Below are 56,616 nucleotides of genomic sequence, written 5' to 3' on the forward strand. Positions count from 1 at the left end.
ACCAGCGGCTCGATCAACGCCCACTCGGCATCGGTCACATCAAAACGCGCCACAACCGAGTTCTACCAGCCCGACCAGCACACCACCGAGAACCACCAAGATCCGAACCTCAAACAGCCTCTAGTCCCACCGGTCCGTGAGACGCGTGTGAGACGGGGCCCGACCATCTGAGGCCTTCTTCCATGAGCAACACCATCCGTCAAACCGTTGTCCTGGCGCCGCTTCACCGCGAGCCACGACGCATCCGTCCGCCGTTCAACGTGGAGAGCCACGAGCCTGACGATCACCGTCCTGGCGAGACCAACGATGAATGGCGCGCCCGCAACCGCGCTGACCAAGTCGCCGCCCTTCTTGAGGCACTGGACGGCATCGAGCTAGGCGCACACGACCGCCGGATCGTCGAGTGGCTGGCGGGCTGGGATACGTCCGTGATCGGCACGGTCGCCAGCCTCTTCTACCGCGCTCGCGCCGTGGACGGTGACAGGTGAGCATCGAGGCAATCAACTGGGCGCTCAACCACGCTCCCATCCCCGCCGACCGCAAGGACGGATCGACGTTGGCGATCACTCTGATCGCGCTCGCCAACCACGCCGGCCCCGATGGCCGTGACGCGTTCCCCTCAGTCGAGCGGATGATGCGCTACACCCGCTTGTCCCGACGGACCGTCCAGCGCTCGCTGCGGTCCCTGGAAGAGCTGGGCCTGGTCCGCAAAGGCACCACCCGCGTACGGGACGCCCACATCGAGGAAGCCAACTCCCGGCCACAGGTCTACAACCTCGTTCTGTCCGCCCGGCAGTCCACAGGTACCGAGGACGGGCGTCAGGTTGACGCCCCATCGACCAGCACAGGGCGTCAGCAGAGGCGCTTGGGGGCGTCAGCATCAACCGGTTGGGGCGTCATCGCGACGCCCGAAACGTCCTTCAACCGTCCAAGAAACCGTGCGTTGTCGAGCGAGCCCGTTGGGCGCTCGACGACACCGCTGGAATGCGGACAATGCGACGCCCGTCCCGGCGACCCCATCTCCGCCCGCGTGATCTGGACCGACATAGACCACAGCAACTCGACTCCTTGCCCTCGCTGCGCTCCACGGCGGTTCGGAGGCACCCGATGAACATCGCCATTCCGATGCCCGACCCAAGCGACGACGAGGTGAAGCGCGCAGTGGCGCAGGTGGAGAAGTACGTAGCTGGTCATGCCTCGATCGCCGAGGTCGCAGTCACCAAGCGAGTCCGCGAGCTGCGTGCCGAAGTCAACGAAGCCCACGCCTTGCTGGCGCTCCAGGCTGACGACGCACCGCTATTGGTCGACACCGACCGCGTTCGGCGTACACGGAAGCATGCTGCAGAGGCTGCTCGGCTGCACGCGCTTGCCCAAAACCCCGCCGCGCGGGCCTGGCAGGCAGCACGAGTACGCCGCTTGTTGACCGCCGTCGCGCTGACCGCTCTTGTTGGCGCGCTGGGCTGGTCCACGACGGGCGTCCATCACACGCTCACCCGAACCATGACCGAGCGGGACGCGGCATGGTGGGGAGCATGGGCGGTCGAGCCGGTCATCTCGGCCGTACTCCTGGTCGCTGTAGCGGCTAAGGCGTACATCGCAGCACGCGGCCAGACGCTGAAGCACCGACACCTGACCACGGTCGAGATCGGCGCCCTGGCGGTGACGCTGACGCTCAACATCTGGCCGTACACCCCCTGGCAGACCGACCGCTTCGAGCCGATACAACTCCTGGCTCACGCCATCGGCCCGTTGGTTGCGATCGGCGTTGTCACCATCATGCCGATCATCTGGACCTCATTCGCCGACCTCAGCCACGGCCTCCTCCCGGTAGGCCCTACTCCGGTCCAGTACAGCCAAAACGTTCCTTATAGGCCGACCATGACCGAGCGGGCTACCGATGTCCGTACTGCCCTACTCGTGAAGCATGCTCGACGGCTAATCGCCGATGGACAGCTACCTATCGCACCGTCCGCAACACGCTTGCGTGAAGCTCTGCAGTGCGGCACCGACGCAGCTCGCGAGGTCCGCGATGCACTCCGTTCAAGTGATGCAGAGTGACGGAGCTACCGGCGCGCACCCAACCAGCGGCAGCCATCGACATTGTCAGCCCCGTTGATCTCGATTTCTACCTGGGTGAAGGAAGCATGAGTTTGAACGACCCGAAGTGCTGCGCACCATGTCACGAGGTCCTGATAGTGATCACCACTTCTACGCACGCCGCTGTGGGAATGGTCGGCCTGCTGACGGCGACGGTAGCGTTGTCGGCTAAGTCGCCCGAGCCGCTCATGAGGTCGATCGGCAGCACCGGTTGGTCGAAGCGGGTGTTGCTGACCTCCGTCGCGGTGCTTCCTCAAAACGTTCGAACTTCTGGCACCGAGCAACCGGACTCACAGGTCAAACAGATCGGGTCGATGCCCTACGGGTCTCTTCGTGATGACGTGTTCAAGTGCGCCCGTGGGGTGGAGGAACAGCAGCACCGACCGGACAACCTGCTCGGTCGAGGCGTCTTCGATGGCTCGGGCGTAGGCGTGCAGCTGTACTTCGTACACTGCAAGTGCGTCGGTGCCCAGGACTGCGTCGGATTTGTGGGCAGAAGCAGTGTGCGACCCAGTCGCGGGGTGGTGGCGCATGGCATTGATCGACGGGAGCACGTTGGTCTACCTCATGGCCCGCCGCCTGGAAACCGGCGACGAGGCGTGCGGGGAGCTGGGCGGGATCGGTCCTGGCCCGGCCGCCACCGAGCTGACCGAGTAACCTTTGCGACGAGATCCGGAGCTGAGCCCTCGAGCGAGACCAGCACAAGCCGACGCTCACCGTGTACCCGGACAGCGAGCTCACCGGCCCGGCCATTGAAAGACCTACAGCAGGTCCGTGCTCAACTACGACGACGTGTCGTTGTGGCGCCTCGCTCTCAGGCGAGAGTAGGCCTCGACGGGGCCTCGGTAGCGGGGTATCAATCGGGATGTGATCCCAACTTACGATGCCGCGCCGCGTATTCAGGTTCAATCCGCCGTACTCAAAGTCTTGACTCCTCGGCGCGTCGTCGAAGGCTTCTCAGTCGTCAGGGACTACGAACCCCAGGTCGACATCACCTGGGAGGAGGCTGTCGAGTGCCTCGATGCCGAAGCGAAGTGGCTGGATCGCGCAGCCGCAAGCCGGGATGCTGAAGAGTTCGACGAGTTGCTCTACTCGGCGGCCGAGCAGGAGGCCGGCGGCGGCCCTGACGACCTCTTTCGGGGCATAGATGTCGGCGTCGCAGGCTTGGTGTTCGTGCTCTCTGCTGCTGGCTACGCCACCTGCTACAGCTGCCGCGGGCACGCGGGCATCATGACCGGCCGGGTGCCACAGGTCCGCCTGGCAACCGAGCCCGACCGCCTGGAACTGCTGGTGGGCTATGCCGAGCGTGCGGAATGCGGCCTGGAGACGGATGGAGATGGCCTCGTCAACGCCTACGCGTCGACCGTCCTGGGCCTGCACAAGCTGGCCACGCTGATCTCAGACGATAGGGCTGTGTTCGAGGCGATGGAGAACCCGTCATGGCTGGCGCCGGCGCTCGCGTCGCGGGACGAAAACTTCGAATGGGATGACGACGACGATCCGAGCAGCTAGCCGCCACATCCAGCGTGGCATCGTCGCGTCTGTCGTACCTCCCCGTTAACGTCACTGGCATGGGGCACCTGGGCGACTCCGGTCATCACATCGGCGGAGGGATGACTGCGGGCGTGCTGGATGGCGTGCTGCGCAACCGAGGTGATGGAGGCCGCCCGCTGCCGTTCGAACCGACGTCGTTCGACGTGGAGCTGCTCGCTGCCGTCGAAGGTGCCGTGGTCCGGGGTATCCCGCTCGCCGTCGTCCTCCCATTACCCGGCACGGCCGCCCCGCTCTTGCTCGGTGCGGCCTCTCTGGTCGGAGCCGTGTTGCGGACCCGTAGCTTGGCCGTCGAGGTTGCCGTCGCCTCGACCAACCTCACCTCGCGCACGCTCTACGACCGTTTGTACTTCGAGAACCAGCGACTCGCCGATTTCATCCCGCGCGGTGCGGTCGACGTCGGTGGCGCCGCGAGGTTGGTCGGGAAACCAGCACGTGACAGTGGCGGTCGGCTGTACCTGGTGAACCAGCTGTCACGGCTTGACTCATGGAGTGGTCGGCTCGCGGCACTTGTGATCGATGCCAGCGCCGCCACGTCCACCGCGGTCGCGCGCACGCTACGTCGACCGGACTTGTCGGCCGCCGTTGTATACCTGACGGCGGACCCGTTCGACCCAGCCCTGGAACTCGTGCGTAATACGGGTGGATTGATCTGGGGATGGGACGCGCCCGCGCTTACCGACCTCGCCGCGTCGGCGCTCAGGGACAGGAACCTGTGTGCCCGTCCCTTGGTGGCCGAGGTGGAGCTCCTTGCTAGCGCGGGAAGGTCCGACGTCGTCGTCTGGGGCCTTGACGATGGCGAGCGGTCCAGTCTCGACGACGCGCTGGCCGCGCTCTGGCGGGCGCTTGGGCAGCTCTCAGGGGCATACCGCCTGATCGCGGGTTCGGTATATGGCGCCTCCGAGGCCATTCGATGGGTGTGGAGCGTGTACAACTCGCTGACGTCACTGCCGGTATCTCCGCGCCGTTACGACGCCCAACTGGGCATCAGCCCATATGCCGTTCGCTTGGGCGAGTCGGTCTCGACAGCTCGGGCCTTCGCTCGGAACGTCGGTGGGGAAGCTGGACAGCGTTGGTACGACGTGGCCAACGCGCTCGACGCCGCACTAGACGCCGCTGACCAGGAGGAGAAGCTCGATCGTGTCCTTGCCTGGCTGAACGAGCGAGTCGCGGAGAACGTCCCGGCCACCCTCGTGCTGCGTAATCGTGCTGCGGTCAACGCGGTGACGAACGCGTTGGACGAGTCCACGGCGAGCCCCGTGGGTTGGCCGGACGTCGTCAGTGTCACCACGATCGCCGATGTGACCGCTGGCCGGACCAGCATGAGTGGCGTCGGCGAGATCTGCCTGCCTGGACCGCTCCCGCGCAGTCGCTCAGGGCTGCTGGCGCTGCCGCCGGCAAGTCGTGTTCGTGTTATCGCCGCCGGCCCGTTCGAAGCGCGCCGCGCGGAGCAGCAGGCGGTCTCTGCCCGTTCGGCGCTCAGCGCCATACGTGCTGAAGCAGTGCGACAGAGCAGCGTGCGGCTCGGCGTGCCCGCTGAGCCTAGCGATCAGGAAACCGATGGATCCCAACGTGTCCACGTGCTCTCTTCCGGCCGGGCCGCCGCTGTGGTACCGACGAGCGTCGGGGACGCCCGAGACAATCCTTGGGAGCCGTTCGACCTGGACATCGTTGCGATGCTTCAACGCACCATTGCCGCTGGAGGGTCGGCAGACGAAGAAACGCAAGCTGTCGCCCCGGCGCGTGTGCGAGGTTCAGCGGCGACTTCCGCCGTGGAGGTTCTGGCCATTTCGGTTCGAATGGGCGACGAGACCGGAGTCCTCCTTGCTGAACCCAACGATTTGATCACTCGCCGACGTGGTGAGACGGTTCAACGTGTGGCGGCCAAGTCGCTGGTTCCGGACGACGTCGTTGTACTCGTGGACTACGCCGCTCGGCACGATCTGCTCACCGCCGTCACCGAGAAGCTGTCGGAGTCCCCCACATACGCGCCATTGGCCCAGCTCGTTGCGTTCTGGAAGGCTCGCGCGGCCCGGCTGCGGAACTCCAATCTCACCTATCGTGACATCCTCCGGCGGATGCGAGGCACGTCCTTGACCTCGGAACAAACGATCGGGACATGGGTCAGAGGTGTGGTCGACGGTCCCCAGAAACCGGAAGATGTCCGGCGGTTCGCCGAGGCGGTTCGCGACACCCAGCTCCTAAACGAGGCCGAGCGGGTGGGGTGGGCGCTCCGGACGCTGCACGCCGTCCACCGCCGGATTGGGCGATGGCTGTCCGCGCAGATCGCCGGCGTCCAGATGCGCCGGGACGAGGGCCTGGTGGATGCCGACCTGGGTATCCACGTCTCCGACCTGCTGGAAAGCGTGACAACACACGCCGTGATCTCCATCGACAGGGCGGTCCATCAAGCGCCGGCCAACGCCGTCGGCCTGGTGCTGCCGCAACCGGATGCGCTCCGCCTCTTGACCTCGGCATCCTGAGCGTGTGCGGAAACCGCAAGTCAAGGGCTGGGTAACGCCGCTCGCCTGTCGCGCGACCAAGAAATGTCGGTGGGTGCCGCTACAGTCCGGCCACCCATAGGACCTGTGGACGACAACTGAACACGCTCCCCACACCAATTGATCACTACGCGGGTACGCGAGGACCTCCGGACGTGCCCAACCGGCTTCGGCCGCGCCACGTTTCCAGCCCTGGGAGTAGAAAATGACGGCATCCCCGCATGCCCAGCTGCCGTTGGGCAGCCAAACCACGCTCGCGGAACGCTACGACGCCCTGCTGGACTGCCTGTCCCAACGCGTCGTGGCTCAAGCGACCGGGACCCGTATTCCCACCAGAAGTCGCCTGGGTAACGGTCCGCAGAACCGCCTGTGGCTAGGCATGCTCGCCAGCGAGCCCAAGCTTGTCGCTGATGCTCAAGCTGGCTATAGCTTCAAGGATCGCCTTGTTCCACCGGCTCAAGGCTTCACCTTCCGCGTGTCGAGCCTGCCTGTCCGTCTCGACATCGAGGTTTCGTGCTCGGTCTACCTCGCACTGCACCCGACGTTGGCCGAACAGCGAGCCGCCGCCGTCGCCGAGGCGGATGCCGCTGGTCACGAACGGTTTACCGCCCAAGCGAACGGGACGCCCTCCGCCGCGCCCGCGAATAGCGGTTCAACCGCCACTCCGGCGCCCCGCCAGGGCCGAACGACCGGCGCCGTCCCTGGGCACAAGCTCGCCCCTGTGTGGACAAAGGTCGCGATTGACCCGGTCGCGCTTCACCTGACGCTCGCGGACCAGCGGTCGGTCGTTCGGGTCGGCGAGAGGGAGCTGTCCGCAGCGCTGCGGTCCGCGTCGCGGCCGCCCGCTGGCGGCACGCTGTTCCGCCCTCGGCGCGCTACCGCACCGGCGGGGTCTCTGCCCCGCGATCACGACCTCATCGACGAGACGACCTGGAGCCGCTACGCCGCGGAGAACCTGGTTGATTCCGCCGACGTCATGCCGCCCGAGCACCGCGCCGCTATCCAAGTCGAGGTCACACCCCATGAGGGCTGCTTCGAGATCTTGGTGGCCGTGGTCAACACCACCCCCGCGCCTGACACGCAGACCTACGACGGCGTCCATCCCTACGACCACGGCTTCGTCGACACCCAGCTGTATGAGGTGAAGCTGACCACGAACACGGATGCCGCGATCGTGCCCTATGAGCTCGAGCAGGTCGCCAAGTCGTATCGCTACGAGCGCACGGTCCCCGCTCTGGGGCACGCCAGCCCCGTCAAGACGGTCCGATCTGGTGACACAACCACCCTGAGCACGCAGTTCGCTGCCAGCGAGCGTACGTGGCGTTCCTATCCGCGCGAAAGCACAATGAACTCGATGGGGGTGCAGGTACCCATCGACACCTCGTTCGATTCCCTCATCGCCGATCCCGTCGGCACCGTCGCCACACTGGTGGCGACGCATGAGACGTGGGTCGAGCGATCGTGGAGCACGGCCGCGCTTGACGAGCTGCAGGCACGACTCGGCTGGACCGCTGACGCGCGCAGAGAAGCGGAACAGGACGCTGAAGCAGCCAGGGAAGAAGTCGAGTGGGTACGCGCTGGGCTGGAACTGCTTCGTACAAACGAAGCCGTGCTGGACGCGTTCGTCGCGGCCAACAAGGTGGTCCAAGCTGCCGCAGATGACTACACCGCATGGCATCCATTCCAGGTGGCCTGGATAGTCGGTTGCCTCCCCGGCATGGTCGAACCCGCCGCGCACAAGAAAGTCAACATCGTCTGGTTCGCCACGGGTGGCGGAAAATCCGAGGCGTACCTCGGTCTGATGCTCACGACGCTGTTCTACGGCCGATACACCGGAGTGACCGCCGGAACCCAAGTCTGGGCTCGATTCCCGTTGCGCCTGCTCGCACTACAACAGACCGAGCGGTTCGCATCCATGGTGCTGCAGGCCGAACTCGTCCGCCGTAACGATCCCCGTATCGCCGGTGGTGATCCCTTCGGCCTCGGGTACTACGTCGGTGGCGGCAACACCCCGAACCAGCTCTACCGCCCCGATCCCAACAACCCGTTCTACCGAGGTCAGGATCCTCGGGATCCCAAGACCGCCGAGGCATGCCGGATTCTCGAACGCTGCCCGGTCTGCAAGGATCCGCGCCCGCTGGAGATTCGCTTCGACGAACCGACCTGGACGATGCAGCACGTGTGCCGCAACGCCGACTGCGCCATGAAAGGCGTGTTGCCCGTGTGGGGCGTTGACGACGATGTCTACCGCCACGCGCCAGCAGTTCTCGTTGGGACCGTGGACAAGCTGGCCCAGCTTGGCCAGAAACCGGCGTTCCAAATCTTGCTTGGCCGGGCACATTCCCGGTGCCCCAAGCACGGCTACACCTCCAGCCCGCTGTGGTGCTCGGTCTATCCGTGCCGGGAGAATCGCGAGCCCATCCCTGACGGTTTCGGACACGTGCGACTGGAGATCGCGGACGAGCTGCACCTGCTCGACGAGAGTCTGGGTGCGCTGGACGGCATGTACGAAACCCTGCTGCAAACCATCAGCGAACACCTCGGCAATGCGAGCGTCCAGATCGTTGGCGCCACCGCGACCATCGAGGGATACAAGAACCAGGTCAAACACCTCTATCAGCGCGATGCTCACCGGTTCCCGGTCAACGGGCCCGTGGTCGGCGAAACCTTCTGGTCCACGACGCGCGAGGGCGACCCGCTGCGCCGCTATGTCGGGGTCCGCCCGAGGGTGGCCACGATGGTCACCGCTACCCGCGAGGTCGCGCTCGCCCATGCTGCTTGGGTCACCGACATGCTCAACGCACCCGAAACCATTGCCGCTGAAGCGGGCCTGGACCCAACAGACCCCAGCACGCTGACCGAGATCAAGAACGCTGGCCACGAGCTATATGAAGTTCTGGTCGCCTACTGCCTGCGCAACGAAGACCTCACCAGCTTCACCCGAGATCCCCACGTCCGGGATCTCATCACCAGCCAAGCCAACTTGGCGATCATCAACGGCGACGCTGCGCCTAGTGATATCCGGGCCGCCGTGCAACGTCTGATCACGCCACCAGCGGAAGATACCGGGCGAGTGAAGATCATCGCCGCGACCAAGGCCATCGGTCACGGGTTTGACGTCGCGCGCCTCGGAGTCATGGCCGTCATGGGCACGCCGACGCAGGCCGCCGAGATCATCCAAGCCTCCGCTCGTGTCGGGCGACGCCACCCCGGCCTCGTCATCAACATCATCAACCCGACTCGGGACCGCGACGCGAGCGTGTTCCGGTATTACGCCACCTGGATCCGCTACCTCGACCGGCTCGTGCACAAAGTGCCCGTCAACCGCGAGTCCGTGCCGGTCCTCAAGCGTGTCCTCTCAGGTGGGCTCATGGCATGGCTGCTTCAGGTTCACGACCGCGCCTGGATGACAGGAGCGCCCCGACGCAAGAGCCTCGCCCAGTCCACGGCATTCCGCGACGCCACCAGGGCGGCGTTCATCGACCGAGCAACGCTGATCGACAACCTCACCCGAGGGTTCGGCATCAGCCCGACAAGCGTCTACCACCACATGCATCGGGAAGCGATCGCCGCATGGGTTGATGATCAGCTCGCCGCGTTGCCACTTCGAGCCGAGGCCGACAAGCGCCTGCCAGACCTGCTCCAGCCGCCCGTGCCGCGGTCGCTGCGCGACGTCGAGGAACCCATCGTCATCTACGGCGACGTCTGAAGAGCCCTCGCCCATTCTTCCGCAGCCGCAGCGGCGCCCGCTCAAGGAGCTTGAATCACATGTCTATCGAAGAACTCAACCGCACCAATATTCAAGCCCTCTACCGATACATGCCCGGCCAGCCCTTCAACTGGTCGTCCAAGGTTTCCGTCGTGGGCCGCTCACCCCGCCACACCAGTCCACTCGACATCCCCGAAGCCTGGGTGGCTCCGCAACTACGGCGCCTCATCCGCCCCTTCGCCGAGGGCGTTTCCCGCCAACCCGGAGTCGGCCCAGAGCTGGAGATCATCGACCGCGGTCAATACGCACTCGTCAAGGCGGAAGACCTGCAGGCGTCGCGCTTTCCCAACACCTTTCACTGCGCGGCGTGCGGTCACTTCCGCACCGTACGCGTCGGGGAACGCATTCCGAACTGCCCCCATGATCACGGCCAGATGCGCCAGTTCCCATGGGCGGAAATCCACGAATGCGGCCATCTCAAGCAGATCACCGCACCACGGTGCGCGAACAACTGCCGCGCGAGCATGGCCCTGTTCAACACCGAGTCGTTCAGCATCAGCCGCTGGTACTGGCAGTGCGAGCGCTGCCGCACGCGATCCACACAACCGGTCGTGAACTGGTGCACCACCTGCCGAACGGGACGGGCGAACGCGACGCGAATCCCCCAAAGCAGTGCCTACTATCCGCAACAGATCACCGTTCTCAACCCACCCACCCGTGACGCCTACGCCAGCCTCGCCCATGACCGCGTCCACCTCGCCGCCGTCGCCCAGAGCCTCGGCGTGCTGCCTCCCGGCGCCGACGGCCTGCGGATGGCCGGAGGAACCCGCGACAGCGAGGGAGCCGTCGCCCAATTTCAGAAGATGGCCGCCGTGCTGGGCTGGCAGCCGGGTGATGAGATGTACGAACGAGGACTGGCCGACGCTCGGGCAAAGGAAGGTACGGCACCCGCCTGGGCCGAACAGGTGGATGCGCTGGGGCTGGACCCCGAATCGGTCGATGCCCTCGGAGACGAGTGTCTTCAGCTCTCGCTCGCCCGTGGCGCGGCGGCACTCACAATTGATGATCTGCGGACGGAATCCGCGGATGAGCTCCACCCCACCTACGCCGCGTACCCCGCGCTCTTCGAACGCTATGGCCTGCGCGACGTGACCCTGCTTCGGCAACTTCCCATCGCCTACATCGACGCCGGCTATACCAGGGTGAGCCCCAAAGCCCACAGCTCCGGTCCCCGCGGGGACGTCAACACGCGGTTTCGCTTCTTTGAAGCCGGCCGCGATCGAAGGTTTCCGATGTACGGGGTTCGGACGGAGACCGAAGGTCTGCTGTTCAGCCTGAACCAGCTCCGCGTCGTTGAGTGGCTCGCGGAGTCCGGTGTAGTCGACGATCCAGGTGTCACCACTGTCGAGGATGCCCAGCGATGGCTGTTCACGGTCACGGAGCCCGTCACCGACATCTTCAACGCGCCCGAAAGCCGTATCACCAAGGCGATTCTCGGCCTCGTTCACTCGATGGCGCACCGGACCATGAAAGCGCTCGCCACGCGATGTGGACTGAATGTGGACTCCCTCGCGGAGTACCTCTTCCCAGCCAACAGTGCCTTCCTGATCTACGCCAACACCCGCAGTGAGTTCATCCTTGGAGGACTCGAACACGTCTATCGATATGATCTCGCCGACGCACTCAGCGAACTCGACGCCGAAAGCCGCTGCGTCTTCGACCCACCCTGCCGACACTCCTTCGGCGGCGCGTGCGCGGCGTGCCTGTATGTCTCCGAAGTCGCATGCGCCAGGTTCAACACGGTTCTCGATCGGAACCTGCTCTTCGGTTCCCTCCCCGCAACCGTTGAACCAGTCGGTCAGACCAACCAGGAGGTGACGTGGCGTCCGTACTGGAACCACTGAAGCCAGTCGTCGCCTTGATCCGCCAAGCGCCTGAGCCCATGGCGCTGGCCGCGCGCCTACTCGACCTTGCCGAATCCGGTTCGACCGGGGCGGAACTCGCGACCGTCCTTAGCACAAGCGTCACTGACGGGAATCTCGTACGCTCCGCCCTGATCCACGCCGACATCCTCGACATGGCCGGCAACCGCACTCCTTGCGCAACCGTCCGACTGGCACAGGCCCAGGTCCTGACCGAGGCGGCCGAGGACAGCTGGGAACTCGTTCTCACCGTGCCTGGTTTCCTCCGGCGAACCCTCGCGGATCTCGTCGCCGTAAACGGTGACCGAAGCAGGCCGCGAGAAACCCAGGCCACCCTTGTCGAGGTCGCCGCGACAGCGCGGAACAACCTGATGATCGCCGCATCCTACCTGCACGCTGACTTCGTCACAACCCTGGCTAACCCACTCCAACGGGTGCTGCAGACGGGAGGCGCCGTAACCGTGATCACGAGGGCGCTGTCGCTCACCGCGCCGGAGCGTTCCAGCGCGAACGTTGAGGCAATCGCCCTGCTACGGCAGGTCGCCGAGCGTGCTGGACGAGCCATCACCGTTCGTTCCTGGGAAGAAAGCGGCCTCGGCGTGCACTTCAAGGTCGTCATTGCTGATCACAGGTTGGCCTACCTCGGGTCGGCCAACCTGACTCCCGGAGGCACAGCCGCACACGCGGAAGCGGGGGTTCTCCTGCGTGGACCACGGGTGGCCGGCCTGTCGAGGTGGCTGACGGCTGTGGCCGACGAACTCGCCCGCCGTCGACTTCCGTCTGGGTAGCTCAACGCGAATGCTGACGACCACCGCGAACGTGCGCTCCGTCGTCCGCGGTGGCACGTCCTTCAGAGGTTGAGGACAGCTCGAAGCTTCTTCCCGATGATCTCCGCAACATCGACGGCGACAGCATTGCCAAGCGCACGCATCGCCGCCGTCCGGGTGCCAGGAATCTCATACGTATCAGGGAAGGTCTGTATCCGAGCGGACTCCCGGACAGTCAGATAGCGGACCGACCCGTTATGAAAACGAATCATCCCTTCACCACCGGCGACGCCGTGCACCCCAGCCTTAAGCGTCTTGGCAGGCCAGTCGATCCAGCCACCCTGATGACCTGGATAGGTTCGAGCACCAGGAATGCCCCGGTGGTTAAGTACGTCCGGCGCGTCTTTGCCGTCTCGCGGCTTCGGAAGCTTGGGAGACTTCACGAGAGCGTCTCGCGTGGTTTGCCAAGGCTCGCGCTCAAATAGCTCATCGGCCTCACGCAACGCCTCCACGCGAACCCGCAAGGTCTCCGGCATAGAAGGCCTCTTAATTTCATGCTTCTCCCAATAAGACCCAACTATCCACTGATCACGCAACAGCGCGTCTCTGTCATGCGTTGGAGATATGTCGGCCCATCGATCCCAGCCTGGGACATCCGTACGAATCCCGACGAGAAACACACGCTTTCTCGTCTGAGGTACACCCACGTCTGCGGCGTCAATAACCTGACGGCGGACGCGGTAAGTCAATCCGGCCCGCTTCGCCCCCATGATCCGCTTGTGATGATCCACCCAGTGCTCACCAGCCTTGGGCTTGACCGAGGGCTTTGAGAGATGGTCGACAATGTAGTCGTAGTACGGCATGAAGGAAGGGCGCAGCAACCCAGGGACATTCTCAAAGACGAAGCACTTCGGCCGGAGAGTTCGAACCGTCTCAACGGCGGCAGGAAACATATTTCGCTTGTCGTTGTCCCCAGCGTGCGCCCCACTAATAGAGAAAGGCTGACACGGCGGCCCTCCCGCGACCAAGTCGATATCGACCAGCCCAAGCCCAGGCGCTTCCTTGAGCCACTCTAGAACGTCCATATTGCGGACGTTCTCCTTCTTCCAGAGGTCAGGCGATCGCTCGGCGTTAACCTGCAGGATATTGCAGGCTCGCGGATCCCATTCAATCAGCTGCTCGTGCTCGAAACCGGCATTGAACATGCCGAGGGCCATACCGCCACCACCGGCGAATAGCTCTACTGACCTCGGCATGGTTTCTCCGTTTCGAAATTTCGTGACGTGTCGATTGATGCGACGGTGGAAACTTGGTCGGCGCGGCGACCGCGCACGAGTTGCTCAATCTCGTCGACAACGGCGTCGAGATCCTTGGTCAGGCGTGATTCAAAGACGCGATAGACGGACCACCCAGCCTCGGCGAGTTTCGAATTGACCGTCGCGTCGCGGGCCATGTTCGTTTCGAGCTTGACCTTCCAGAACTCTGGATTGTTCATGCGCTCGAATTGCGCATCGAAGGAGGGCAGGCCACGCACTCGCCACGCGTTGCCGTGCCAGAAGTCACCATCTACGAACACGGCCACGTGAGGGCCAGGGAACACGATATCGGGCTTGCCGATCAGTTTCGTTCGCACTCGGAAACGCAGGCGCCTTCGCCACAGGGCACTACGTAGGGCGATCTCTGGTTTCGTGTCGCGATTGCGCACCGAGGCCATGATGCGGCTGGTTACTTTGGGATCTCGCATGTCACCGCCCTGCCTCACCGTCGTTGCCTGGGGCACGAGTCGCGCGAGTGGCGATATGGCGGACCTCCAGGCCAGCTAGTTCGCCGAGTCGCTGGTGACGTGCTCGCTCGCCTTCCGACAACCGCTCGCCCTGTCTGGTCGTGACGACAACAACCGGCCTCGGGCCTCCATCAACCCGCGTGTTGAGACCTGCCCAGATAAGGCTCTGGAGATTGCGGGAGGTTCCCCAGATCATCTGTACGCATTCTGGGCCATTGGAGAGATGGCATCGGTTGGGCTTCTCTCGCAGAGTGCCTTCCACGAAGTCCCATTCACACCCAAAGACAAGCTGCGCGATTTGGGCCGCACCTGGCAGCGGATTACGGACCAGATCGGCATAGGGACCGATCCCGCTACGGGCGCGGTTGTAGTGCTTCATCGGCACGTCCTTGATCCAAAGGCGTGCACGTTCGCGCGGCATGTACCGCGTCAAGACACCACCGATTCGACCGTCATCGACCCACCGGTTGTACCACGTCGATCGCTCACTGATGCTCAGGCCGTCCCAACCGAGTTCATCAGCTTGACGATAGATCTCTCCGATAATCTCCCGCCGGAGGGGATCCTGAATCTCGCTCATGAGCCGCTCACTAGTGCGTCAGGGTCGGGGAACTGGAGGCGGTGCTCATCGAGAGCTGTTTCGAGACTCGCCGCGTCTTTGATCCACTCACGCATCAGGCTCTCAGCCTGGGCGTCGCTGAACTCGAAACGTGTTCCTGTTGGGACGAGCCGCAGGGTCTCGATTTCATCGGCCGAAACTTGTTCACGGAGGTTCATGATTGCCGCAACGCGTCGTATATCGCTGACGAAGTCCAGTGCTTCCACATGACTCTTGCCTTCACGCAAACGCAGGCCACGACCAAGTTGTTGTACGAAGATTCGCCGACTATGCGTCACACGGGCGAACCCCAGGATGTTGACGTCAGGGATGTCGACACCTTCGTTGAGGATGTCCACCGCCGTGATGATTGGAATCTCGCCCTGCCGGAAGCTCATCAGACGCAGTTGACGTTCTCGGTGGCCCAACCCGGCGTGGACAGCCTTTACGTTCTTCCATTGCGGGACTTGGTTGAGCAACTCGGCCAACCGTTCGGCGTGCTCAACTGTTCGACAGAACACGACCGCGCGTGGTTCACGAGTTCGTGCCCAAGTGTCAATGAGCTGATCCCGGATTGCCTCGTCGCGCTCTGGAAGAAACAGTCGGGCGTTCAGATCCTTGATGCTGTAGCTGTGCTGACTTGCTTCTCGCACGAAGTCCCAGTTGATGTTGTCCGAGAACAACCGATACCGAACCTCGGCGAGGTAGCCGAGCCGCATGCCATCTTCGATGCCCAGCGTGTAACTTGGTTCGCCGAACCGGTTACGGATGTCGAACCGGTCGCCACGCCACGGCGTGGCGGTAACGCCGAAGCGCGGCACGTCTGGCATGGCGTCGAGCAATTCGGTGAACTGCCCTCCCTTAGCGACGTGATGCGCCTCGTCGACCATGATTAGCCCAGGCTTGTAGCCGTTGCGTACGTATGTCAGGGCGGTAGCCACCGTCGCGCACGTGATCCCGCGAAGATCATCCGGTTTGTGATCGCCGGTCAGCAGTTGTGTGCGCACGGGTTTCGGCACGTGAAACCACATCGCACGTTCGAGTTGTTCGACGAGATCTTTGGTGTGCGCGACGACGAGGACCTTGTCCGAGGGTTGACGCCGCAGGTGCCGTGCGATGATCTCCCCGCCGATGACCGTCTTGCCTAGTCCTGTGGCGAGAATGAGCAAGGCGCGGCCGGAGCCCTCCAAGTCCTCGACAATGCGTTCGAACGCTTTTGCCTGGTACTCGCGAAGCGAGCGTTCTGGCAGTCGTTGCGCGCAGATGCCTTCGCTGTTGTAGAGATCAAGAAGCTCGCGTCCAGACCACAGCTCGATCGGATGACCGACTCGACGCAGAGCATCACGCCGTTCGTCGGTCTTTGGGCCGAATCGGGCGTTGGTGACAACCGCGGCGCGATCGGTGCGATAGAACGCCTTGGCTGAGAGCACCTCGTCGATCGCGGCCGGCGCGACGGTACCTCGTGACTTCCATTTTGCCTGGAAGACCCACTGCTGACCGTTGCGTGTGCCGATAAGGTCTCCACCTTGGTCGTTTGGGCCATCAATGTTAACAACGTTGACGAACCCAAGATGCAACAGAAGTCGCTCGACCTGTCGCGTGAACGCGGCTGGACCGATATCGAGGAGGAAGTCAGGAGCCACAAATGAGGAACTCATGTCGTGTCCCCCTCGTTAATCTCGCCCTCAATCACATCGAGAGTCAGACGCATCATCGCCAGCTCCAGACGTGTCTTTCCGCCCGTATTTCCCATGAATTCGCCAACCGTATCGAGAAGGCGAGCAATCCTTTCGACCGGCCTGGTTCGCGCGTCCTGGTCGTTCCAGGTGGACCAGGTTGTGGAGAACACGGCCCCGTCCAGCAATAGAGCCGGTTGGGCACGGACGAGTGCGGCGAGACCTTCTGGGCGCAGATGCGGAATGAACGCCCCGTTCTCGGTCGCCTCCCGCCAGACCAGCCGCGGCTCGGCGCCGGCCGCATGCCGCTCGGCGGCTTGTTTTTCCTCTGTTGGCAGGCTTGTCCAAAGCGCCGCAGCGTGCAAGGCGCCTACGTCAGCCATTCCTTCTCGGATCCTGCCGAGCAGCGCGTCCGCACGCTCGCGCAGCGCGGCGTCGGTGAAGCGCTGATCGCGGAACTGCTCTGTAACCTCGGCCGCGACCCTCGCCACACTGTCGTCCGTATTTGCCACTGCTCGAAGCGCTTCAGCGATCTCGATGATGGCGTAGTCCCGCGGATCACGTCCGAACTCGCGGAACACTTCGTGGTCACCATGGACGAAGACTTCGATCGTGTTGCCGCGCTGAGTATGGGAAACACACGGGGTCGGCCGGCCGGAGTGGTCGAGCAGCGGCTCAGGGGTATCGAATACCGTTACGGTGCGTTTGCCGAGGTGGGCCACGCTCACGACGCCGCTCAGGTCGCTAACACGTCGTGCCCGTTCACGGTATCGGGCGTAACGCTGCTCCTCGGTCTCTGGCTGCGGTCGCGGGGGAGGTGAGGCCGGGGCCTGCCCGCCCGCGGTACCAGCCGGTTGGTTGTCCCCACCCAAGCCTGTGCGGTCCAGGAGATCGTCCATGGACCCGGAGCCAGTCCCACCGCTGTGCTTCTGACCTGATCCCGTGCCGCTGGACGTTCCGGAAGTCGGCTGCCGCTTCCCCCGCTTGAGGTCGTCATATTGCTGGGCCGCCTCGTACCATTTGTCGTCGGTCAGGTACTCGGGAAGTCCCCTGCGGAACAACGTGGCCCATTCACGGGCGGTCTCGTGAAGCGGCCCGGAGCTATCCCCAGGGATCAAACACTTCGTACCGGGATCATTGCGCCGGAACGCGTTGAACAGGCGCCCTACCGGGGAGCTGTTTGACTCATACCCAAGCGCCTTTGCCTTCTTTGGCTGTAGCGGACCTTCCCCGCGGACCTCATTAAGAGCAGTGATCCAGTCCAGCGAGTCACGCTTGAAGTCGTTCTTCTGGTAGGTGACCGGAACATGGTCGACATGGATCTCGCCGACAATACGGCCGCCTTGCGTCGCACCGAACTCGATGGGGTATTCCACCATCGTCTCGCCAGTGTCGGGATTTTCCCACTGAAAGACACTTCGATCGGAGATGAGAATCTTTCGACCGTTGCGCAGGAAGTCAATCCCGAAGTCGCTCGTACTGAGGTAGCGTTGAATGCCAACCCAGCCGACAATCCGTCGTTCCCGCAGTTCCAGGTTCTCGCTGTCGCACTCGGCGCAACGCTCCACCGCCGCGCCGCGGTTCCAGTGTCCACAGTCTTGACATGCCCAAGCGGGTGTCAGATCACGGTTGATGCGTTGGATCGCGCGGATCTCAGCGCCCTGATAGGACACCACGCGAGAAGAGCTCCACACGCATGGCAGCCTTGGTCGTACAGCGGTCCCGTTGACGTACAGGTCGAAGCCCCGGCCAGCGAGCTCGGTCTCCGGAAGTTCAGGAAGGGCATTCTTGCTTCGCAAGAGGTAGGAATACACCCTGCCGAGCTGCTCACGAATGGTCGCCGCCACCGGCTGCCGACGTAGCGCGGCACGCTTGTCCGGCCTCAACTGCCGGACCGTAACCTCGGTGCCATGCATCGCGGGGTCGGCCTTCGGATCCCGCCGAAGGGGCACCGTGAAGCTGCCGCGCCGCTGCATCTCGCGAAAGTCGATCTCGGCGACAAGCCAGTCCGGGTCTCCTGAGCGGGTTGTTCTGACCTCCGTCACTGAACCCAGATTGGCGGTCGCGATGTTGAAGCCCATCCCGAACAGCCCAAGGCTGCCGTAGCGGCTGTTAGTGCTGTAGCCCGCACGCAACGACTGCTCGAACTGCTCCAGGCCCATGCCACGTCCGTTGTCCGCGACACACACGAGCTCGTCCCCCTCGGCGGTGCCTGGCTTCGGGAGTGTGATCTCGACCGACGGTGGCTCCGAAGCGGCACGGTCACTGTCCGACAGAAAGGCGTCGAACGCGTTGTCGACAAGCTCAGCGAGACACTGCCAGGGCTTGTAAGGGATGTCGCCGAGTACCTCGAGAAGCCGCGGTGATGGCGTGAGGTCAAGACTCTCTATGGACGTCTCGTTCGCGCCGAGTGACACCCCAGCCTCCCACTTCGCTCGCACGGTTCAGCCCCTGGCCAGGGGCCTGCTCGCCACGGCATCCGTAGTAAACACCGCCGGCACGACGCAACACGGAGGGTGACAGCAATACCTCATACTGTTACCCTACGTGACCGCACTTGACAATGCGTGTCACCCAGTGAGACGAGCCTGGCCCCGAGAAGTCCACCATATCGGGAGGTGCTTGGCGGCTTCATACGGCCGCGCCGTAGCACTGATCAAAGTGCGCGAATTGCCGTTGGTTCGCGTGCACGGTCAAGCCGTCCAGGCGGTGTCAGCCCTGCGGGTGCGAACTGCCGTCCCAGAGCCAGCCGGATAACCGGCAAGGTGGATCTGGGCTTCGGAGCGCACGACAGACACGAGCTCAGGCTAAGATCTACACCCGTGCAACTGGGTCACCACAACCGCGCCTCATGCGCACAAGGTGTGCTCGCGGTGACCCCAGCGTGCATCTACGACGGCATCAGCGCGGTCTGCCAAAGTCAGTCATGAGATCTACTACTACCTCAGCGCTCATCCGTCGACGTTGCTCGCACTCGACACCGATAGCGTCGCCCAGCGCTTCGTTATGACGCGTTCGGCCTCAAGGTGCTCACGAGGCGTTTTGGCTGGGTAGGCCGTGATGATGGGCTCAGCGGTGCGGACCTCACCCCAGGCTCGAATCTGGTCGCAGAACCGCTCCGCCAGCTGCTGTGCAGCTGGTCCATGGCCGATCGCGCCAAGTTCCGCGCCGCCGTCGACGCGGCAATAGGTGAGGTAGGCCAGCGAGCTGCCCTCAACAACGGCTGGGCTGCGGTCACGGATCGCCGGATTGCAGAGCTCATCGGTGACCGCAGTGGCGGAGGCGGCGATGCGACAGGTGCCTGGTTCGGTTCCCGTCAGACGCAGCCAGATGCCGTCGAAGGGCTCTTCACCTCGCACTGTGACGCCGGACCAGACAGGCGTTTTGGGCTGGCTGAGCACACCGTAGAGATCGGTGAGGGTGATGTCTTGGTCTGAGTCCCAGTACAGAGTGACGTGTCCGGCGGCGTCGATGTTGCCGGATACCTCGTTGTCCTGACCAATCATGGGCACGAAGCCGCACAATCGCACCGAGTCGGAGCGCAACACGTCGCCGTCGCGAACGAAGGCGACGCTGCGGGTCTGGCCTCGCCAGCGCAGCGGCACGATGAGCCGGCCGCCGGGCTTGAGCTGGTCACGCCAGGCATCCGGAATGTCGAACGCGCCGACAGTAACGATGATCCGGTCGTAAGGACCGGTCTCGGGCGCCCCGAGCGAACCGTCCCTGGTGATCACCTCCACCTGGGGGAAGCCGTTGTCATCGAGTGCCCGATGGGCCTGTGCGGTGACCTCGGGGTCAATGTCGACGGTCGTGACGTGACCAGTCGGACCGGCTTGCTCCGCGAGAAGGGCGGCGTTGTAGCCGGTTCCAGCACCGATCTCGAGGACGTTGTGGCCAGGCTGGACATCGAGTTGGTCGAGCTGCATGGCGACCACAGTGGGCACGGAGGCACAGCTGAGCGGTGTGCCGTCGTCATCGCGTTTGGTGATCACTGCGACGTTGGCGTACGCATCCTCTGTGGTCGCCTCCGGCACGAAGAGATGACGGGGAATGGTGCGGAGCACCTGTTCCACTGCAGGGGTTCGGGCGTGGCCAGCTTTCTTGATGCGGTCGACCATGGCGGCGCGCAGCGCCTCGGGCGTGGTGTCGGTGGTGGCGTTCATCGTTTCCTTCTGTGCGGGCGGCCGGATGTTAGCGGGTTGCGATTGGTCAAGAGCGGGTTCTGAGGTGCGGGTCAGCCCTCCAACAGCAGGCACGCATCCCATCGGGTGACGAGGTCTGAGGTCGCAGTCGCGTGCAGTGCGAGCAGCACGCCAGCCGCGCCTTCCAGCAGTCCGGGCTCGGCGGATTGGCCGTTGTCGTGCAGGTGCTTGGTCAGCCGTGCATGCAGTGCGGGTAGCTGCGCTGTGAGGCGGTCGTCGATGGCATCGGCGGCTGTGCGGCGGGTGGCCTGCAGAAGCCCGGCCCAGCCGTGACAGAGCGATGGATCGCTCAACAGCGCGAGTTGTCTCTCGTCGCTGACGCATCCGGCGAGGGCATGCTCGGCGGCGCGTTGCCGTGTTGGCTCGCCAAGCGCGATCGCCGCGAGTTGTTGTGCCCGTGCGAGACCAGGGGTGCCGTAGCACCAGGACGGGCGTTGGGGTCCCGATTGCCGCAGCGCCTGGTCGTGCCATTCGGCGCGAGAGATCATGCCTGACCACCAGGCGTCGTAGCCGGAGCCGTTGCGCCAGCGGTCGAGCCAGGTGGTGATGTGGCTGATCGCCTCGGTCAGTCCGGTTACCGAGATTCCTCGCCTGCTGGCGGTGGCCAGCAGCGCCAACGGCCCGGCGACGCCGTGCGCGATCCCCATGTTGGCGTGGCCACCAGGCCAGTCATTGGAGGGTTGCCCGTTGGGGCTGTCTTCGCTCCACCATCCAGGCAGGTGCTCGCCGTTGGTGGTGATCGGCTCGGTGAGCCGCACCAGGTAGGCGAGGACATCACGCAGCAGTTCGGGGTGGCGGTCTCGGTGTAGCAGCCCGACGCCGAGTCCAGTGAGTCCGCTCATCAGGTCGAACTCTCGAAGCCGTGGGAGCTGTCCGCGGTCGATGCGGTCGTGTGCCTGGCGCAGCCGGTGGCGCGTGATCGTGGCGATGTGCTCGTCGAGTGCGCGAAGAACTTCGGCGTAGGCGGGATGCCGCGCCGAGTGCAGAGTGAACGCAACGGCAGGTACTCCTCGGAAGAGCCCCGCAGTGTCAGGGTCGGCGGTCACCGAGTCGCGGATCATGGCGCGAGCCCACTGGTGAGCCACACTCCAGTCACCCGCACCTGTGTGCACGTTCTCCAGGTGCAGCAGGGTGATTCCGGCTGCACCAGCAGACAACGACTGACCCCAGCCGGGCGCCGAGTCGCCCGGTGGAACCTCGAGGTTCATCGGCTGGTCTCCGGCTGACGGGCGTATACGGCCTGCGCGAGGTGTCGTGCCATGCGCCGCGTTGCCTTCTCAGCGTCACGGTCGATGCCGGCTGCACGGTTGTGGTGCATGTGCAGCAAAGATTCCAAGACGGCGTCGGTATCAGTGTCGGCTGATAGTTGCGTCCGGTACGCGGCAAGCGCGGCGGAGCGTCGTGCCCAGGTCTCGGCGACTTGTCCGGTCCATCCAGGCCGGTCGTCGACATCGCCCTGGACGAGGCGGATCGCGTCCGAGAGCACGGCGCGGTCAGCTGGGACCGTGCCTGGAAGGACGGGGCGGGTGCGAAGCCAGGTCATCGCGGCGGTCTGGTCACCGAAGAACCCGGCCACGATGTCCACCAGGCCGAGTAGCAGTCCGACGGCGGTATCAGCGCCCAGGCTCGAGTTGTGCCGCAACTGAGCGGCCACAGCGGCGGAGTCTGCGGCGAACACGTTCTCGGCGGCGATCATCTTCGCGCCGCAACCGTAGCGGCCGATCTCCGGCAGGTAGGTGTCGACAGCCAGCCGACCGGCCACGCCGTCAACGCGGAGTTGCTGTCCCCAGTCGCCGAGCGCGGCCAGGCTGCGGGCGTAAGCGTCACGATCAGAAATGGCCAGGCGGAGGCGGATGTGGTCGGTTTCATGCGGGCTGCGGTAGCGCACGAACCACCAGCGGGTGTCGGAGCCAATCGCCTGTAGAAGGTGTGGGATCCGGCCGGCGATGATCTCGTTGATTCGGTCGGGGTGGGTGAAGACCTTGGCATAGAGCCAGGTGCTGTTCGCTGCCCCTGGTGGCTGGCCATGGCCGCCATTGGTCAGCACAGGCCTGCTCGCAACCGGTGGCGATGGTGTCTGCGGCTGGTCGGAGAACAGGGGCACGGCGATCTCGTGAACGCGCCCGCCCGCCCATCCGAACGCCTCCGCGGAGGCAGCTTCGAGCAGCAAGGCGTGGCCGTGCTTGCGCAGGTGGGTGTGAAGAATCGCCACGTGGGCAGGTTCGTCGAGAGTGAGTCGCAAGGAGCGGTCGGCATCGCGTAGTTCCACCGTGGCAGGGCATCGCCACCGACGACGCCACTGACCGAAGCGCGCCGTCCACTGGTCATCGTCGAGGCTGGCGGGAAGGTCTGTGACATCGAGCCGCCAACGGGCTGGGCTGAGTACCGCGCGGCCGTGCCGTACACGCGGCAGCACCGGCAGTTGCTGAGCGTGCGAGCCCCAGTCGAACTCGTGCCACGTGGCTCCCAGCGCGCGGGTGAGATTGGCGAGGAATCGAGCCAGTGGCGGCGCCTGCTTGTCCAGGGCGAGTGCGTGAAAGACCTGGGGCTCGATCACCCTCCCCATGGAGAGACTGACCAGGTGCAGTCCGTCGCGGGTCGCGATGATCGCCAGATCGTCTGGTGCGATCACCAGCTGTTCGGGGTGCTGTGCCCGGTGTTCTCCCAGGGACAGCAGGTGAGGCAGATAGGCAGGGACCCGGCAGACGTTCTCGCCGGTCGCGTAGATCGGCGAGAACGACAGCTGCACAGGCAACGCTCCACTGGCGCTGGCAGGCGCGTCGGCGTACAGGCACTCCAGCCCGGAGTCGGACGCGATGGTGGTGAAGCGCGAGGTGAAGATTCCCGCTGATCGGGCGGGCGCGACGGTGAAGCTGTAGTCGCCGCGGCGCAATGCGTCCGCGCTGGCTGCGTGCACTCGGGCAGCGAGTTCGACGTGTGCAGGAATCCGTCGCTGCGAGGCAGGGTCACCCACGGTCAGCGCAGCGATGGTGTCCTCGGTGAGGACGATCTCACCGGTGCCATCGGACCACGCGGTCCAAGCAAGTGCGAGGAGCTTCTGCTCGCGTTCGGACGATCCTTCTGACGGTAGCGGGAGAACGCTGCCGGGATAGGTGTGTGGGAGGCCAAGTCCCGCATCCGGGTCGACGACATCGGCCAACGGCACGAGAGCACCGGTGCCGAAGCGTTCGCAGAACGCGATGTAGAAGTCTCGCCAGACCGGGTTCCCGGTCGGCTGGTTCGACAGGCGCGCCAGCACGCTGGCAGCCTGCTCGACCTCGTGCGCAAGCTGTTCGGGAAGCCGTACTTCGGCGTCCAAGCGGAGGTCGAGAGACAGTGGGACGCGCCCGGCCCTCGACAGTGTCCGCATCCGTCCGGTCAATGCCTCCCGCAGGTCGCGCTGGGCCGCCTGGTCTGTGCCGGGCTGGTTGTGGCTGCGCAGGTCTTCCTGCACCCGCTCCAGCTCGACGAGGATCGCTGTTACAGAAGGGATCGCGCCGGCGTTGGCGGTGCGCAGGCGATCAACCAGGTAGCCAAGGGAGTCGGTGATGGTCAGCGGCGCTCGTAGGTTGGTGGTAAGAAAACCTTGGCCCACAAGGGTTGTGAGCATGGCGCTGATGGTGTCGTGTTCTACAGCCGGAAACTCCGCGGCCAGCTTGTCAATGAGGTCAGCAACGTGGATGGGTGTGCTTGCAGCGTTCTGGACCGCTTGCAGGGCAAGGGTGTTGCGTGCGGTCACCGTGTTGGGTCCTTGGGGGACCTCCAATCGCCCGCCACGAGTGGTCGCGAGGTTGGTGAACACGACGTCGAGCCGACACAGAAGCTCGGGGCACGCTTCAAGTCGGTCGATGAGATCTGCGAGCCACACCGCGTCGACGCGAGCGAAGGCCTGGTGTTCTGAACCCCATCGGCTCTCAGTGGCTGGTCCACCGACAGCGACCGGCGCGACTCCTGCGAACAAACCGAACGGGGTGTGGCGACCAGTGATGCGCAGCAAGTAGCGGATCACGGACAGGGTGACGCGTCGGACCTGCTTGGACTCAATTGTGCCGGTGTCGGTCAGCAGTTGAGCGGCGAGTCCTGGGCTCGCATGGCCGATCGCGTCGGCGAGTTCGGTGTGCATTGACATCTCCAGCAGCCATTCGCGGCACGCCTGGGTGTCGGACAGGTCTGGCCACTGTGCGGGCAGTCGGTGAAGCGGGACTGCCGCGGCGCGAAGCAAGGCAATTCCGCGGTGCCTGTAGGTCGACGCGCTCTTCCGAGTACTCATCCTGTCCTCGCGTTCGTCATCCGGTGGCGAAGCTGGGGCACGGACAGCGCGGCCCGTACCCCAGCTCAGGTGCAGTCAGGTCAGACGGCGCTGATGCACGAGGACGCGCACGTCGGATCGCAGCCGTCGCTCGTGTCGCAGGCGGATGCCACGCCTGGAGTGGCCGTGGTGGTGATCCGCAGGTCGAGGTCGAAGTCCGAGTCGGCGACGGTGTCGATGGTTGGTGCAGACATCAGTGGTTCCTCCATGTGCCTGCTTGCTTGTCAAGCAGGGGTTTCCCTTAATACGAAACGGTTGCGGCGGCACTACAGCCGGTCATAGTGGTGGGACTTCGCCTCCTTGAGGGGTATGGACATCGGTGGCTCAGTTCCCCGCGGCGTCGTGCCCAATGCAGGGCAGGTAGCCGCCGGTGACGGGATCGCGAACATCGGTCTCGTCGCGATCGCAGCCAGATCGAATGCAGCGCGGGACCACTCCGTGGGGCAGGTACTTCCACACGAACCAATGGCCGGCTCTGCACGGCCAGCACACCGGGCAGTGCGGCCAGGCCGGTTGCATCACGTCGGGTATTGGAGGTCGGACGGCGAACTTGCAGGCGGCGAATTGGACAGTCCTGCCGTCTCGCGTGACCAGCGTGCGCGGAAACACCCGGTCCACTAGGTGCAGGTAGTGCTGGAACCAGCCAGCGGCGATCTTCGAACCGTTGTCGTTCGCTTGTTGATTGGCCACGGCTGGCAGTACGACCGTCTGCTCAACGTCTCCGGCGGCGGCGATCATGACGCGAGCTCGCTGCACCGGCCTGTGCGACGTCTGACGGCCGCTGCCTTGTCTGCTGGATCCTCGTAATCCCAGCCCAGCGGCATGTCCTCGTGGCTGGTGCACAACGACCCGTGCACGCCGTGGTCCCACCTGACGGGGAAAGAGTGCTGGTGTGGCCAGATTCCCTCGTAGTACTGCACGGTCCCGGCCTGACGGACGTCCCCGTCTCGGTTCCGGACAAGTACACGTGTGCCGGGGCGGGGACGGCCTTGAGTACCTTCCGCATGGGTGTCCCACCACTGAGTCGGGTGTTCACCCAACTGGCCAGGTTGAGGCCTCTCGCTCATGGCCGCTCCCTTGTGGACGAGCTCAGACACGTTGCCCGTGCAAGTGAGGTGTCACACGGCGTCATCGCAGACGCTAGATACGTCCAGCGGCGTGAACCGGGAGGATTTCTCTGGGGTCCTCACCTGCATGGATGCGAGGGTGGACGCCATGCGAGGAATGACCGACGGCATGACGATCGGGGAACGCGTCGCGTTCTACCGGCAGCGGCGGGGCCTGACCCAGGTCGTCCTGGCCGGGCTCGTGGGTCGCACCGAGGACTGGCTGCGAAAGGTTGAGCACGACGTGCTCCCGCTGGACCGACTCTCGGTGCTGCGCCGCCTTGCCTACGCGCTCGACGTCGCCCTCGGCGATCTGATCGGCGAACCGGTACTGATGGCCTGGGCAGACGAGCCCGGACGGCGGACTGTTCCCGCACTCAGGGTGGCGCTCATGGACCACCGCCAGTTCCTGACTGGCCCGCGGCCAGGAGAGCCGGTCCGGCTGGACACCCTGGCCATCAACCTCGATGAGCAGTGGAGCGACTACCAGAACTCTCGCTACGCCCGGCTCACCCAGCGCCTGCCACTCCTGATCACCGATGCCCAGGCTGCCTGTCAGCACTACGGCACCACCAGCGACGATGGCCTCCGCGCGCACGCATTCGCGGCTGCTGCCCACCAGCTGGCCACCGCGTTGCTGACCAAACTCGGCGAAGCCGATCTCGCGGCGATCTCTGCGAGCCGTGGCCTTGCCGCCGCCAACACCAGCGGCGACATTCTGATGATCGGCTCGCTGTACCGGTCGGTGGCACACGCGCTGTTGTCCATCGGCGAGTTCGAGCAGGCCATCGCGCTGACCCGAGCCGCCGCAGACCACCTCGAACCCGGCCTCGGCATTGCGACGCCGGAGTACCTCTCGGTCTACGGAATGCTGCATCTGGCCGGCGCGGTCGCCTCATCCCGCCGAGACGACCGCGCCGATACCACGGCATTCCTCACCGAGGCAGACCAGGCCGCAAGCAGACTCGGCCGCGACGCGAACTACCTGTGGACCGCGTTCGGCCCCACCAACGTCAAGATCCACCGGGTCACCGCCGCGATGGAACTCGGGGACGTTCAAGTCGCGGTCGACCTCGGTCCCCGCGTCGACACCCGCAGTCTTCCGACCGAACGGCGCGTCCGCCACGCCATCGAGACCGCTCGCGCCTACGTCCGGTGGAACCGCGTTGACGAAGCACTCGCTGTGCTCCTTGCCGCTGAGCAGGACGCACCTGAACAAGTCCGGTACCACCGGCTGTCCCGCATCCTCGTCCGCGAGATGATCAGACTGCCCCGTCCCGCCACCCGCGCCGTAGAACTGGCTTACCGGATGGGTGTTCGCGGCACCGACCCTCGTCAGCCGTAAGGTGCCTCGACATGGCGACCACCATGCTTCCCCCAGACTTGCGCGCGGATGTCGAGACCTTGTGGGGATACCACGACATGGGTCACGAACCTCGACGCTGCGACGTTGGCATCGGACTGGGCAGTCACGACCTCGGTGTCGCCACTCATACCGCCGAGCTTTATCACCAGGGCATGTTCCCGCGCATTGTGTTCACCGGCGCCAATGCACCCACCACGATCGAACGATTCCCTCGCGGTGAAGCCGTTCACTACCGCGAACACGCCATTAGCCTTGGCGTACCCGCCGACGTGATCAGCATCGAGACCCAGGCCACCAACACCAGCCAGAACCTCACCAACAGTCGACAGATCCTTGCCGAGGCGGGAGTCCGACCCGAGTCGGTCATGCTGATCTCTCGGCCCTACCAGCAGCGACGAGCCTATGCGACCTGCCGCAAAGTGTGGCCTGAGATCAACGTCGTGTGCTCGTCCCAACCGCTACCGCTCGACGAGTACATCGCTGGCATCGGCGACGTCGACCGCGTGATCAACATGCTGGTCGGCGACACCCAGCGCATCACCGAGTACGCCCGACGAGGATTCGCCATCGAACAGGACATGCCCGACAACGTGGACGACGCGTTCCAGAGGCTTGTTGCGGCCGGGTACACCAGCCGCCTGATCTAACTACCGCTGACGCGCAACCGTCGCTTCGACAACTCGGCCGAGGGCATGCCTTCGTTGTTCGAGAACAGAGGCATTCGGCCAGAGCGTGACTCGGAACCTTCTACTCTCAGTGGCCAGTTCGGATTCCCCACTGGCGGCCATTTAGCGGGAGCTGTCTGGCCCAGTGTGAGCGCGGGGCGTAACGGCGGCAATCGGCGCATGCGGGATTCCGGCGTTCCTCAGTCCCAGTAATTGAAGAGCGCTTCGCCGAGGGTGCCAGGACGCCAGTACGTGACGTCGTTCGACGAGACGTGGGGCCAAGTTGCGGCGTCGAACGGGCCGTTCAACTCGGATGGGGTGAGCACCTGAGACCCCGGCAGCAGCGCGGCCAATACAGCCATCAGTTCAGGGGCGTCGACAAACGTCAGCGGGCCCGACTCCCCGACGCCATCGACGAAGCCGATGGTCCGGGACTCTGCGAGGGCCAGCACCGCTGAATCGCGCGTGCAGGCCACGGCGACCGTGCGCTCGCGGTAGGCGATAAGCCCTTGGTGGAAACTGGGTGTCACGTCGTCGGCGACGCGGAACTCGATCACCTCGCCACCAGTGCGACGGGCCGCTGCGTAACAGGCGTGCCGGAAGCTGCGGACGTCCGTCATCCGGTGAAGATACCCGCGCCCGGTAGGCCTCAGTGCCCGACGCAGCGACTGAGCCGAAGCTGGACACCGTCACTGTCTGTACAAGTGGGCGGGGAGCGTGTCTGGCCGCTGTCAATCTACTCAGGTTGCCGATCCCCAACCGCCTGAGAAGGCTGGGGATCGGTAACTCGATCACCGCGCCCGACCGCGATCCGAGCCTCGCGGTTGTTCATGTCCTCCGATCGCGGGTCGACCCGACCTGGGCTGCTGGTTCAGTCGCCTGACCAGGGCCGCCTTCTCGAGTGAAGGCATCTTGGAGGAACCGAGTTGCACTGTGGAGGGACGCTGCCCCTGGGCAACACTGTGCGAACTCAAGAGACCGGCAGCCCGACGCGCCTCAGCAGCTTGCGGCAGTTGTCCTGCCTGCTCGCGCCACGCCGCGATCTCGGCTACAAGTGCAACAAGAGCGAGCACGAGGGCTACCGCCCCTGGGCCGGTTCGAGCGCGCCTGGACAACACACCTGCCTTGAGCAGTGAGCGCGCCGCTTGGCGCAACTCGATGGCAACGCCCTTCCAACGAACGGGCTGAACGCGATGAGGCGCTACAGCGACCCACTCATAAGCTGCCACCGCATCACTCAACGGTCCCGATACTGGTCCGTCGACTGCCTTCGACACCGCGATGACCATGTCGGCGGCCGCATGAGCGATGTCGTCGCCGCCACTTCCAGCCGACGTGTCTTCGGCTTCAACGAGCGTTTTCATGTGGCGGCGGGCGCTGTGCGTCGCCTCCGCAGCCATGTCCAGTACATGAGCGTTGCGCGACAAACCTGTCGTGTCGTTCAAATCGGCCGGCCCGCGGATGCTGGCCCATCGGTGCATCAACTTCGGCGCGGACAGATCATGGGCGAGTCGACTGCCGCCGAACCAGACCCGACCGTCTTCCGAACTCGCGCTCAAGTCCGCGAACAACGCCACGCGGTAGCCGGTCAACCGATTCTCCGAATCCCAGCGCGCGTGCACAGACACCAGCGGCTCCCGCTCCAGCAACTCAACGAACTCCGCCGCCGTGGCAGCCTCAGCCGCAGCAGCACGGACCACCAGGCGCAGGAAGTCACGGCTAGGTCGAGGCTGTGGCCCGCGGACTGCTTTCTCGACCTCGGCGCGTGATGGACGCACTGCCGCTGTTTTGTTCGCTGGCGACGTCGGGGTGAGTCCAAGACGCTGTTCAACGTCCAGGCACCACTGCCGCCAACGGGGCCAGTCCCGGTAGGTGTCGGCAACGGTGCCGTCGCCCCGGACCAGATTCACCGCGAGGTGGATGTGATCATTGCCGTCCTTGCTCAGGCCGTGGTGCACTGCGACCCATCGGCAGCCGGCGCGCCCCTCACCGTCGGGGCTGAATCCAAGTCGGGCAACAGCGTCCTCCGCGAGTTCACGCCAGCGGCCGTCGCCGAGTTCTCCGTCTTGGCGCGGGATCGACAACGCGACGTGGTAGACGTGCCCGCCAGGCAGCGTCACGTTGTGTCCGGTCATCGGTGCATCGATCTCGCGGGCCAAGCGAGCCATCCAACCTCGGTGGCGATGCGCAAAGGCCCCACCAGAGAGCCATTCGGGATCCCACGACGCAACCAGATGCGGGTTGGTGTGCTCGTTCCGCTTCCCCGGACCGAAGAGGTACCGCAGGAGTCCGTAAGTATCAGCTCCGTACTTGCCTTTCGCCGGCGCTTTGGCGATCACGTCTTCGGATCCCGTGATGAGTCAGCCGGGTCGATCTCAGCGAGGATCGTTCTGAGATCTTCCAAGGTCGCGGTGAAGTAGGCCAGCGCTGCTGGAAGCCCACCTGGTACTTCCCCCGTGCTGTTGGTCCGTGCGGCCATCTGGTTGAGGTTGGCGCCGATCCGGATGAGCCTTGTCTCGACGGTGTCGAGACGTTCCGCCCACCAACGTTGTTCGCGCAGACTCCAACCGTCAGCTGACTCACGCAGTGCCGATTCGACCAGGTACCGCGGAATCGACAGTCTTGCGAGCTCAGCCTGGATCTCGAGACGGCTGTAGGTCGTCCTGGTGGTGCGGACGTGGATGCTGACAGGTGAGCCGCCCTGTACCCGCCGCTGCCGCCGCTTCTTGTTGTGCGTCATCAGTTCCCCCGAGATGGTGCGCGGCGTGTCCCCAAGCACGCCGCTGGTGTTTGCCACGGCTCCCTGTCGCGGCAAAGGATCCGGTTACCAGATTCCTAACTTGCTGACCGCGGCCAGTTGCCGTGTTCAGCCTCCGAAGCGCGCACCAAGGGATCGAAGGGAGCGGCACTCCCGGCACCGCTCCCTTCGCGCTCTTCCGCACTCCCTTCGAGCCTGATTCGCCACACCCAACCGCCACCGAAGGCGGCTTTCTGCGAGCGAACCTTGGCCTTCGACTTCGCACGTTTCAGCGTGTCCTTGGAGAAACCGGCCTGGTCTCCGTTGGACAACACGTCGGCAACTGCGACCTCGCCTCCGCAGTCGACGAGGTATTCGGTGAGCCACGCGACGGCGTCCGCACGGTCGTCACCGTCGTCGTGTGCGGGATGTAGGAGAAGGTCGGCGACCGATGTCGCCGACTCTCCCAACCAGCGAATCCTGCCGACGGTGGCCTCGCCTCCGTCGTCAGCGGAGACCGAAACCGCCTCGGTGCCGTACGCAAGCGACGGGACAGTTGGGACCGACACGATGTTGGATTTGATGACCGAGAGAACGAAGTTGTCCTCGTCCGCTCCGCACGCCAACACGTGTCGAACAACCTGCGTGTACGCGCCAGCGCCGCCGATGGCGTCGACTGGATCGATGCCTGCCGTTGCCTTCCGGAAGTGCCCGACTCCCAGAATCGCCGCGCCCGTGTGGTGCGCCAGCAGCTTCAGCTTCTCCAACTGCGGACGCACGACGGAGTTGTCGTTGAGTTGGCCGGACAAGGACGAGTTGAGCGCATCCAGCACGAGCAAGACCGGCTGCCATGCCGCGATCGCTTCACGTGCTGCGTCCAGGTCGAGGTTGACGATCAGCGGTGTTCCGTCGACCGATTCGCCGTAGACGACGTCGACCAGGTGCAGGTAGTCCGGATCTCCGCCGGCTCCGACGAAGCGGGCCTTCAGAGTGGACGGTGAGTCCTCGGTGGTCGAGTAGAGGACATGGTGCGGCTCGTCTTTGAAGGCGCCGTCCAGCTGTCCCGTGGTCAGTTTGGCGGCGAGGTCCACGACAACGGTGCTCTTCCCGAGCCCTGGTTTGCCGACCAACAAGGACACCTCGCCAACAGGCAGGTAGTCGTTCCACACGTACCGCGTCTGCACGATCTCGACGTCGCGAATCGCTCGGACCCGCAAGCGCCGGCTCGGCGGTTCATCTGTCATGGCCGGTCCCCCGAACGTGGCCATCGCGTCAGTCCGTTGCCGACAGCTTGCGGATGATCGACTCGGTGTAGGCGACGTAGCGGCTCCCGAACCTGTCCACTCGTGCGGGGAACTCTCCGCGTGCAACGAGTTCGTAGGAGTAGCTGCGACTCAGGCCGAATGCCTCTCCAGCTGTCGGCACATCGACGGTCGGCGGCCACTCTGCTTTGATTTCCGCCAAGGTCGGGCGCTTCTTGTGCTGTCGCCTAGTCATCGCGCTCCCCCAGCCGCTCGCGCTCGACCAGACGAGCCAGGAAGCTGTGGTACGCAAAGATGTTGCGTTCACGAGGCAACCGATCACCTGTTTCCCAGCGGTGCACAGTGGACGCCGTGACCTCACAATCCTGGGCGACCAGCGCCTGACTGAGACCGGCAACGACGCGTAGCTGACGCGCCCTCCCGGTCCTGATCCATTCACGAAGCTCTGCGGATCGCTCCGCCAGAGCCTTTCCCCCGATAGCCATGCCATGCACGATAGACTCAAAGACATTGACTATGCCACCGCGATGACATAGCTTGTAGTCGTCCGGTCACTGACGATGAGGGAGGTCGTATCGTTCTGCCGTGCCTCGCCTGCCGAAGAACTTCGAGATCGCCTGGGTCAGCATCGACGAACTGGCCCCCGGCGGCTATCTGTCCACGGGGCCGAACACCGCGATACCGAACCGCTTCCAGGCCAACTTCCAGTTGGAGAATCCACCGGCGGCGGTGGTCCTCGAGGTGTTCGTCGGGGCTGACCTTCGCCCCGTCGCGATCTCAGTAAAGGTCCAAGCGAGCACCAAGACTCCAGTCACGACGTCGGTGATGAGGCAGATCCTCATCGACCAACTCGTGCAGCGGGCGGTGGAGGAAGCCACGGTGCCGGCCTCCAAGCGAGAGGAATGGCTCGCCACGCTCCCGCCTGGCGCTGTACAACCAACGGACCGCAGCGACGCCGCACCGAGCGCAGATCAGCGCACTCGCACGCAAGCTGATGACGATGCCCGGCGCGCCGCATTGATCTACGCGGAGGCCGTGTCCAGGGGCAACAGGGCACCCGCCGTGGCGGTCGCCAACGTCATGAACCGTTCACGCACGCAGGTCGCTCGGTACATCCGCCGAGCTCGCGAGCTAGGAATCCTTTCCCCTCTGGGCGAGACCGAGGGGGACTGATCGCCAAGGGGAGACATGGGGGATCCGATCAAGAAGATCGAGCTGAAAGACGGGACCATCAGGTACCGGTTCGTGATCGACGTCGGGCGTGACCCAGACGGCAAGCGCAAGCAGCTGACCAAGACCTATGACACTCGGAAGGAAGCCCGCGCCGAGTACGCGAAGATCAAACACCAGACCGACGAGGGAACGTTTGTCGGGCCGGACAAGATGACCGTCGCGGAGTGGCTCGACACCTGGCTGACGTCGGCGACGATCGATGTCGAGAAAGCCACGGCGTCGAACTACGCCGATGCGCTTCTGCCGGTGCGGGAACGACTTGGCCATCAGCGCCTTCAACAGCTCAGCGAAGAAGACGTAGACGGCCTGGTGAGCTGGATGCTCACTTCCGGTCGCAAGCGTGGCGGCAAAGTCGGCAGTGGACTCGGCGTCCGGTCGGTCCAGCTGACTCTCGGCCGCTTCAGGGCCGCGTTGAACATCGCGGTGCGACGGAAGTTGGTCGTGCGCAACGTCGCCCAGTACACCCAGATTCCCCGTGAGGCACGCCGGAAGGCCGCAGCGGCTGCAGCTGAGCGAGTGCCCTGGAGTGAGATGGAGGTGAGACAGTTCCTCGCCGCGATCCGGGACCACAGACTGCACGCCCCGGTCCTGCTTTCGCTGATCGGGATGCGCCCTGCCGAAGTGTGCGGACTCCGCTGGTCAGCCGTCGATCTCGAAGCCGGGACGTTGTCCGTGGAGCTCACCCGGACGCTCGTCGACGGCGAAGTCGAGGAGAAGGGCCCGAAGTCCGAGAAGGGCAAACGCAGGTTGCCGCTGCCCAAGCCGCTCCACGCAGCTTTGAAGGCCATCAAAGCCCGCCAAGCGCGCGAGGCGATGAGGGCAGGCGACGCCTACGACCGCTCAGGGTTCGTGCTCGTCGACGAGCTGGGTGCGGCATGGAAGACGGACAAGTTCAGACGGGCGATCTACAAGCTGATGGCCCAGGCGAAGGTCCGGAAGGTCCGGCCTTACGACGCCCGGCACGCCTGCCTGACCTATCTGGCCACCTCCGGCGTCCCCGACGTCATTGTCAGCGCTTGGGCAGGACACGCTGACCTGAGCTTCACCAAGCGGGTCTACATCCACCCCAACGCCGAGCACCTGAAAGAAGCCGCGAACCAACTGGACGAGTTGCTCGGCTGAGAAGCAGTACAAGCGTTCGTGAGAAATTGTGGGATAGCGGCCCTAAAAACGCAGTCAGGGCCTTGTCTCACCGTAGTGATCCAAGGCCCTGACCTGGGCTTTCGCCATACTTCGACCGTCGGGACGACAGGATTTGAACCTGCGACCCCTTGACCCCCAGTCAAGTGCGCTACCAAACTGCGCCACGTCCCGGCCACACTTCCGGTTTCCCGGCGTGCATGAGAAATCCTACAACACTGCGGACAGAGATCAAAAACGACCCCCGACAAGGGCCTCTAGCTGCGGAAATACGGCGGGGACCCGAAGTTCGGGTCCCCGCGTCCCTCGGTCCGACCGATCCCCCGATCCTCGACCGACACCTGGAACTATGCGGTGGCGGCGGCTGCGGCGCCACCTCCGAAAGTCGAGTCTTGTCCGTCAACCTTCGACTTACCGGGCGGTAGGACCGCGCTGACGCTGAAGCCCCCGTCTGGCCTGCAGGAGGTGGTGAGGGTGCCTCCTGCCAGGCGGACTCGTTCTGATAGGCCGTGCAGGCCCGCGCCGCCTCCTTCTCCCAGGGAGGGGAGGTCACCTGGGCCGTTTACGACGGTCACTCGTACTGGTGAGGCTCTGTCCACTGTGATCGTCACGGCGGCGCCCGGGGCGTGTTTCGTCACGTTGGTCAGGGACTCCTGGACCACTCGGAACAGGGCTCGGGACACTGCCGGGGAGAGGTCCGCGTCGCCTGTTTCGGAGATCGTCACGGCTACGCCGGCGACTCGGGCCCTGTCGATCAGTTCTTGCAGGGACGGGTAGGTGGTGTCGGAGTTCAGCAGGCCCAGGGCCGCTCGCATTTCGGCCAGCGATTCCTTTGCCAGGGCTCGCAGACGGAGAGCTGTTTCGCGAACTGCCTCGTCCGGGGCGGTGGCGGCCAGGGCTGCTGACTCCACGGCTATCAGGGTGGCGTGGTGGCCTACCGCGTCGTGGATTTCGCGGGCTATGCGGGCTCGTTCCGCGGCACGGGCTGAGGTTTCCTGGGCTTCTAGTTCTGCTGCTCGCGCTCTGCGGGTTTCGTACAGGGACTGGGTCAGGTCCTTGCGGGTGGTGATCAGGGCGCCCAGGGCCGTGGGGGCTGCCGCGAGGCCGAAGGCGAAGGCTGTTGCCAGCAGGAGTGGGCCTATTGGGATTGTCTGGGTCATGAGGACCGGGGCTATGGAGGCCACTGTCATCAGGAGGACCCAGAAGAGCTGGACCGGGATGGACTTCTCCTTGCGGCCCAGGCGGTACTGGGCGACCAGGGCCGGGGCCCAGCCCAGGCCGCCCGCTACCGCGGGGATGCAGAGGAGGGAGGCCAGCCACGGCCAGCGGAGGCGTACTGGGAGCAGCAACGAGGCTGCCACGGCGGTCCAGAGGGACCAGGTGAACGGGCGATCCTGGGTCAGGAGGACCACGCCCGTGGTGACGCCTACGGTCAGGACTTCGCGTAGGACCGGCTTCATCACCAGACGCCCACCTGGTGGGCCACGAGGGCGGCCTGCACGCGGTTTTCCACGCCCAGTTTGGTCAGGACGGTGGAGACGTAGCTCTTGACGGTGGCCTCGGAGAGGCAGAGTTCCTCGGCGATGGAGTGGTTCGAGCGGCCTGCTGCGACCAGTTCGAGGACTTGGCGTTCTCGGGCGCTCAAGGAGTCGAGCTGGCGGTTGGCCCGGAAGCCTCGCAGGCGTGGGAGCAGGCGCGCGGTGATGCGCGGGTCCAGGACTGCGCCGCCTGCTGCGAGGTCTACCACGGCGCGGACGAGGGCCTCGGGTTCCGCGTCCTTCAGCAGAAAGCCCTGGGCGCCGAGGTCCAGGGCTGTTGCCACGTAGTCGTCGAGGTCGAACGTGGTCAGCACGGCTATCGCCGGTGGGGTGGCCCAGGTCCTGAGCCTCCGCACGGCCTCCAGGCCGTCCACGCCTGGCATCTGGACGTCGACCAGGACCACGTCCGGGAGGTGCGCCAGGGTTGCTTCGACCAGTTCGGCGCCGTCGGAGGCCTCGCCCACGACCTGGACGCGCCCGTCGGCTTCGAGGAGGACTTTCAGGCCCCGCCGCAGCAGGGCCTCGTCGTCGGCTAGCACCACTCGTACGGCCACGAACCCAACCAACCGCACCCCATGCCAAAGGGCAACCAGTCGGCCGGGTCGTCACCCGGAAACCCACGGAAAACCACGGAGAAACCACGCACGAGCCGTGGAGGAACTACGGAGGAACCGCGAAGAAGCTCCGGAGAGCTACTTCTTGCCGGCGCCGGCCTTCTTCTTCTCGCGCACGCGCACGGAGATGCGGACCGGGCTGCCCTCGAAGCCGAACTCCTCGCGCAGCTTGCGCTCGATGAACCGCCGGTACGACGCCTCCAGGAAGCCCGTCGTGAACAGCACGAACGTCGGCGGGCGGGTCGAGGCCTGGGTCGCGAACAGGACCTTCGGCTGCTTGCCGCCGCGTACGGGCGGCGGGGTCGCGGCGATGAGCTCGGTCAGCCACTGGTTCAGGCGGCCGGTCGGGACGCGGGTGTCCCACGAGTTCAGGGCGACGCGCAACGCCGGCGCGAGCTTGTGCACGGCGCGGCCGGTCAGGGCCGAGATGTTGACCTTGTCCGCCCACGGCACGCGCACGAGGCCGCGTTCGAGCTCGCGGACCATCTCGGTGCGGCGGTCCTCGTCGACGAGGTCCCACTTGTTGAACGCCAGCACGCACGCGCGGCCCGACTCGACGACCATCGTCAGCACGCGCAGGTCCTGCTCGGCCAACGGCTCGTGCGCGTCCAGCAGCACGACCGCGACCTCGGCGGTCTCGATCGCGGACTTGGTGCGCAGCGAGGCGTAGTACTCGGCGCCGCCGGAGAACTTCACCCGCTTGCGCAGGCCCGCGGTGTCCACGAAGCGCCAGATCTCGCCGTCGAGCTCCACCAGCGAGTCGACCGGGTCGACGGTGGTGCCCGCGACCGAGTCGACGACCGAGCGGTTCTCGCCGGTCAGGCGGTTGAGCAGGGACGACTTGCCGACGTTCGGCTTGCCGACGAGCGCGACCCGGCGCGGGCCGCCGCCCCGTCCGCCGAAGTCGTCGCGCGGGGTCTCGGGCAGGCGCTCGAGGATCACGTCGAGCAGGTCGCCGGAGCCGCGGCCGTGCAGGCCGGACACCGGGTACGGCTCGCCGAGGCCCAGCGACCACAGCGACGCGATGTCGGCCATCAGCCGGTCGTCGTCGACCTTCGAGGCGCACAGGATCACGGGCTTCTTCGACCGGCGCAGCACCTTCGCGACGGCCTCCTCGGTCGACGTCGCGCCGACCGATCCGTCCACGACCAGCAGGATCACGTCCGCGGTCGCCATCGCGAGCTCGGCCTGCGCGGCGACGGAGGCCTGCAGGCCCACCGCGTCCGGCTCCCAGCCGCCCGTGTCGACCACGGTGAACTTGCGGCCGTTCCACAGCGCGTCGTAGGCGACCCGGTCGCGCGTCACGCCGGGCACGTCCTGCACCACGGCCTCACGGCGGCCGATGATGCGGTTGACCAGCGTGGACTTGCCGACGTTCGGCCGTCCGACCACAGCGAGCACCGGCTGCGGCGGCGCTGCTTCCTCGCCGTCACCGCCGTCGAGGTCGTCGAAGGCTGACCAGTCGGCCTCGTCCTCCCAGGTGCCGTCCAGGTCCGTCATCGTCTTCCCTCACTCACACGAAGTCCATCGAGTTCGGCGACCAGTGTCGCCAGGCGATCGCGCACCTGCTCGGTGGCAACGCCGAGGGCCGCTCGCCCCTTCCCCTCGGGAAGGTGGAACGGCTCACCGATCAGCACGTCGACCTCGGGCCGCCAGCCCTTGGCCTGGTAGGTGCCGCGGCAGGCGATCGGCAGCACCACCGCACCGGAGGTCTTGGCGAGCCACGCGGCACCGTTCTGCGCGCTCGCCACGTCGCCCTCGCCGCGCGTTCCCTCGGGGAAGATCCCGATGACGCCACCGGCTTTGAGCACGGACTGCGCGGCGACCAGCGCCGTGCGGTCGGCTTCACCCCGTTTGACGGGGATCTGCCCGATCTTGCGCAGCAGGTGGCCGACGACGCCCTTGAACATCTCCTGCTTGATCAGGAACGTCACGCGCCGGGGCAGTGCCCCGAACAGGATCGGCCCGTCAGACATCGAGCTGTGGTTGGCGACGACGACCACGCCGCCGCTCAAGGGTACGCGGTCGGCGCCGTGCACTCGCAGCCGGAACTGCCAGACGTAGGGCACGCGCCCGATCCAGCGTCCGAAGTCGAACAACCAGGGCACCGTCCCCTCGGGAACGCTCACCCGGTCACCCGCAGCCCGCGCTGCTCCACGAGACCGATCAGCGCGTCGATGGTGCCCGCGAGGTCGAGGTCGGTGTTGTCGAGCACCACCGCGTCGTCCGCCGCCACCATCGGCGACACGGCGCGCGACGAGTCGTACTTGTCGCGCCGCTGCACGTCCGCGAGCGCCGCGTCCACAGTGGACGCACGACCGGCGGCGCTGTCCTGCTTGGTGCGGCGCGCGGCGCGGGCGTCGGCCGACGCCGTCAGGTAGACCTTCAGCGGCGCGTCGGGCGACACGACCGTGCCGATGTCCCTGCCTTCGACGACGATGCCGCCGACGTGGTCGACGGCGTCCGCGATGATCGTGCGCTGCTGGGCCACGAGGAGTTCGCGCACGTGCTTCGTCGCCGAGACCGGGGAGACCGCGAGCGACACCTCGGGGCCGCGGATCTCGGACGCCACGTCGTCGCCGTCGAGGGTGATGCCGGGCTTCTGCGGGTCGGTGCCGACGACGAGCACGGTGTTCTCCGCGACCGCGTTGACCTTGTCCTCGTCGGCCGGGTCGACGCCGGCGCGCAGGACGGCCAGCGCGATCGCGCGGTACATCGAGCCGGTGTCGAGGTAGCGCGCGTCCAGCGCCATGGCGACGCGCTTGGCCACGGTGGACTTGCCGGTGCCGGCCGGTCCGTCGAGAGCGACCACACCGCGCAACTGACCCTGGCCCACAGCAGCTCCCCTCGAGACACCCACGGCCCTCATTGTGCCTGGTGCGGACGCTCACACCGGCACCGGGACGGTCTGCGGCGGGAACGGCGGCGATCATCCGGAATCATGTCGCGGTGAACTTCGGCAGGTGGCGGCTCGCCATCGTGGCGTTCGTGGTGTTCCTCACCGGTCTCGTGTTCTGGGCTTCCGGCTCGGACGAGGTCATGGAGACGGGCGACAAGCTCGCCAGCATCATGGGGCCACCGCTCACGATCGCCGGGCTGGTGGCGGCCGTGGTGTTCGGCGTGCTGGGCCTGCGCGCGAACGCCGTGCGCGCGGCCCGCGACCCCGAACAGGCGTTGGAAGACCTGGCTCGGCTCGTGGGCAGGCAGTGGGAACGGGAGGCGGGGTCGCGGGGGCTGACCCGCCAGGACCCGCTGGACGTGCGCTGGGTGTCGACCGCACGCCCGGTCGCGCCGAGCGCCGCGGAGATCATCGGGACGGGTGCCGTCTCAGGACGGCCGGTGCGGCTGAAGCTGCGGGGTGGGGTGGGCGACCTGGCGGACGCGCTGCACGAACTGCCTGGTCATCAGCTCGTGGTGCTCGGCGAGCCGGGGTCGGGGAAGACGAGCGCGGCGATCCTGCTGACGCTGCGGCTGCTCGGACGGCGCGACCCCGGCGACCTGGTGCCGGTGTTGTTCTCTCTCGCGTCGTGGGACCCGGTCACGCAGGACCTGGACGCGTGGATGGTGCAACGGCTGGCGGTGGACCACCCGGTGTTCCGCGATCGCGGCGTGCACGGCCCGGACGTCGCCAGAGACCTGATCGACGGCGGGCTCGTCCTGCCCGTGCTCGACGCGCTGGACGAGGTTCCATTGAAGGCCGACGCCCTGCGGGGCATCGCGCGCTTCGTCGGCAGGAACAAGCCGATGCTGCTCACGTGCCGGGCGGAGGACTACGAGGAGGTCATCCGGGAGACCGGAGCGCCGGTCGGGCGTGCGGCCGTCGTCGAACTGAGGCCGGTGGACGCCGGGGAGGCGGCGCGGTACCTGGAGGCGGGCACGGTGGCGGGTGACGAGCGGTGGCAACCGGTCGTCACGGCGTTGGGCGACGAACCCGACGGGGTGCTCGCGCGGGCGTTGTCGACGCCGCTCGCGGTGTACCTGGCGAAGACGGCTTTCACGCCGCCGTCAACCGATCCGGCCGGCCTGGTGGAGTTGCCCACCGCGGCCGCCGTCGAGCAACGTCTGCTCGAGGCCTACCTGCCGGCGCTCTACCCGTCGCCGGAAGAGCCTCGGAAGTGGTTGGCCTTCCTCGCCCGCAGGCTCGCGGTGCAGCCCGCAGCGGGAAACCTCGGGTGGTGGAGGCTGTTCTTCCTGCTTCCGGTGCCACGCGTGGTCGTCGCCGCGAGCCGGGGCGCGCTCGCCGGGTTCCTCTACTTCGCGATCACCCTGCTCAGCGGGCTGGTGACGGACGTCGTGCGGTCACCGACGTGGGTGGGCACGGTCGCCGCGTCGTGCGCGGTGCTCGTCGGCGGAGTGATGATGGGAGCGACGGGCGGGGCGCTCGTGGGGTTGCTGCGCAGCGTGCTGCCGAACGCCTGGAAAGCCTCGCTCCCCGTCTACGTCGCGATCTCCTGGGCATCGTCGCTCCGCTATCTGGTGTTGGGTGTGGCGATCGGGTTCGCCGCCGTGACGATCGGCGACCTCATCGCGTCGCGCGGGACGGAGGTGAGCGTGCTGGCGATGGCGGGATCCGTCTTCGGTTTCGGGCTTTCCACCGGCTTCCTGATGAACAGGATCTCCGCCACCGCGCCGATCAACCCGCGGAGCAGTCTCGCGGCCGACCGCACGGCCACGATCTTCGTGGGGACGACGGTGTTCCTGACCACGATCGTCGTGTTCTCCGCCGTGTACCGGTCGAGGGACGAGTTCACCGGCGCCTCGCTCGTCTACGTGATCGGCATGGCCGCCGCTGTGATGTGCGTGTGGCCGATGGCAGGCGCCTGGATCGACTTCACCGTTGCCCGGATCTGGTTCGCGTTGTGCCGCAAGCTTCCCTGGCACCTCATGGACTTCCTGGAGGAGGCGCACGAACGCGGGGTGCTGCGGCAGGTGGGCGCGGCGTACGAGTTCCGGCACCAGCGGCTGCAGCAGTACTTCGGGCAGAAGGTATCGATCGGCTGAATCGGCGAAAGGCGCGCGCGGACCGCGCCGATCTGGTGGGCGCATGAACCGCTTAGTCGAAAGGTCTCCAGTGACCACCACTGAACAGCGCGGCGACGTCGAGGCGTTGCTGCACCGCACGCTGGCCGCGCACAAGTCGATGTTCCTCGCCACGGCGGGCTCGGACGGCTCGTGGGTGAGCGGCGTGTACTTCGCCGAGGACGGGCCCCACTCGCTCGTGCTCGTGCTGGAGGAGCGCGGGCGCACGCTCAAGGCGATCGAGGAGAACCCCGAGGTCGCGCTCGTGGTGTCCACCGGGTCTCCGATGGAGCCGTTCCTGCAGGCGCGCGGGACCGCCGTGGTGGTCGATGGGGCCGAGGACGAGGTCGTCCGGCAGCACCTCGTCGCCAAGGTGCCGGAGGCCGCGCCGTTCCTGGGCACGCCGATCCGGGCCGTGCGCGTCGGGGTGCCGTCGTGGCGCGTGACGGACATCCCCAACGGGTGGTTGCCCGGCAAGGACTTCCGCGCCTGAGTCGAGGTGGCGCCCCGTCACGGGCGGGGCGCCGGCCTGACTGCGGCCCGCACGAGGCCGATGTCCGCTCGCCCCAGGGGCAGCGTGTGGTGGTGAGCGGGGTGGCCGCCCTCCTCCCAGCCTTCGCGGTAGATCTCCCACGGGACTCTTCCCGTGTCCGGGCAGCGGATCAGCGTGTGCGCACGGCCGGGGTCGAGGACGTCCGTGAGGCGGTCGAAGAGGGCGAAGTAGTAGTGGCCGTCGACCGGTTCGGCTCGGCGGCGGGCCGTGCGCAGGACGATCCACGCCTCCAGCTCCGGTCGTTCGTAGAGCGCCAACCGCAGCGCAGGGGTGTGTGCGGGCGGCGGTTCGTCGGTCACGGCCAGGGCGGACTTGAAATCGATCATGTCGATCGTGGTGCGGTACAGGGCGAAACCGCCGGTGGCGGGCTGGGCTTCGCGCGTCGCCCTGATCGACGACGCTTCCTGTTCGAGGTCGGCGGCGGTCTGCCGGCGGGCGTCGACCCGCTGCCTGATCTGGTCGGCCTCGGCTCCGGTCACCTCGTAGGAGTCGTCGTAACGGCCCTTGAAGCGCGAGGCGTCCTCCAGGACACCGGTCCACTCCCAGCGGTGGTGACCCAGGTACTGCTGTTCGTCGAACGGCCCGGAGGACCGCACGAGCGCGTCCGCGCTCTCGCCGGCGGGCCCGTGCGACATGTTCCTGAACAACGCGTGGTAGCGGTAGTCGGCCAGATAGGGCTGGAACACGTGATCACCCCCGGTGAGCAGCCCACTTTAGCGCGCGGAACATGCGGAACCGACTCACACTGGGCCCTCCGACCTGGGAGGCATCCCGATGACGCAGCTGCCCCAGCTCCAAGAAACGCTCTTCCTCACCGACGGCGGCGCCGAGACCACCCTGATCTTCGACGACGGCATCGACCTGCCCGACTTCGCGGCGTTCCCGCTGCTCGACGACCCCGACGGGCACGCGGCGCTGACCCGGTACTACGAGCGGTACGCGGGCATCGCCGAACGGGACGGCGCCGGCGTCGTCCTCGAGACCGCCACCTGGCGGGCCAGTGCGGACTGGGGCGCGCGGCTCGGGTACGACGCGAAGAAACTCGCCGGAGCCAACCGCAAGGCCGTCGACCTGCTGCTCGACGTGCGGCAGCGGTTCGCGATCCCCGTGGTCATCAGCGGGTGCGTCGGGCCGCGACGGGACGCCTACCGGCCCGACACGACCATGAGCCGCGACGAAGCACGCGGCTACCACGCGAAGCAGATCAGGACGTTCGCGGACACCCCGGCGGACCTCGTCACCGCCATGACGCTGACGAACACCGCGGAGGCCACCGGCATCGTCGACGCCGCGCGCGAGGCGAACGTGCGGGTCGTCATCTCGTTCACCGTCGAGACGGACGGGAAGTTGCCGTCCGGGGAGACGCTCGGGCACGCGATCGAGCGGGTCGACGAGGACACGGTCGGCTACCCGGCCTACTACATGGTCAACTGCGCGCACCCGACGCACATCGCGCCCGCGCTCGACCCGGAAGCGCCGTGGGCACAACGGATCCGGGGCCTGAGAGCCAACGCGTCCAAGCTCAGCCACGCCGAACTCGACGAGGCGGAGACGCTCGACCGCGGCGATCCCGCGGAGCTCGCGAACGACTACCGCGCGCTCAGAGCGAAGTTCCCGCTGCTGACCGTGCTGGGTGGCTGTTGCGGTACCGACCACCGGCACGTCGACGCCATCAGCCGCGCGGTCAGTGGTTGAGGTCGGTCCTCAACGCCGCCGCCCCGCGCAGGTAGACGTGCTTGATCGACGAGCGCGGCAGGTCCGTCTCCACGTGCGCCAGCAACCGGATCACCCGCGGCATCGAGCCGGGCACCGCGATCTCCGTCGCGGACAGCAGCGGCACGTCCGAGAGCCCCGCCTGGCGGGCGGCGTAGGCGGGGAACTCGGACACCAGGTCGGGTGTCGCGGTGAGCACCACGGAGATCAGGTCGTCCGGCGTCAAGGCGTTGCAGGACAACACCTCCCGCACCAGCTCGGCCGTCGCCTCCAGCAGCAGGTCGCGCGAGTCCGCGTCGATCTGCGTGGCTCCCCTGATCGCTCGCACCGCCATGCCACCGACAGTAGCAGCGTCCTCAGTGGACAGGTCATTGCTCCACAACGATGTTCGGGAACCGGGCCGTCAGGCCGAGCAGGTTCACGACGTAGATCGCCCACCCGCCGCCGACGAGCACGAGCCGCCGCTCCCCCAGCGACTCGGCCGCCTCGATCAGCACCCGCAGCCCGCTCGACCCGATGAACGTCAGCCCGGAGAAGTCGATCACCACGTCATCGGAACCCGGGCCCGGCGCGCAGGCGAGCGCCAGTTCGGAACGCAGCAGGTCGCAGGTGTTCAGGTCGACCTCGCCGACGAGCGCCACCACCGCGCCGCGGCGGCGCACCTCCAGCAGGCTCGGTCTCGGACTCATCGCGGGCGCCTCAAGGCTCGGGAGCGCCAGGAAACGCCACCCGGCCCGCCCGACACCAGTGCCGGTCGGCCCCGAAACGCCTCTACTGTGCCAGGTCGGCGAGCAGCAACCCGCTGCGCGGCTTCGGCGTGAAGTAGGTGCTCTTGCGCGGCATCTTGCGGCCCGACAGCACCTCCCCCATCGGCACGGGCGCGATCAGCAGCACCGCCTCGGCCTCCACGGCCGGGTCGACCACGGGCCGCACGCACGGGCTCTCGGGGTCCAGCCCCAACGCCTCGCCGAGCAGCACCGACTCCACCACGGCGTGGTCGATGCCCCGTCCCGCGGGCAGTTCGACCCGCAACACCTCGTCGGGGCAGCGCACCACGACCACGCCCGGTTCCGGGTCGACGACGTACGGCAGCGCCGACACCGTCAGCCCGACCCGTTCCCACGCCGTCACCAGGTCGGACGCCGTCAGCCCGGTGCCGACGACCGCCCGGTGGATCGGCCCGACCCGCAGGCCGGGCCCGGACGTGACGAGCGCCAGCAACCCGGCGAGCCCCGCCTCGCGCGCCGCCGCGACCCGGTGGTTGCCGTCCGCCACCAGCAACGGGTGCGCGCCCGCGGCCTCCAGGAACCGGTCCTGCTCCGAGCCGGGCCCGACCAGCCACACCCAGTGCCGCCGCCCGCCCGAGTCGACCAGCGAGACCGCGGGCTCCTCGGTCATGCCGAGCACCAGGTCGGTCAGCCCGTCGTGCGGCGTGATCGGGATCAGCATGGCGGCGCTGGTGGCGATGCCGAGCGAGGCGAGCACCCGGCCGCGTTCGGCGACCACGTCCGGGTAGACGTCCTCGGTGTGCTCGATGCCGTCCGGGTCGACCAGGCACAGCAGGCCGCACGCCGTGCCGTCCGGACCGTCCACCCGGTACGGCGCCACGACGTCGTCGACCTCGCGGTACGCCCGCCGGATCAACGCCGCGAGCTCGGTGCGGGCGGCGGGCAGCGCGGCCGGCAGGCCGGTGCCCGCCGCCAGCGCGGCGGGCGTGCGGTGGGGGTGCTGGACGGCCAGCAACGTGCCGTGCGGGGCTCTGGCGAGCGCCCCGATCACCTGGCCGGGTTCGGCGAACTCGTCGACGTCCGGGCCGGGCACGCGCTCGCGTACCACCCAGCCGTGACGCACGGGGCGTACACGCGATGACATCCCCGTATCATGATCTGTGTGAACGTGGAGATCACGCCCCTGCCGGGCATCGGGACGCGCCAGGACTTCATGATCCGCGCCGGACGACGTGTCGGCGTGATCACCTATCGCGACGGCAAGTTCGAACTCATCGTGTCCAAAGCCAACGACCCGGACTCGTGTTCGGCGTCGATACCGCTGTCGCCGGAGGAGGCGAGCACGCTCGCGGGCCTGCTGGGCGCGCCGCAGCTCGTCGCGCACCTGCGCGAGGAGACCCGCGACATCGCGGGCATCACGACGCGGCAGCTGCCGGTCACCGCGTTCGCGAACCGCACGCTCGGTGAGACCGCTCTGCGCACCAGGACCAGTGTGTCCATCGTGGCCGTCGTGCGCGCGGGCAACGCGCATCCGTCGCCAGGCCCCGACTTCCTCTTCGAAAACGGTGACCTCGCGGTCGTCGTCGGTACCGCGGAGGGCCTCGACGCCGCCGCTGAGATCCTCCACGGCGGTTAAGCACAGTGCACGAGACAACAATCGCCATGATCCAGCTCGGCGCGGTCTTCTTCGGCCTCGGCCTGTTGGGTCGTGTGGCCAGACGCGCCGGCATCTCCCCGATCCCGCTCTACCTGATCGGCGGGCTCGCGTTCGGCGACGGCGGGCTGGTGCCGTTGCACGGCATCGAGGAGTTCACGCACCTCGCCAGCGAGATCGGCGTCGTGCTGCTGCTCCTGCTGCTCGGTCTCGAATACTCGGCCTCGGAACTCACCACCGGACTCAAGAAGTCGTGGATGGCGGGCGTGCTCGACCTGGTGCTGAACGCGGCGCCGGGCGCGATCGTGGCGTTGATGCTCGGCTGGGGCACGGTCGGCGCGCTGGCGATGGCGGGCGTCACGTACATCTCGTCGTCCGGCATCGTCGCGAAGGTGCTCGGCGACCTCGGACGGCTGGGCAACCGCGAGACGCCCGTCGTGCTGTCGGTGCTCGTGTTCGAGGACCTCGCGATGGCCGTCTACCTGCCGGTGCTGACGGCCGTGCTGGCCGGTGTGACGTTCCTCGGCGGACTGACGTCCGTCGGCATCTCGTTGCTCGCCATCACCGTGGTCCTGGTGGTGGCGTTGAAGTACGGCCGGTTCATCTCGGCCATCGTGGACAGTCCGGACCACGAGGTGTTCCTGCTCAAGCTGCTCGGCTCGGCGCTGCTCGTGGCGGGCATCGCGTCGCAGCTGCAGGTGTCGGCGGCGGTCGGCGCGTTCCTCCTCGGCATCGCGATCTCCGGGTCGACGGCCGAGAACGCGACGCGCCTGCTGGAGCCGTTGCGGGACCTGTTCGCCGCGATGTTCTTCGTCGTGTTCGGGTTGAACACCGATCCGACGTCGATCCCGCCCGTGCTCGGCATCGCGGTGGCGCTGGCGGTCGTGACGACGGCGACGAAGGTCTTCACCGGCTGGTGGGCTGCCCGGCGGCAGGGCATCGGCAAGATGGGTCGCATGCGGGCGGGCGCGGCACTGGTGGCGCGCGGCGAGTTCTCCATCGTCATCGCCGGTCTGGCCGTGGCGTCCGGGCAGGTGAACGGCGACCTGGCGGCGCTGGCGACCGCCTACGTGCTGCTGATGGCGATCCTCGGGCCCATCGCGGCGAAGTACGTTGAGCCAATCGGTGAATTCTTTCAGCGCAGACGGCAAATGGCCTGAAACGAGTGCCCCGATGTGACGACTCTCTAGTGAGAGCTAGACGGAGAGTAGGGGCGAAACGTCATGACCGAACCCGTAGAAGTGGAGACCACCGGCCGGTTCCTGGTGCTGCTGCAGGAAGACGCCGTCGAAGAGGGGCTGGCCGAGCTCGGCGCGATCGCCGGGTTCGACCTCAACAGCGGTGATCTGGACGCGGAGACCGTGCAGGTCTTCCCGGAGCTCGGCGTCGCGGTCGTGTCCGCCGACCCGAACCTGCTGGCCGAGCTGAACAACGCGGCCGGCCGTCCCGGACCGGTGCAGATCGTGGAGCCGGAACGCGTCGTGCACGCGTTCCAGGACGACGACGCCGCACCGGTCGCGGAGGACGTGGCCGCGGCGGCGGACGAATCGGTGCTGACCTGGGGGTTGCAGGCGGTCGGCGCGGACGTCAGCACGGCCACCGGCAAGGGCGTCAAGATCGCGGTCCTGGACACCGGCTGGGAGAAGAACCACCCGGACTTCGCGGGCCGCGCGATCACCACGAGGTCGTTCATCAACGGTGAGGACGTGCAGGACGGTCACGGCCACGGCACGCACTGCATCGGCACGTCCGCGGGCCCGCGCAAGCCCGCCACGCTGCCCGGATACGGCGTCGCGTTCGAGGCGGAGATCTTCGCGGGCAAGGTGCTGTCGAACGCCGGTTCCGGTTCCGACGGCGGCATCCTCGCGGGCATCGACTGGGCCGTCACCAACGGCTGCGCGATCATCTCGATGTCGCTCGGCGCGGACGTCCCCGCGGGCACGCCGTACTCGCAGATCTACGAGACCGTGGCGCAGCGCGCGCTGGCCAAGGGCACGCTGATCATCGCGGCGGCGGGCAACGCCTCCACGCGTCCCGGCCGGATCGCGCCGGTCGGTCACCCGGCCCGGTGCCCCAGCATCATCGCCGTGGCCGCGATCGACGTGAACCGCGCGATCGCGTCGTTCTCCTCGGGTTCGGCGGACAAGATCGGCCAGATCGACGTGTGCGCGCCGGGCGTGGACGTGTACTCGTCGTTCAAGCTGCCGGAGACCTACCGCCGCCTGCGCGGCACGTCCATGGCCACCCCGCACGCCGCGGGCGTCGCGGTGCTGATCGCCGAGAAGACCGGCGCGCGCGGCTACGAGCTGTGGGCACGCCTCGTCGGCACGGCCCTGCGCCTGCCGCTGCCGTCCACCGACATCGGCGCCGGACTCGTCCAGGCGCCATGACCGCTCCGGTGGACCAGGTGATGGTCTCCGTGACCGAGGGCAGCCTCCCGCGGGTGCTCGACGACCTGCGGGAGGCGGGCCTGGTCGTGGACACGGTCCTCGAGGCCCTGGGCGTCGTCACCGGCACCGCCGAGGTCAAGGCGATCCCGGCGCTGCAGGCGGTCCCGGGTGTCCTCGACGTGGAACGGCAGTGGCGCGTGCAGCTCCCGCCGTACTGACTAGGCTCTGCGCTGACCCCATTCACGGCTGATCGAACACGTGTTCTATGCTGTGCGCGGGGTCACGTCGTTGCGCAGAGAGGAAACCTGATCGTGTCGGACACGCTCACCGAGGTGAAGGCAGTCGAGGAGACCGTCGTGGAGGAGACTCCGGCGGCCACCGCGCCCGAGGCCCCGAAGCCCGTCGAGGCGCCCGCGCCCGCCGAGGCGCCGAAGGCCGAAGAGCCCAAGGTCGAGGCTCCCAAGGCTGAGAAGCCGAAGGCCGGCCGCCCGAAGAGCACGGCGAAGAAGACGCGCACCGTGGAGCTCACGCTCACGGTGACCGCCTCCGCGGAGGGCGAGTGGCAGGCGGACCTGGTCCACGGCACGCAGCGCGTCGTGTCGGGCCTGGTCATCCCGGCCATCGCGGTCTCCAAGGCGGCCAAGGAGCTGCACGAGGACATCGCCGAGGGCATCGAGTCGGTGCTCGAGGCGGCGCGCGACCAGCACCGCACCCGCATGGAGGAGCTGGAGGCCGAGCTGGCCAAGGTGAAGGCCCAGCTGGCCGAGCTCTCGGAGTAACCAGCAGCACGCGAGCAGGGCGGTCCGCGACGACGCGGGCCGCCCTGCGGCGTGTCGGGGTGCGGCGGGTCAGGCGCGCGAGACGAACCGGGCGACTCCGGCGCCGACCGCGACGTGCCAGTGCAGGTGCTTGTTGTGCTGCTCGTCGCCCAGGGTGGTCAGCACCTGGCAACCGCCGTGCTCGTCGACAGCCCTGGCCGCGACCTTCTTGACGGTGGCCAGGAGTTCCACGGCCAGGTCGTCGTCGAGGTCGAGCAGCGAGGCGACGTGCCGGGTGGGGATCACGATGACGTGATCGGTGCCGAAACCGGGCAGGGGCGGGCGGAACGCCAGCGTGTGCTCGGTCCGCGCGAGGACCTCCACGTCCACCCTGCCCGGGATCACCTCGTCGCAGTACCAGTCAGGCCCCATGCCCGGCGCCGGGTCAGCGAGACGGGTCGAGCAGGAGCTTCCCAGCGGTGCGCCGAGACCGCAGGTCCTCGTGCGCCTGCCGGATCTCGCCCATCCCGTACTCCCCACCGGGAACGGCCTTCAACTTCCCGTCCACCACGAGCTGGAACAGCTCGGCCATCGCCCGATGCGCCAGAGTCCCGTGCTCGGCGTCCCGGACCTTCAAAGCGTGCGGCAGCCACATACCCGCAACGGCCGTGGAGTGCACCAGCAACGCCCCGAGGTCGACCGGCTTCGGCCTTTCCCGCGAGGCCATGCCGTAAAACGCAAGCCGCCCGAACGGAGCCAGCGCCACCAACGACTGGTCAGTGACCACACCCCCGGTCATGTCCAGGACGACATCAACCCGCCGCCCGCCATTGGCTTCCTTCAACGCGGCGGTCATGTCAGCAGCCCGTGAGTCGATGGCGACATCGGCCCCGAGCGAAAGCGCCAACTCCCGCTTCTCCTCGGAAGAAGCCGTGGCGATGACCCGCCCAGCTCCCCACAGCTTGGCCAGCTGCACGGCGATCGTCCCCACACCACCCGCGGCAGCGTGCACGACGACCGACTCACCGGGCTCCATGTGAGTCGACTTCCGCAGCAGCAACCAGGCCGTGGCGCCCTGAACGATCAACGACAACGCCGTCAGGTCGTCCACGCCGTCCGGCACGTCGAAGGTCGTCAACGCGGGCGCGACGGCCTTCTCCGCGTAGCCGCCGGAGTTCTTGGTCAACGCCACGACCCGGCGCCCGTCGGGAGTGGTGCCGACGACCTCGCCGCCGGGCACCAGCGGCAACTCCATCCGCGCCAGGTAGGAGTTCTCGGCCTGGTGCGTGTCGGCGTAGTTCAGGCCCGCGCGCGACACGGAGATCAGGACTTCGCCCTCGCCCGCGACCGGGTCGGGCAGCTCCACCTGCTGGAGCACCTCGGGCCCGCCGAACTCGGTGATCTGGATGGCACGCACGGTCACTTCTCCTTGAGGGCGAGCGAGATGGGGTCCTTCTGCGCGGCCGCGATTCGCGAGCCGTCCGCGGCACGGGGGCCCGGTGGGTTGCGGAAGGTGAACGGCTCCGCCGGGCGGCCGGACTGGACGAACCAGGCCTCGCCGGTACCGGAACCCTCCACAATGGACATGAACGCGTCGACGACCACGGACACCGGCAGGATCGGCATGCCCACCTCGTCGAGGGCCGACCGCAGCGGGACGATGATGTTGGTGTCGGCGAACGCGGGACACAGGGCGTTCACGCGGATGTCCTGGTACGCACCGCCGAGCGCGCGGACCAGACCGACGACCGCGGCCTTGTTCGCGCCGTAGACCGGGTCGCCGGGCGTGGGCATCAGGCCCGCCATCGACGCCGTGGCGATGATCTGGCCACCGCGCTTGCGCAGCTCCGGCAACGCGTGGTGCGCGCCGTAGACGACGCCGTCGACGTTGATCGCCATCGCACGGCGGTAGAGCTCGAAGTCGAAGTCGTCGCCGAGCGAGCGGCCGGTGCCGATGCCGGCGTTCAGGAACGCGATGTCGAGCCCGCCGTAGGTGCTCACGGCCACGGCGACGGCCTCGGCGGAGTCCGACGGGACCGTCACGTCGCAGCGCACGAAGACGCCGCCGATCTCGTCGGCGACGGCCTTGCCCCGGTCCTCGTCCACGTCCGCCACCACGACGTGGGCACCGAGCGACGCGAGCCGCCGGGCGGACGCGGCGCCGATGCCGTTGGAGCCGCCGGTGATGAGCGCGACCTTGCCGGTGAGTTCCACGGGCACCTGCCTCCTCGTAGTGCAACATTCCGACCAGTCGGTATGGTCGTCCGGACAGGCCTGGACGTCAAGCTGACTGATAGGTACGTTACTAAGCGCTTGCTTAGCTCACCACCCTGAACCGAAGGAGGACCCGTGGCCGACAGGGTTGCGATCGTCACCGGCGCGGCTCGTGGCATCGGTGCCGCGGTCGCGCAGCGTCTCGCCGCGGACGGCCTGGCCGTCGCGTTGCTCGACCTCGACGAGCAGGGCGTGCTCGAGGGCGCCGAGAAGATCGTCGCGAGTGGTGGGCGCGCCATCGGCCTCAAGGTCGACGTCGCCGACGAGGACCAGGTCAACGCCGCGGTCACGAAGGTCGCCGAGGACCTCGGCGCGCCGACCGTGCTGATCAACAACGCCGGCGTGCTGCGCGACAACCTGCTGTTCAAGATGACCGCGAGCGACTGGGACACGGTCATGAACGTGCACCTGCGCGGCGCGTTCCTGATGAGCAAGGCCGTGCAGGCGTTCCAGACGAAGGAAGGCTTCGGCCGCATCGTCAACCTGTCGAGCACCTCCGCACTCGGCAACCGCGGCCAGGCCAACTACTCCGCCGCCAAGGCCGGCCTGCAGGGCTTCACGAAGACCCTCGCGATCGAGCTCGGCAAGTTCGGCGTCACGGTCAACGCGATCGCGCCCGGCTTCATCGCCACCGAGATGACGAAGGCGACCGCCGAGCGCATGAAGATCTCGTTCGAGGACCTCGTGAACGGCGCGGCGCAGGCGATCCCGGTCGCGCGCGTCGGCCAGCCGGAGGACATCGCGCACACCGCGTCGTTCCTCGTCAGCGAGGGTGCCGGGTTCGTGTCCGGCCAGGTCATCTACGTCGCCGGCGGACCGAAGGACTGAGGACGCCCACCATGCGCGCTTTCGAGAACATCGACGAGCTCGTCGCCGCCAAGGGTCAGCACCTCGGGTTCGGCGAGTGGCACGAGATCACGCAGGAGCAGGTCAACCTGTTCGCCGACGCGACGCTCGACCACCAGTGGATCCACATCGACGTCGAGAAGGCCGCGAAGGGACCGTTCGGCGGTCCGGTCGCGCACGGCTACCTGACGTTGTCGCTGGTGCCGTACCTGGTGCGGGACGTCTACACGGTCAAGAACATCAAGATGGGCGTGAACTACGGCAGCAACAAGGTCCGCTTCCCGCAGCCGGTGCTGGTCGGCGCCAGGGTGCGCGGCGGGGTCGAGCTGCTCGACGTCACCGACATCGCGCTGGGCAAGCAGCTCGTGACCAAGGTCGTCATCGAGATCGAGGGCAGCGAGAAGCCCGCGTGCGTCGCCGAGATCGTCAGCGTGATCGTGCCCTGATCAGGGCCTGAGGCTGTGGATCAGCAGGTCCGCGTAGTGCTCGGCCAGCCGTCCGGGCGGCATGTCGCCGTCCGGGCGGTACCAGGTGCCGAGCTGGTGCAGCGAGCCGAAGAAGTAGTACGTCGCGACGTCGGCGGGCACGTCGGCGCGGAACGTCCCGTCCGCCTGCCCCTCCTCGACGAGGCCGCGGAACTTCTCGTGGTAGCGCCGCCGTTCGGCCCGGACCTCCTTCTGCTTCTCGGCCGACAGGTGGTTCATCGACCGGAAGAACACCCTGGCGGCGTCGAAGTCGTCGATGCTGGTGACGATCACGTCGACGGCGGCCTCGCGGAGCCGTTCGGTGATCGGACCCCTGCTCTCCGCGATCTTCTCCAGGTGCTCGGTCTGCAAGCGCAGCAGCCGCCCGTAGATCTCGTGCAGCAGGTCGTCCTTGGACCCGAAGTAGTGGTACATAGCGCCTTTGGTGACACCGGCGTGCTCGACGATCTCCTGCACGGCGACGCGTTCGTACCCCTTGTCCGCGAACAGGCGGGTGGCGGCGTCGATCAGTCTTTCAGGCACGGTCACGACCGTGAGCGTACCTCCCGACCGAGGAGATCCCAGGCAATGATCAGTCGCTGGACCGTCGTCGCCGACCGCGGCGACCTCGCCAAAACCGAAGTGCTGCACGACGAACCGCCGGCCGGCCTGTCCGACGGCGAGGTGCTGCTGAGGGTCAGCCGCGTCGGCCTCACCGCCAACAACGTCACCTACGGCGTGATCGGCGACGTCATCGGCTACTGGCGCTTCTTCCCCGCAGGTGCCGAGCACCAGGGCGTCGTCCCGGTCTGGGGCTTCGCCGACGTCGTCGAGTCCACTGTGGACGGGCTCGCGCCCGGCACCCGCGTCTACGGCTACCTGCCGATGGCCAGCCACTTCGTCGCACGGCCGAAGCTCACCTCCTCCGGCTTCGTGGACACCGCCGGCCACCGCGCCGACCTGCCCGCGGTCTACAACAGCTACCTGGTGACCACCCAGGACCCGGCCTACGACGAGGCGCTGGAAGACCTGCAGGTGCTGTACCGGCCGCTGTTCCTCACCTCGTTCCTGCTGGCCGACCAGCTGGTGGACAACTCGTTCCACGGCGCCCGGACCGTCGTGATCTCGTCGGCGTCGAGCAAGACGGCGTTCGGCACGGCCCAGTGCCTGCGCAACGCCGGGGTGCGGCTCGTCGGCCTCACCTCGCCGCGCAACGTGGCGTTCACCGAGGGCCTCGGCCTCTACGACACCGTGCTCCCCTACGACGCCCCGGTGGACGTCGAGCCGTCGGTGTACCTGGACTTCAGCGGGTCGGCCGAGGTGCGGTCGGCGCTGCACTCACGGCTCGGGGCCGAGCTGAAGAAGGACATCTCGATCGGCCTGACCCACAAGGCGCCGTCGCAGGACGAGCGGTCGGAGTTCTTCTTCGCACCCGACCAGCTGCGCAAGCGGACCGCCGACTGGGGCGCCGACGGGCTCGCTCAGCGGTTCGGACAGGCGTGGCGGGGGTTCACCGCGCGGGCGGGCGACTGGGTGGCCGTCGCGCACCACAGCGGGCCGGAGGAGCTGGTCGAGGTGTGGAGGACGGTGCTGGCGGGGAAGGCGGCCCCGGCGAGCGCCGACGTGATCACCTTCTGACCTGCTCCTTGACCATCGCGAGGAACGCACCCCAGGCGGGCGCCGCGACCGTGGCGTCCGCCCGGCCCTTCGAGTCGCGGATGCGGGCGGCGGGGCCGTCCAGGGCGATCTCCACGCAGTTGGCGTCCGCACTGCCATTGCTGCGGCTGCTCTTCCGCCACACGTCGATCCCTACCTCCTGCTGGACAACCTCCCGATCCACTCAGCCGACTCCTCAGGAGTCAACGCGAGTTTCGAGAGATGCTTGAAGGTCACTCTACTGGCCTTGACCCGCTCGGCGTCCTCGATGTGGGTGGCACCCGCCGGATGCTCGACGTAGAGCACCGACATTTCACCGGGATAGGCGAAGTCCAGCAGTACGAACGACCCGTTGTGCCCGTCGTTCAGGCCCGCGGACTCCGGCAGCACCTGAGCTTTGACGTTGGGCAACCGCCCCAGCTCGCCGATGTGGAGAAGCTGCGCCTGGTCCGCGTGCCGCAGGGCGGCCTCGGCGATCACCGCGTGGTACGAAAGCGGATCATCATCGACCAGGCGCTGCTGGCGCCTCATCCGGATCTCGATCTGGTTCTCGATCCACTTCCGCGAACGCTGGACCTGCCAGCCCAAGAACACAGCCCGCATGTAGCTCTCGGCTTGCAGCAAACCGGGGATATAACCCAGCGAGAACTCGCTCACCCGGACAGCGTCGTGTTCCAAGCTGATGTAGCCGTTCTTGTCGGGCCCGTACGGATGCCACCAGCCCTTCTCGCCGGCGCGCTCCCACATGTCGATGTACGGCGCCTCCTCCGACACGAGCACGCCGTACAGGTCGAGCATCGCGCGCAGACCGTGGAACTCCGGCAGCTGACCGTTCTCGATACGGCTCAGCTTCTGGTAGTTGTACCTCAGCCGGTAGGCAGCCTCACGCTGGCTCAGCCCCGCACGCTCACGCAGCCTCTTCAAGGCCTCACCGAGGCGCACCTGCCGGAACGTGGGGTCGGACATACCCCAAACGTTACGGACGAGATCTGACATTCGTGAATCACGGTGGCGGGGTCTGATGAGGACCGTCCAACGCATGGAGTACGTCCACAGCATCCAGTACCACCGCCGCAGCCGGAACGGCCGGCTCACCCTGGCCTACGTCGAGTCCGTGACAGATCATGGTTGGTACATAAAGAAAGACGCCGACTGGAAGTCCCGCTACACCGTCGCCTGCGCCACCGAATACCTCACCCGAGTGTCAGCGGAGACGGGCACGTTCGCCATCACGGTGTGGAGGGACGAAACCCGCGTCTGCACCGTCGGACTCGACTGGAATCCTCCGAACAGGTGATCTCACCGCCGCAGCAGGCCGACCAGCAGTCCGGCGATGTTGAACGCGTCGTCGTGGCCGCGGTGGTGCGTGCCGTCGATCTTCCTGCCGGTCAGCCGCACCGCCTCGGCCATGCCGACCTCGCGCGGCAGCGCGTGCGTCAGCGCGAAGAGCGTCTTGACGTTCAGGTGCCTGGGGCCGAACGGGTAGCGGACGCCGAAGTCCGCGCACTGTCGTTCGAACATCTTGCGGTCGTAGTCGCCGTACGACGCCCACACGCGCCGGTCGGACCGGAACTCCTTGCGCAGCACCGCGCACGCCTCGGCGAACGAGACGCCACCGTCCACATCGGCCTGCGTGAGCGTGGTCAGCCGGGTGCAGAACGGGCTGACGCGCGAACGGGACGGCCGCACCAGCACGGAACGCCGCTCGCCCCGCTTCCCGGTGGCCACCTCGACCGGGCAGAGCCCGACCTCGATGATCTCCGAGACCTCATCGGGCGGCGGCGT

57 protein-coding genes and 1 tRNA gene (1 of these 58 only partly in view) are annotated in these 56,616 nt (G+C 66.6%); 25 read left to right on the forward strand and 33 right to left on the reverse strand.

Annotation, left to right across the window (positions count from 1 at the left end):
* The first annotated feature begins 182 nt into the window (after positions 1 to 182).
* The 9 genes from QSK25_RS43140 (at position 183) to QSK25_RS43180 (ending at position 12,568) form a co-directional block, all read left to right on the forward strand.
* The gene (locus tag QSK25_RS43140; RefSeq protein ID WP_285647277.1) at positions 183 to 488 is read left to right on the forward strand and encodes a hypothetical protein; all 306 of its coding nucleotides are present in this window, start codon (positions 183 to 185) and stop codon (positions 486 to 488) included.
* Positions 485 to 1,111 carry a helix-turn-helix domain-containing protein gene (locus tag QSK25_RS43145; RefSeq protein ID WP_285647279.1) on the forward strand — a complete coding sequence of 209 codons (627 nt, stop codon included), beginning with the start codon at positions 485 to 487 and terminating at the stop codon, positions 1,109 to 1,111. Before QSK25_RS43140 ends, QSK25_RS43145 begins: the two co-directional genes overlap by 4 nt.
* Complete coding sequence (locus QSK25_RS43150) at positions 1,108 to 2,058, forward strand: hypothetical protein (RefSeq protein ID WP_285647281.1); 951 nt, start codon at positions 1,108 to 1,110, stop codon at positions 2,056 to 2,058. Before QSK25_RS43145 ends, QSK25_RS43150 begins: the two co-directional genes overlap by 4 nt.
* A gap of 570 nt (positions 2,059 to 2,628) precedes the next feature.
* Positions 2,629 to 2,754 (forward strand): hypothetical protein, encoded by a 126-nt coding sequence (locus tag QSK25_RS43155; protein WP_285647283.1) that lies wholly within the window; start codon positions 2,629 to 2,631, stop codon positions 2,752 to 2,754.
* A gap of 210 nt (positions 2,755 to 2,964) precedes the next feature.
* Positions 2,965 to 3,609 (forward strand): hypothetical protein, encoded by a 645-nt coding sequence (locus tag QSK25_RS43160; RefSeq protein ID WP_285647284.1) that lies wholly within the window; start codon positions 2,965 to 2,967, stop codon positions 3,607 to 3,609.
* A gap of 59 nt (positions 3,610 to 3,668) precedes the next feature.
* The gene (locus tag QSK25_RS43165) at positions 3,669 to 6,131 is read left to right on the forward strand and encodes a DISARM anti-phage system protein DrmE domain-containing protein (protein WP_285647285.1); all 2,463 of its coding nucleotides are present in this window, start codon (positions 3,669 to 3,671) and stop codon (positions 6,129 to 6,131) included.
* A 223-nt stretch (positions 6,132 to 6,354) separates the two neighbouring features.
* Complete coding sequence (locus tag QSK25_RS43170) at positions 6,355 to 9,858, forward strand: helicase-related protein (protein ID WP_285647286.1); 3,504 nt, start codon at positions 6,355 to 6,357, stop codon at positions 9,856 to 9,858.
* Positions 9,859 to 9,917: 59 nt separating this feature from the next.
* On the forward strand, positions 9,918 to 11,762 hold the full coding sequence (locus tag QSK25_RS43175) for a DUF8724 domain-containing protein (RefSeq protein WP_285647287.1): 1,845 nt from the start codon (positions 9,918 to 9,920) through the stop codon (positions 11,760 to 11,762).
* The gene (locus tag QSK25_RS43180) at positions 11,738 to 12,568 is read left to right on the forward strand and encodes a phospholipase D-like domain-containing protein (RefSeq protein ID WP_285647288.1); all 831 of its coding nucleotides are present in this window, start codon (positions 11,738 to 11,740) and stop codon (positions 12,566 to 12,568) included. Before QSK25_RS43175 ends, QSK25_RS43180 begins: the two co-directional genes overlap by 25 nt.
* Positions 12,569 to 12,630: 62 nt before the next feature.
* Here QSK25_RS43180 and QSK25_RS43185 read toward each other — a convergent pair whose 3' ends face one another.
* From QSK25_RS43185 to QSK25_RS43230, 10 genes are all read right to left on the reverse strand, one after another.
* Complete coding sequence (locus QSK25_RS43185; protein ID WP_285647292.1) at positions 12,631 to 13,764, reverse strand: DNA cytosine methyltransferase; 1,134 nt, start codon at positions 13,762 to 13,764, stop codon at positions 12,631 to 12,633.
* Positions 13,765 to 13,787: 23 nt separating this feature from the next.
* On the reverse strand, positions 13,788 to 14,291 hold the full coding sequence (locus QSK25_RS43190) for a very short patch repair endonuclease (protein WP_285647294.1): 504 nt from the start codon (positions 14,289 to 14,291) through the stop codon (positions 13,788 to 13,790).
* 1 nt (position 14,292) lies between these two features.
* Complete coding sequence (locus QSK25_RS43195; RefSeq protein WP_285647296.1) at positions 14,293 to 14,910, reverse strand: hypothetical protein; 618 nt, start codon at positions 14,908 to 14,910, stop codon at positions 14,293 to 14,295.
* Entirely contained in the window at positions 14,907 to 16,586 is a 1,680-nt protein-coding gene (locus QSK25_RS43200) for a DEAD/DEAH box helicase family protein (protein WP_285647298.1), read from the reverse strand. Before QSK25_RS43200 ends, QSK25_RS43195 begins: the two co-directional genes overlap by 4 nt.
* Positions 16,583 to 19,021, reverse strand: coding sequence for an ATP-binding protein (locus QSK25_RS43205; RefSeq protein ID WP_285647299.1), 2,439 nt, complete (start codon positions 19,019 to 19,021; stop codon positions 16,583 to 16,585). The genes QSK25_RS43200 and QSK25_RS43205 overlap by 4 nt, the downstream gene beginning before the upstream one ends.
* A 534-nt stretch (positions 19,022 to 19,555) precedes the next feature.
* The gene (fxlM, locus tag QSK25_RS43210; RefSeq protein WP_285647301.1) at positions 19,556 to 20,767 is read right to left on the reverse strand and encodes a methyltransferase, FxLD system; all 1,212 of its coding nucleotides are present in this window, start codon (positions 20,765 to 20,767) and stop codon (positions 19,556 to 19,558) included.
* A gap of 71 nt (positions 20,768 to 20,838) precedes the next feature.
* Positions 20,839 to 22,014 (reverse strand): lanthionine synthetase C family protein, encoded by a 1,176-nt coding sequence (locus QSK25_RS43215; protein ID WP_285647304.1) that lies wholly within the window; start codon positions 22,012 to 22,014, stop codon positions 20,839 to 20,841.
* Positions 22,011 to 24,929 (reverse strand): lantibiotic dehydratase, encoded by a 2,919-nt coding sequence (locus tag QSK25_RS43220; RefSeq protein ID WP_285647305.1) that lies wholly within the window; start codon positions 24,927 to 24,929, stop codon positions 22,011 to 22,013. Before QSK25_RS43220 ends, QSK25_RS43215 begins: the two co-directional genes overlap by 4 nt.
* Positions 24,930 to 25,156: 227 nt before the next feature.
* Entirely contained in the window at positions 25,157 to 25,309 is a 153-nt protein-coding gene (fxlA, locus tag QSK25_RS43225) for an FxLD family lanthipeptide (RefSeq protein WP_211335582.1), read from the reverse strand.
* Positions 25,310 to 25,439: 130 nt separating this feature from the next.
* A complete protein-coding gene (locus tag QSK25_RS43230) occupies positions 25,440 to 25,853 on the reverse strand; it encodes a hypothetical protein (RefSeq protein WP_285647308.1) in 414 nt (137 codons plus the stop codon).
* A 477-nt stretch (positions 25,854 to 26,330) separates the two neighbouring features.
* Between QSK25_RS43230 and QSK25_RS43235 the strand changes: the two genes are divergently transcribed.
* On the forward strand, positions 26,331 to 27,566 hold the full coding sequence (locus tag QSK25_RS43235) for a helix-turn-helix domain-containing protein (RefSeq protein ID WP_285647370.1): 1,236 nt from the start codon (positions 26,331 to 26,333) through the stop codon (positions 27,564 to 27,566).
* Positions 27,567 to 27,577: 11 nt separating this feature from the next.
* Positions 27,578 to 28,234: a YdcF family protein gene (locus tag QSK25_RS43240; RefSeq protein ID WP_285647309.1), complete on the forward strand. Its 657-nt coding sequence runs from the start codon at positions 27,578 to 27,580 to the stop codon at positions 28,232 to 28,234.
* Between the two features lie 218 nt (positions 28,235 to 28,452).
* Here QSK25_RS43240 and QSK25_RS43245 read toward each other — a convergent pair whose 3' ends face one another.
* From QSK25_RS43245 to QSK25_RS45530, 6 genes are all read right to left on the reverse strand, one after another.
* Entirely contained in the window at positions 28,453 to 28,872 is a 420-nt protein-coding gene (locus QSK25_RS43245) for a hypothetical protein (protein WP_285647313.1), read from the reverse strand.
* 171 nt (positions 28,873 to 29,043) lie between these two features.
* Positions 29,044 to 30,411 carry a relaxase/mobilization nuclease domain-containing protein gene (locus QSK25_RS43250; protein WP_285647314.1) on the reverse strand — a complete coding sequence of 456 codons (1,368 nt, stop codon included), beginning with the start codon at positions 30,409 to 30,411 and terminating at the stop codon, positions 29,044 to 29,046.
* Between the two features lie 176 nt (positions 30,412 to 30,587).
* The gene (locus tag QSK25_RS43255; protein ID WP_285647315.1) at positions 30,588 to 31,049 is read right to left on the reverse strand and encodes a plasmid mobilization protein; all 462 of its coding nucleotides are present in this window, start codon (positions 31,047 to 31,049) and stop codon (positions 30,588 to 30,590) included.
* 38 nt (positions 31,050 to 31,087) lie between these two features.
* Positions 31,088 to 32,257, reverse strand: a complete 1,170-nt coding sequence (locus QSK25_RS43260) for an AAA family ATPase (RefSeq protein ID WP_285647316.1) — start codon at positions 32,255 to 32,257, stop codon at positions 31,088 to 31,090.
* A gap of 4 nt (positions 32,258 to 32,261) precedes the next feature.
* The gene (locus QSK25_RS43265) at positions 32,262 to 32,486 is read right to left on the reverse strand and encodes a helix-turn-helix transcriptional regulator (RefSeq protein ID WP_090069411.1); all 225 of its coding nucleotides are present in this window, start codon (positions 32,484 to 32,486) and stop codon (positions 32,262 to 32,264) included.
* On the reverse strand, positions 32,479 to 32,736 hold the full coding sequence (locus QSK25_RS45530) for a helix-turn-helix domain-containing protein (RefSeq protein WP_352237061.1): 258 nt from the start codon (positions 32,734 to 32,736) through the stop codon (positions 32,479 to 32,481). The genes QSK25_RS43265 and QSK25_RS45530 overlap by 8 nt, the downstream gene beginning before the upstream one ends.
* Before the next feature lie 100 nt (positions 32,737 to 32,836).
* Here QSK25_RS45530 and QSK25_RS43270 point away from each other — a divergent pair, with 100 nt between their 5' ends.
* Complete coding sequence (locus tag QSK25_RS43270) at positions 32,837 to 33,424, forward strand: hypothetical protein (protein ID WP_285647318.1); 588 nt, start codon at positions 32,837 to 32,839, stop codon at positions 33,422 to 33,424.
* 15 nt (positions 33,425 to 33,439) lie between these two features.
* On the forward strand, positions 33,440 to 34,606 hold the full coding sequence (locus QSK25_RS43275; RefSeq protein ID WP_285647319.1) for a tyrosine-type recombinase/integrase: 1,167 nt from the start codon (positions 33,440 to 33,442) through the stop codon (positions 34,604 to 34,606).
* Between the two features lie 118 nt (positions 34,607 to 34,724).
* Here the strand turns inward: QSK25_RS43275 and QSK25_RS43280 are convergent.
* The 6 genes from QSK25_RS43280 to cmk form a co-directional block, all read right to left on the reverse strand.
* A tRNA-Pro gene (locus QSK25_RS43280) sits at positions 34,725 to 34,798 on the reverse strand.
* Positions 34,799 to 34,971: 173 nt separating this feature from the next.
* Entirely contained in the window at positions 34,972 to 36,084 is a 1,113-nt protein-coding gene (locus QSK25_RS43285) for a sensor histidine kinase (protein ID WP_285647372.1), read from the reverse strand.
* Positions 36,084 to 36,716 (reverse strand): response regulator, encoded by a 633-nt coding sequence (locus QSK25_RS43290; RefSeq protein WP_285647320.1) that lies wholly within the window; start codon positions 36,714 to 36,716, stop codon positions 36,084 to 36,086. Before QSK25_RS43290 ends, QSK25_RS43285 begins: the two co-directional genes overlap by 1 nt.
* Positions 36,717 to 36,854: 138 nt before the next feature.
* Entirely contained in the window at positions 36,855 to 38,276 is a 1,422-nt protein-coding gene (der, locus tag QSK25_RS43295) for a ribosome biogenesis GTPase Der (protein ID WP_285647321.1), read from the reverse strand.
* Positions 38,273 to 38,905 (reverse strand): lysophospholipid acyltransferase family protein, encoded by a 633-nt coding sequence (locus QSK25_RS43300; protein ID WP_285647323.1) that lies wholly within the window; start codon positions 38,903 to 38,905, stop codon positions 38,273 to 38,275. The genes der and QSK25_RS43300 overlap by 4 nt, the downstream gene beginning before the upstream one ends.
* Positions 38,902 to 39,588, reverse strand: coding sequence for a (d)CMP kinase (gene cmk, locus QSK25_RS43305; RefSeq protein WP_285647375.1), 687 nt, complete (start codon positions 39,586 to 39,588; stop codon positions 38,902 to 38,904). The genes QSK25_RS43300 and cmk overlap by 4 nt, the downstream gene beginning before the upstream one ends.
* Positions 39,589 to 39,725: 137 nt before the next feature.
* Between cmk and QSK25_RS43310 the strand changes: the two genes are divergently transcribed.
* Together QSK25_RS43310 and QSK25_RS43315 are read left to right on the forward strand one after the other, a co-directional pair.
* A complete protein-coding gene (locus QSK25_RS43310; protein WP_285647324.1) occupies positions 39,726 to 41,777 on the forward strand; it encodes an NACHT domain-containing protein in 2,052 nt (683 codons plus the stop codon).
* Between the two features lie 70 nt (positions 41,778 to 41,847).
* Complete coding sequence (locus QSK25_RS43315; RefSeq protein ID WP_285647326.1) at positions 41,848 to 42,288, forward strand: pyridoxamine 5'-phosphate oxidase family protein; 441 nt, start codon at positions 41,848 to 41,850, stop codon at positions 42,286 to 42,288.
* Between the two features lie 17 nt (positions 42,289 to 42,305).
* On the opposite strand, the gene QSK25_RS43320 is transcribed toward QSK25_RS43315, so the two are convergent.
* Entirely contained in the window at positions 42,306 to 43,034 is a 729-nt protein-coding gene (locus QSK25_RS43320) for a hypothetical protein (RefSeq protein WP_285647328.1), read from the reverse strand.
* Between the two features lie 88 nt (positions 43,035 to 43,122).
* Between QSK25_RS43320 and QSK25_RS43325 the strand changes: the two genes are divergently transcribed.
* Entirely contained in the window at positions 43,123 to 44,043 is a 921-nt protein-coding gene (locus QSK25_RS43325; protein WP_285647330.1) for a homocysteine S-methyltransferase family protein, read from the forward strand.
* Here QSK25_RS43325 and aroH read toward each other — a convergent pair.
* The 3 genes from aroH to QSK25_RS43340 all read right to left on the reverse strand — a co-directional run bounded on the left by aroH (position 44,033) and on the right by QSK25_RS43340 (position 45,933).
* On the reverse strand, positions 44,033 to 44,395 hold the full coding sequence (gene aroH / locus QSK25_RS43330) for a chorismate mutase (protein ID WP_285647332.1): 363 nt from the start codon (positions 44,393 to 44,395) through the stop codon (positions 44,033 to 44,035). The genes QSK25_RS43325 and aroH overlap by 11 nt on opposite strands.
* Positions 44,396 to 44,429: 34 nt before the next feature.
* A complete protein-coding gene (locus tag QSK25_RS43335) occupies positions 44,430 to 44,750 on the reverse strand; it encodes an STAS domain-containing protein (RefSeq protein ID WP_285647333.1) in 321 nt (106 codons plus the stop codon).
* An 82-nt stretch (positions 44,751 to 44,832) separates the two neighbouring features.
* On the reverse strand, positions 44,833 to 45,933 hold the full coding sequence (locus QSK25_RS43340; protein WP_285647334.1) for a DUF1015 family protein: 1,101 nt from the start codon (positions 45,931 to 45,933) through the stop codon (positions 44,833 to 44,835).
* 18 nt (positions 45,934 to 45,951) lie between these two features.
* On the opposite strand from QSK25_RS43340, the gene QSK25_RS43345 reads away from it, so the two are divergent.
* The 5 genes from QSK25_RS43345 to QSK25_RS43365 all read left to right on the forward strand — a co-directional run bounded on the left by QSK25_RS43345 (position 45,952) and on the right by QSK25_RS43365 (position 49,612).
* Complete coding sequence (locus tag QSK25_RS43345) at positions 45,952 to 46,425, forward strand: cation:proton antiporter regulatory subunit (RefSeq protein WP_285647335.1); 474 nt, start codon at positions 45,952 to 45,954, stop codon at positions 46,423 to 46,425.
* 26 nt (positions 46,426 to 46,451) lie between these two features.
* On the forward strand, positions 46,452 to 47,603 hold the full coding sequence (locus QSK25_RS43350; RefSeq protein ID WP_382445689.1) for a cation:proton antiporter: 1,152 nt from the start codon (positions 46,452 to 46,454) through the stop codon (positions 47,601 to 47,603).
* Between the two features lie 63 nt (positions 47,604 to 47,666).
* Positions 47,667 to 48,833: a S8 family peptidase gene (locus QSK25_RS43355; RefSeq protein ID WP_285647337.1), complete on the forward strand. Its 1,167-nt coding sequence runs from the start codon at positions 47,667 to 47,669 to the stop codon at positions 48,831 to 48,833.
* On the forward strand, positions 48,830 to 49,051 hold the full coding sequence (locus QSK25_RS43360) for a hypothetical protein (protein WP_285647339.1): 222 nt from the start codon (positions 48,830 to 48,832) through the stop codon (positions 49,049 to 49,051). Before QSK25_RS43355 ends, QSK25_RS43360 begins: the two co-directional genes overlap by 4 nt.
* A 93-nt stretch (positions 49,052 to 49,144) precedes the next feature.
* A complete protein-coding gene (locus QSK25_RS43365; protein WP_352237063.1) occupies positions 49,145 to 49,612 on the forward strand; it encodes a DUF6319 family protein in 468 nt (155 codons plus the stop codon).
* 69 nt (positions 49,613 to 49,681) lie between these two features.
* Here the strand turns inward: QSK25_RS43365 and QSK25_RS43370 are convergent, their stop codons facing one another.
* From QSK25_RS43370 to QSK25_RS43380, 3 genes are read right to left on the reverse strand one after another with little or no spacing between them, the layout of a single operon-like run.
* Positions 49,682 to 50,023, reverse strand: a complete 342-nt coding sequence (locus tag QSK25_RS43370) for an HIT domain-containing protein (protein ID WP_285647340.1) — start codon at positions 50,021 to 50,023, stop codon at positions 49,682 to 49,684.
* 13 nt (positions 50,024 to 50,036) lie between these two features.
* Positions 50,037 to 51,008 (reverse strand): quinone oxidoreductase family protein, encoded by a 972-nt coding sequence (locus QSK25_RS43375; protein WP_285647342.1) that lies wholly within the window; start codon positions 51,006 to 51,008, stop codon positions 50,037 to 50,039.
* A gap of 2 nt (positions 51,009 to 51,010) precedes the next feature.
* Positions 51,011 to 51,811 (reverse strand): SDR family NAD(P)-dependent oxidoreductase, encoded by an 801-nt coding sequence (locus QSK25_RS43380; RefSeq protein ID WP_285647343.1) that lies wholly within the window; start codon positions 51,809 to 51,811, stop codon positions 51,011 to 51,013.
* 129 nt (positions 51,812 to 51,940) lie between these two features.
* Between QSK25_RS43380 and QSK25_RS43385 the strand changes: the two genes are divergently transcribed.
* A complete protein-coding gene (locus QSK25_RS43385) occupies positions 51,941 to 52,693 on the forward strand; it encodes an SDR family oxidoreductase (protein WP_285647345.1) in 753 nt (250 codons plus the stop codon).
* 11 nt (positions 52,694 to 52,704) lie between these two features.
* On the forward strand, positions 52,705 to 53,157 hold the full coding sequence (locus QSK25_RS43390; protein ID WP_177230067.1) for a MaoC family dehydratase: 453 nt from the start codon (positions 52,705 to 52,707) through the stop codon (positions 53,155 to 53,157).
* Here the strand turns inward: QSK25_RS43390 and QSK25_RS43395 are convergent, their stop codons facing one another.
* Entirely contained in the window at positions 53,158 to 53,724 is a 567-nt protein-coding gene (locus QSK25_RS43395; RefSeq protein WP_285647348.1) for a TetR/AcrR family transcriptional regulator, read from the reverse strand. It abuts the gene before it with no gap.
* Positions 53,725 to 53,763: 39 nt separating this feature from the next.
* Here QSK25_RS43395 and QSK25_RS43400 point away from each other — a divergent pair, with 39 nt between their 5' ends.
* A complete protein-coding gene (locus QSK25_RS43400; RefSeq protein WP_285647349.1) occupies positions 53,764 to 54,813 on the forward strand; it encodes a DUF2855 family protein in 1,050 nt (349 codons plus the stop codon).
* On the opposite strand, the gene QSK25_RS43405 is transcribed toward QSK25_RS43400, so the two are convergent.
* Both QSK25_RS43405 and QSK25_RS43410 read right to left on the reverse strand, forming a co-directional pair.
* Complete coding sequence (locus QSK25_RS43405) at positions 54,803 to 55,015, reverse strand: DUF397 domain-containing protein (protein ID WP_285647350.1); 213 nt, start codon at positions 55,013 to 55,015, stop codon at positions 54,803 to 54,805. The genes QSK25_RS43400 and QSK25_RS43405 overlap by 11 nt on opposite strands.
* Positions 54,985 to 55,797: a helix-turn-helix domain-containing protein gene (locus tag QSK25_RS43410; protein WP_285647351.1), complete on the reverse strand. Its 813-nt coding sequence runs from the start codon at positions 55,795 to 55,797 to the stop codon at positions 54,985 to 54,987. Before QSK25_RS43410 ends, QSK25_RS43405 begins: the two co-directional genes overlap by 31 nt.
* 73 nt (positions 55,798 to 55,870) lie before the next feature.
* On the opposite strand from QSK25_RS43410, the gene QSK25_RS43415 reads away from it, so the two are divergent.
* Positions 55,871 to 56,128, forward strand: coding sequence for a hypothetical protein (locus QSK25_RS43415; RefSeq protein WP_285647353.1), 258 nt, complete (start codon positions 55,871 to 55,873; stop codon positions 56,126 to 56,128).
* A gap of 2 nt (positions 56,129 to 56,130) precedes the next feature.
* Here the strand turns inward: QSK25_RS43415 and QSK25_RS43420 are convergent, their stop codons facing one another.
* Positions 56,131 to 56,616, reverse strand: partial view of a 3'-5' exonuclease gene (locus QSK25_RS43420; RefSeq protein WP_285647355.1) — the 3' portion only. Its footprint extends 57 nt past the window's final position; only the last 486 of its 543 coding nucleotides appear in the window; its start codon lies beyond the right edge, outside the window; it ends in the stop codon at positions 56,131 to 56,133.

The sequence above is a fragment of the Lentzea sp. NBRC 102530 genome, from assembly GCF_030269365.1.
Lineage (GTDB): Bacteria > Actinomycetota > Actinomycetes > Mycobacteriales > Pseudonocardiaceae > Lentzea.

Bases quoted from the DNA above. Each gene is read 5' to 3' on its own strand.
- QSK25_RS43240 (WP_285647309.1), top strand. From the start codon at position 27,578: ATGGCGACCACCATGCTTCCCCCAGACTTGCGCGCGGATGTCGAGACC.
- QSK25_RS43350 (WP_382445689.1), top strand. From the start codon at position 46,452: ATGATCCAGCTCGGCGCGGTCTTCTTCGGCCTCGGCCTGTTGGGTCGT.
- QSK25_RS43220 (WP_285647305.1), bottom strand. From the start codon at position 24,929: ATGCACACCGAACTCGCCGACGCGATCGGCCATGCGAGCCCAGGACTC.
- der (WP_285647321.1), bottom strand. From the start codon at position 38,276: ATGACGGACCTGGACGGCACCTGGGAGGACGAGGCCGACTGGTCAGCC.
- QSK25_RS43215 (WP_285647304.1), bottom strand. From the start codon at position 22,014: ATGAACCTCGAGGTTCCACCGGGCGACTCGGCGCCCGGCTGGGGTCAG.
- QSK25_RS43335 (WP_285647333.1), bottom strand. From the start codon at position 44,750: ATGAGTCCGAGACCGAGCCTGCTGGAGGTGCGCCGCCGCGGCGCGGTG.
- QSK25_RS43275 (WP_285647319.1), top strand. From the start codon at position 33,440: ATGGGGGATCCGATCAAGAAGATCGAGCTGAAAGACGGGACCATCAGG.
- fxlM (WP_285647301.1), bottom strand. From the start codon at position 20,767: ATGAACGCCACCACCGACACCACGCCCGAGGCGCTGCGCGCCGCCATG.
- QSK25_RS43200 (WP_285647298.1), bottom strand. From the start codon at position 16,586: ATGAGTTCCTCATTTGTGGCTCCTGACTTCCTCCTCGATATCGGTCCA.
- QSK25_RS43390 (WP_177230067.1), top strand. From the start codon at position 52,705: ATGCGCGCTTTCGAGAACATCGACGAGCTCGTCGCCGCCAAGGGTCAG.
- QSK25_RS43265 (WP_090069411.1), bottom strand. From the start codon at position 32,486: ATGACTAGGCGACAGCACAAGAAGCGCCCGACCTTGGCGGAAATCAAA.
- QSK25_RS43415 (WP_285647353.1), top strand. From the start codon at position 55,871: ATGGAGTACGTCCACAGCATCCAGTACCACCGCCGCAGCCGGAACGGC.
- QSK25_RS43360 (WP_285647339.1), top strand. From the start codon at position 48,830: ATGACCGCTCCGGTGGACCAGGTGATGGTCTCCGTGACCGAGGGCAGC.
- QSK25_RS43155 (WP_285647283.1), top strand. From the start codon at position 2,629: ATGGCATTGATCGACGGGAGCACGTTGGTCTACCTCATGGCCCGCCGC.
- QSK25_RS43175 (WP_285647287.1), top strand. From the start codon at position 9,918: ATGTCTATCGAAGAACTCAACCGCACCAATATTCAAGCCCTCTACCGA.
- QSK25_RS43285 (WP_285647372.1), bottom strand. From the start codon at position 36,084: ATGAAGCCGGTCCTACGCGAAGTCCTGACCGTAGGCGTCACCACGGGC.
- QSK25_RS43410 (WP_285647351.1), bottom strand. From the start codon at position 55,797: ATGTCCGACCCCACGTTCCGGCAGGTGCGCCTCGGTGAGGCCTTGAAG.
- QSK25_RS43185 (WP_285647292.1), bottom strand. From the start codon at position 13,764: ATGGCCCTCGGCATGTTCAATGCCGGTTTCGAGCACGAGCAGCTGATT.
- QSK25_RS43170 (WP_285647286.1), top strand. From the start codon at position 6,355: ATGACGGCATCCCCGCATGCCCAGCTGCCGTTGGGCAGCCAAACCACG.
- QSK25_RS43355 (WP_285647337.1), top strand. From the start codon at position 47,667: ATGACCGAACCCGTAGAAGTGGAGACCACCGGCCGGTTCCTGGTGCTG.
- QSK25_RS43165 (WP_285647285.1), top strand. From the start codon at position 3,669: ATGGGGCACCTGGGCGACTCCGGTCATCACATCGGCGGAGGGATGACT.
- QSK25_RS43400 (WP_285647349.1), top strand. From the start codon at position 53,764: ATGATCAGTCGCTGGACCGTCGTCGCCGACCGCGGCGACCTCGCCAAA.
- QSK25_RS43150 (WP_285647281.1), top strand. From the start codon at position 1,108: ATGAACATCGCCATTCCGATGCCCGACCCAAGCGACGACGAGGTGAAG.
- QSK25_RS43190 (WP_285647294.1), bottom strand. From the start codon at position 14,291: ATGCGAGATCCCAAAGTAACCAGCCGCATCATGGCCTCGGTGCGCAAT.
- QSK25_RS43340 (WP_285647334.1), bottom strand. From the start codon at position 45,933: ATGTCATCGCGTGTACGCCCCGTGCGTCACGGCTGGGTGGTACGCGAG.
- QSK25_RS43325 (WP_285647330.1), top strand. From the start codon at position 43,123: ATGACGCAGCTGCCCCAGCTCCAAGAAACGCTCTTCCTCACCGACGGC.
- QSK25_RS43140 (WP_285647277.1), top strand. From the start codon at position 183: ATGAGCAACACCATCCGTCAAACCGTTGTCCTGGCGCCGCTTCACCGC.
- fxlA (WP_211335582.1), bottom strand. From the start codon at position 25,309: ATGTCTGCACCAACCATCGACACCGTCGCCGACTCGGACTTCGACCTC.
- QSK25_RS43370 (WP_285647340.1), bottom strand. From the start codon at position 50,023: ATGGGGCCTGACTGGTACTGCGACGAGGTGATCCCGGGCAGGGTGGAC.
- aroH (WP_285647332.1), bottom strand. From the start codon at position 44,395: ATGGCGGTGCGAGCGATCAGGGGAGCCACGCAGATCGACGCGGACTCG.
- QSK25_RS45530 (WP_352237061.1), bottom strand. From the start codon at position 32,736: ATGGCTATCGGGGGAAAGGCTCTGGCGGAGCGATCCGCAGAGCTTCGT.
- QSK25_RS43245 (WP_285647313.1), bottom strand. From the start codon at position 28,872: ATGACGGACGTCCGCAGCTTCCGGCACGCCTGTTACGCAGCGGCCCGT.
- QSK25_RS43235 (WP_285647370.1), top strand. From the start codon at position 26,331: ATGCGAGGAATGACCGACGGCATGACGATCGGGGAACGCGTCGCGTTC.
- QSK25_RS43230 (WP_285647308.1), bottom strand. From the start codon at position 25,853: ATGATCGCCGCCGCCGGAGACGTTGAGCAGACGGTCGTACTGCCAGCC.
- QSK25_RS43260 (WP_285647316.1), bottom strand. From the start codon at position 32,257: ATGGCCACGTTCGGGGGACCGGCCATGACAGATGAACCGCCGAGCCGG.
- QSK25_RS43195 (WP_285647296.1), bottom strand. From the start codon at position 14,910: ATGAGCGAGATTCAGGATCCCCTCCGGCGGGAGATTATCGGAGAGATC.